The following is a 57,671-nucleotide window of genomic DNA, read 5'->3' as shown; positions in this document are numbered from 1 at the left end:
TTATCTAAAACAAAACCCAAAAAATTATGGCTTGTTATTTTTCCGTTATTGTTTTTAGTTTTATTAAATATAGATTCTTTAGATTCAATTCCAAATTTCAGCATTTTAAACATATCATTATTAGTAATTTATTGTATTGTTATAGGAATTTCTGAAGAGTTAAGTCTTAGAAGTGTTTTGCTTCCTTTAATTTCAAAATATTTTGGAAACAACAGAAAAGCACAAATTAAAGCCGTTTTTATATCAGCATTAATATTTGGTTTTTTACATCTAATTAATTTTGATAAAGGTATTTATGGTGAAATAGCTCAATTATTTTTCGCTACTTTTATTGGTATAATGTTTGGCGCTCTTTTATTAGTAATTAAAAGAGTATATCCATTAATAATTATTCATGCTATTATCGATTTTGTAGCCAAATTAGATTCAATAAATAAACCCGTAAAAGCTATGGTTTATAATCCTATGGATATTAACGATTCGATATTAACGATATTAATAACTTTACCTTGTTTAATTTATGGACTTTATATCATAAAAAAACAAGTGCCTGTAACTAATTAACCTCAATGAAACTTAAATTTAGCAAGTCTGATTACATAATTCTTTCTATTTTTTACGGTGTATCCGTAATTATGGAATTGCATTATGCATATAAACAGAATCATACTTTTTTAGAGTATATAATAGATATTCCTGCCGGCATTTTCATATCGATAATCTTAATTTATTTTTTCATCTTTTGGCTAATACCTGAATATATTATTAATAACAAAAATTACTTTTTATTTGGAATAGTTGGTACCTTATTACTTTTTATTTTTGGCGGTATTAACTACACTATAGGTTTTTGGACGGGTGCAAATGATTGGAACAATTTTCCTACTGGTTTGAATTTTATTTTAAAAGGAATTGATTATGGCTCAGAAACTATAGCTTTTCCTTTAGGAATTTTATTAACTAAAAAATTCTATGAAGGAAGAACGGAACTTTTAAATGTTGAAAAACAACAAAAAGAAAACGAGTTAAAACTATTACGCTCACAAATAGATCCACACTTTTTATTCAACAATTTAAATACTTTAGATAGTTTAATTGATAGCAACCCAAATAAAGCAAAAGAATACATAAATAGGCTATCTTTAATATACAGATATTTAATTCAAACAAAAGATGCCGAAGTTATGGAGCTGTCAAAAGAACTAAATTTTTCCGAAAATTATATTTTTTTAATAAAAACTAGATTTGAAAATGATTATGAGTTTAATATTGAAAAAAACACAGAAATAAATAATAAATTCATTCCAACTGGTGCGCTACAAGCCTTATTAGAAAACGTAGTAAAACATAATAAAGTTCAAAACAATACACCCGTAAAAATTTTAATCACCATAAATGATGGTTGGTTAACTGTTACCAATACCAAATCTAAAACTCATTTAAAAGAAGAATCTTTTGGTACAGGTTTAAAAAACTTAAAAGCACGTTACAAATTACTTTCTGATGAAAAAATTCAGGTGCATAATTTGGAAGAAAAATTTGAAGTTTTTATTCCAATAATTACTTTAAGCGAATAAAATAAATACCATGAACATCTTAATTTTAGAAGACGAAATACCTGCTTATCAAAAACTAATAAAATGTTTACATAATTTTTTTGATATAAAAATTACCCATGATTGGGGAAGAACCATTGTTGATGGAGAACTTTTATTAAAAGAAAATAATTACGACTTTATTTTATCTGACATCCAACTATTAGATGGGCTTTCTTTTAATTTATTTCATAAAATAAAAATTGAAGCTCCTATTATATTTTGTTCTGCCCACGATGAATATTTATTTCAAGCATTTAATACAAATGGAATTGCTTATATTTTAAAACCCTATTCTCAAAACGATTTTGATAAAGCGATTCATAAATACCAAGCTTTATTTAAAAAAGGAGATTACACTACTTTAGACACAAATACAATTGATGCTTTAAAATCTGCCTTACAAGAAGAATCTGCTACTCACAAAAAACGATTTGTTATTAAAAAAACATCTGGCATTCAGCTGTTAAATGCTATTGATATTACATTGATTTCGGCTTCTGGAGATTTTTGTTTAGCAATAGATAAGAATGGAAAACGCCATACAATTTCTAAAAATTTAGGTGTTATTTATCAGCAATTAAACCCAAAGAAATTCTTTAAAATTAATAGAAGTGAAATTATAAATATCGATTTTATAGAAAAAATAGAAAGTCATTTTAAAAATAGATTACTGATTTCAATAAAAAAACATAAAGAAAAAGTGATGACAAGCTCTGCTACAACTGCTGATTTTAGAAAATGGTTGGAAAATTAATTTTGTTTTACATTTAGTAAATTAAACTCAAAACTTACTTTAAAAAAATCTCTATTTACTAACAAACAAGTTTAGCCCAGATTGAAATGGCATCCTTTTTTTGTTTTTCTCAAAAAAAGATATAATGGAAAGCTGGAAATAGCTTCAAATAAAAAACCTTCTTGATTTCTCAAAAAGGCTTGTGTCTTTATTCTTTTATCTTGTTTTTTAACTCTAAAAAACTTTAATCATTCAACTTTAAAACAGCCATAAATGCTTCTTGCGGAATTTCTACATTACCAACCTGGCGCATTCTTTTCTTACCCTTTTTCTGCTTTTCTAACAATTTACGTTTTCTAGAAATATCTCCACCATAACATTTTGCTGTAACATCTTTACGCAAAGCTTTTGTTGTTTCTCTAGCAATAATTTTAGCACCAATTGCTGCTTGTATTGGAATATCAAACTGTTGCCTTGGTATTAATTGCTTTAGTTTTTCTACAATTTTTTTACCAATTGTATATGCATTATCTGCGTGTAATAAAGCAGAAAGTGCATCTACAGGTTGTGCGTTTAATAAAATATCTACTCTTACTAATTTAGATTCTTTCATACCAATTGGATGATAATCAAAAGAAGCATATCCTTTAGAAACTGTTTTTAAACGATCATAAAAATCAAATACAATTTCTGCCAAAGGCATTTCGAAAATTAACTCAACTCTTTGTGTTGTTAAATATGTTTGATTGATTATCTGCCCACGTTTTTCGATACACAAACTCATAACTTGCCCTACAAAATCAGACTTTGTTATAATTGAAGCTTTAATAAAAGGCTCCTCTACTCTATCTAATCTTGATGGATCTGGTAAATCTGTTGGATTATTTAAGATGATAATTTCATCAGGGTTTTTCTTTGTATAAGCATAGTAAGAAACGTTTGGTACTGTAGTAATTACAGTCATATTAAACTCACGTTCTAAACGCTCTTGAATAATTTCCATATGTAACATTCCTAAGAACCCACAACGAAAACCAAAACCTAAAGCAGCTGAGCTTTCTGGTTGAAATACTAAAGAAGCGTCGTTTAATTGCAGTTTTTCCATTGAAGAACGTAATTCTTCATAATCTTCTGTATCAACAGGGTATATACCAGCAAAAACCATTGGTTTTACATCTTCAAAACCATCAATAATTTCTGTGGTTGGTTTAGCAAAATCTGTTATTGTATCTCCTACTTTAACCTCTTTTGCTGTTTTAATACCCGTAATTAAGTACCCTACATCACCCGTTTTTACAGACTTTTTTACAACTTGTGTTAGTTTTAAAGTACCAACTTCATCAGCAAAATAATTTTTACCTGTTGCAACAAATTTAATTTCTTGTCCCTTTTTAATTTCACCATTAAAAACTCTAAAATACGTTTCTATTCCTCTGTAAGAATTGTAAACAGAATCAAAAATTAAAGCTTGCAATGGTGCGTCTGGATCTCCTTTTGGAGCTGGAATTCTATCTATAATTGCTGCTAAAATATTATCAACTCCAAAACCAGTTTTACCACTTGCGTGGATTACTTCTTCTGGATCGCAACCTAATAAATCTACAATATCATCTGTTACTTCTTCAGGATTTGCAGAAGGTAAATCTACTTTATTTAAAATAGGAATAATCTCTAAATCGTTCTCTAGAGCTAAATATAAATTAGAAATTGTTTGTGCTTGTATACTTTGTGCAGCATCAACAATTAACAAAGCTCCTTCACAAGCTGCTATTGAACGGGAAACTTCGTAAGAAAAATCTACGTGACCTGGAGTATCAATTAAATTTAAGATAAATGGCTCTCCATTATGAACAAAATCCATTTGAATGGCGTGAGATTTTATGGTAATTCCACGTTCTCGTTCTAAATCCATGCTATCTAACAACTGTGCTTTTTGTTCACGAGCTGTTACTGAGCCTGTATAATCTAACAATCTATCTGCTAATGTACTTTTACCATGATCAATATGAGCAATAATGCAAAAGTTTCTTATGTTCTTCATACTTCGTTTTCTAACTTCTTTCAACTTACAAATATATGCTATTTACAAACCTTGTCAAATAAAAAAAGATGGGTTTATAAACCTTCTTTCTAACTTTAAAATTACTATTTTAAAACTCTTCCAATTAATAGTATTATCTCTATTTTATCATATGCCTTTAACAACTCAATCACTATTTCTTAAAACCCATTTACTTGCGTAGTTCTCTACATTTTTTAATCTTTTATCAAAAAAAAAACTTAAAACTTTTCTAAAGTATTAAATTGATGGGTTAATAAAATAGTTTCCTTAGTCCTACTTATTTATATTTTAATGTTAAATAATATTTTAAAATAATAAATTTTTGCAACTTTTTTTATAGAAAAAACCTATTTAGAAGTTTTACAAACCCATAAATTTATATTCATTGTATATTTGCTCTCATTAATATTGAATAATTTTATAGAATGATTAAAAAAATATTGCTTTATGTAGGGTTGTTTTTATCCTTAAGTTCATGTTGGAAAGATAATAGTCCAGAAGATTTAATTCGTTTAAAAGAAAAGTTTAAAGCACAAGTTTCTACTTTTGAAAACAAAAAAGAAACTGCTAACACAAAAGTAAACAAAGGATTAAAATCTTTAGGAGCTTTAAAACTTGCTTTAGAAGATACTAAAAACGAAGATAGAGAGTTTGCTAAAGTTTATGGAGACTGGGAAAAAGTAAACAAAAAAGTAAATAACCTAAACAAAGAATTTGAAGACTTAAAAGCTAAGGCTAGCAATTTATTTACTGCAATGGAAACCCAAAGTAGTAGTCTTAGTGATGCTGCAACAAAAGCAACACTTTTAGCAGCAATTAGCAAAGCAAGAACAAAATACAATGGTACTTTAGCAAATACTGCAAAAGCAATAGGTAAATTAAGAATTTTACACGGCGATGCAGTTGAAGTTGTTAAAGCCTTAGAGGTTGCTGCGGCACTAAACTCTTTTGACTCTATAAACGGACAAATGAAAAGTATAGAAGATAGAGTAGATGGTATTATGCAACAATTGAATATAGCTGTTACTGAAAGTAAAAAATTGTACGAGAAAAAAATAACCGAATTAGGCAAAAACTAATTTAAAAAGCACACAAGTTTTGATACAAATAGGCAACATAGAATTACCAGATTTTCCATTATTATTAGCTCCAATGGAAGATGTATCTGACCCTCCGTTTAGAGCTTTATGTAAAGAGAATGGTGCAGATGTTGTGTATACAGAGTTTATTTCATCTGAAGGCTTAATTAGAGACGCTGCAAAAAGTGTTATGAAATTAGATATCTATGAAAAAGAAAGACCTGTTGGAATTCAAATTTTTGGAGCTAATTTAGATTCAATGCTAAAAACAATTGAAATTGTTGAAAAATCAAATCCAGATATTATAGATATCAACTTTGGTTGTCCTGTAAAAAAAGTAGTTTCAAAAGGAGCTGGAGCTGGTATTTTAAAAGATATAGATTTAATGGTTTCTTTAACTGAAGCTATGGTTAAACATACTAAACTTCCAGTAACAGTTAAAACACGTTTAGGTTGGGATCATGATTCAATAAGAATTGTAGAAGTAGCAGAGCGCTTGCAAGATGTTGGTTGTGCGGCAATTTCTATTCATGGTAGAACTAGAGCACAAATGTATAAGGGTGATGCGGATTGGAAACCTATTGCAGATGTAAAAAATAACCAAAGAATGCATATTCCTGTTTTTGGAAATGGAGATGTTACATCACCAGAAAGAGCTATGGAAATGCGAGATAAATATGGTTTAGATGGCGCTATGATTGGTAGAGCTACTATTGGATATCCTTGGTTTTTTAATGAAGTTAAACATTATTTTAATACTGGAGAACATTTAGCAAAACCTACAATAGCTGAAAGAACTCAAGTAGCTAGAAGACACTTACAAATGGCAATAGATTGGAAAGGACCTGTATTAGGTGTTTTTGAAACTAGAAGACATTATACTAATTATTTTAAAGGAATACCACATTTTAAAGAATATAGAATGAAAATGGTAACTTCTGATGATCCAAAAGATGTATTTGCTACTTTTAATGAAGTTGAAGCTAAGTTTGGAAATACTATTATTCCGCAGATTTAAATTTTATCTTTCTATAAACTCTTTATTAATTAAATTTCAAGAAATCTTCCAATTTTTTTAATCAAATATTTTTAATACTATTTTGTTTAGTATAATAAAGGTCAAGACTACTAAAAAGATATATTTAAGGTATTCTTTTTTAAATTCTTTTCTTTTTTTAAATATTAATAGTGATATACCAGAACTAATTATTAATAAAGGAATATAGATTAATAATAAAGATTTATGATTGTAATGAATAAAACATAATTGCTTTACATTGAAATTAAAAATTGAATACGTTATTAATAAATCTATTTCAATTAAAATTGGAAAAAAAATTGATGTTATTACAATTAATTTGATGTAAATATTACTTGATTTAAATTTTAAATATGATAAATATATTATTAAATAAGTGAAAAAATCTACAATTATTAAAGCTATAAATCTATTAGAAAAAATAATATCTAAAGTTAAAATAGAAAAAAGGTTCACTACAAATATATGCCTCAAAAAAGTGAGGCATATATAAGTTATTATAACTAATCCTATTTTAAATATTGCTTTAATAATTAATTGGTCTTATCTCTTTAGAAACATTCTCTTTTAGTTCGTCAACATTATGATAAACTTTTCTTAAAGCACTAATTTCATTAACAGAGGGTTCTTTAGATTTAGAAGAATATTCAGTCCCAAACTTTCTAAGACTAAAATTTGATGTTTCAGTATTTTCTAAAACACTATTTTTATTAGAATTAGTACAATTAGAAAATGATATACATATAAATAATACTATTGTAATTAAAATTATATTTTTTTTCATTATTTTAATTTTTAGGTTAATAAATGAAAAAGAATAATGCGCAATTTTTCTAGATATTCTTTTTTAAGCAATTTAATTTAGATAAGTATACTTATCTAAATTAATCAAACTTTAAAAAAAAACAAGATTACCAAATTTAATTTAAATTTCTATAAACTCTTTTGAAATTCTACTGCTTGCAATTTTAGATGCTACAAAACCTAAAACTGTTATAGTTGCCAACACTATAAATAAATTAGAAAATCTAAATTCTACAGGGTAAGCTAAATTTTCAGTAATCATAAATAGGCTAAATTCTTTCTGTAGAAAAACTAAAATTACACCTATTGTTAATCCTATTATCATTCCAAAAAAGGTTAATAAAAAACCTTGGAGTGCAAAAATCTTTTTAATTTCCTTAACGGTAGCACCTAAACTAAAAAGTGTTTTTAAATTATCTTTTTTATCTATAATCATCATTATAATTGCTCCAATAACATTAAACAATGCTATAATTACAATCAATGTAAAAATAAGATAGGAAACAAAATTCTCTGTATTAATCATTTTATAATACACTTCATTCATTTGTGCTTTGGTTTGCACTTTAAAATCATTACCTAATTCGTTTTGAAGTTGATTAGAAATTTTATCAGAATTATTAGTATTATTTACTTTTAACTCTATGCTTGTTACTTGGTTTTTATCAAACTTTAGTAAATTTTTTGCTTGATTGTACGTTATAAAAACATATTTACTTTGAAACTCCTCAGTACCACTATATAAATCTACAACATGTACATCAGTTTTATAAAATGCGTTGTTATAATTCATAAAGCCAGTACCAGGTTTTGGTACTCTAATTATTAAAGGTTCACTAAAATTATTAACTCCTAAAGATAGTTTATAAGACATATATTCACCAATAACAGCTGTATTTACATAGTCTTTACCCAGCCAGTTTCCAAAAGTTAAAGAAGAATCTATTTTAATAATATTGGTATAATTTTCATCTACACCTTTTATAAAAGCAATCTCATTTTTATTATTATATTCCAAGAAAACACGTTCTTCAATAACTTTAGAGTACTCTTTAATTGAAGATTTTTTTTTAAAAATTTGTTGAATATCATCGGAGATAATAAATGATTTTCCTTTAACAGAAGTAATTTTTAAATCTGGATCTGATGCATCTAATAAGCTATTGCTAAAAGTACTTAAACCAGAAAAACCAGAAAGAACAATAAACAACGCAAGTGAACCAACTATAACTCCAAATGAGGCTATAATTGTTATGATATTTATTGCATTATTACTGGTTTTTGTAAATAAATATCTCTTAGCTATGTAAAAAGGAAAACTCAAATGTTTTGTTTCAGAGCTAATTAATCTCCTAAAAATTATATTTTTTTACGTCTTGGTAAAACTTCAGGATTTTTAATAGGGTTTGCATCTTTTCCTTGCAAAGAATTATCAATATTTTCTAAATAATCTAAAGTGTCATCACCAAAGAATAATAATTCTGGCATCCTTCGTAATTGATTACGAGTTCTTTTAGCCATTTCATGTCTTATTAAAGGTGTGTTAGATTGCACTCCTTTTACCAGCTCATCTCTTTTTTCTGATGGAAAAACACTTAAATATACTTTTGCAACTCCTAAATCTGAAGTTACATGAACTTTAGAAACAGAAATTATAACGCCTTTCATGCCATCTTGTGCTGCTTTTTGCAACACATCTACCAAATCTTTTTGCAATACACCTGCAATTTTTCTTTGTCTGTTGGTTTCTTCCATTTGGCAAATTTACGACAATTTTATGGAGTGTAAATTTTATTTTTTATAGCATACATAACCAAGCCCACTCTATTCTTTACATTTAACTTAGTAAATAAAGTATCTCTATAACCATCTATTGTTTTTGGACTTAAACACATTTGATCTGCAATTTCTTTATAGGTTAATTCAGAACATGCTAATTTTAAAAAAGTAAGCTCTCTTTCTTTAAAAGCAATTTCTGCTTTTCGTTTCCCTGTAAAAGATTCAATTAATAAATTGGTAATGTTTTTTGTGTGATAGAAGCCATTTTCTGCAATTTCTGTTAACGCTTTTTCCAAAACTGTTTTTTCAGTATCTTTTAATAAATAACCAATAGCACCAACTTTTAGCATTTTAAGTATAGTATTATCATCATCTTCTACTGATAACGCCATCACATCTACTGAAGGATAATTAGCTACAATCCACTCTGTAGTTTCTATACCATTCATAATTGGCATATTAATATCCATTAAAACAATATCTGGAATAAATTTTGCTGATTCAGAAAATTTTTCTGTTAATTCTTTTCCATTTTTACAAGTATATAAAACTTTAAATTTTGCAAAACTGTTAACCATACCTTCAATTGCTTGAGATAGCAAAGTATGATCATCAACAATAACCACTGTATATTTTATCATAATTTATATTTTATTTCTATAGATGTTCCTTTATTTTTTTCTGAAGATAAAACTGCCGTTGCACCAATTAATTTTGCCCTAGCTTCTATATTTGTTAACCCAATACCTTTTTTAAGGCTTTCATATTCCGAAAATCCAATACCATTATCTTCAGCCAAAATATGCAACATTTGTTCTGAGTAGGTTAAAGTTACATTTAGATTTAAAGCTTTAGAGTGTTTAATTGTGTTAGAAAAGAATTCTTGTAAAATTCTAAATATAATTATACTTGCTTTAGAATCTATCTTTTTTTCTTTCCCATTAACTTGTAAACTAGATTCTATAAAATTTAAACGATTAAAACGATCTATCTCTAATTGAACAGCATCTTTTATTTCCATCGTGTTCATTGCCTCAGGGTTTATTAATTTTGATAAAGCCCTCACTTCGTTTAACCCCTTAGTAATTGTTTCTTTTACTTCACCAACATTCTCTTCAGTGGTATTTTGCAATTGTATTTTTGCTAAGGTTAAAAGTTGACCAATGTTATCATGTAGCTCCCAACTAATATTTCTCAACGTTTCTTCTCTAATTTCTATTTGAGTTTCTGCAATTTCTCTTTCAAAACGCTTTTTCTCTTCTTCTTGTTCTTTTAACAATTCATTTTTCTTTTTTTGAAAAACAGTAAATAAAACAATTAATGCTATTACTACTAATAAAACTAAAATAGTTGAAACCGTTAAAACTAATTGTTCTCCCTCTTGCATATAATTAAACCATAAATAAAACACAGGTGTAATGTTATAATAATATAATGAAAGATAGGGAAATTACCTAAATTGCTAGCTAACTTAAAATAAACTTGTGCAAAAAAAGGAATAGTTGTTAAGTAATAAATTAAAAAACCGACAGATACCCAAAAAGGCAAAAGCTTTTTGTATTTTAAAAGTTCTTTAGAATTTAAAAGTTCTCTAAAATAAATAATGATAAAAACACTAATAACTATTGCTTCTATGAGTACTGTATGCTTTTTTAACTCTAAAAGAAAAAAACTAGTAAAATAAATTATATTAAAAATAATTGCTAAATACTTAATTAAGTTAAGTGCTTCTTTTCTTTTTATTAATTTAAAATAAAGTACTGCTATTAAGTTAAATTCAAAAAAAGTATAAATATTATATATATCCTTAATAATTGTTTTAGGATTTAAAAAAGTGTTATATTTTATTAGAATACTAGGCAAAAAGTATTTTATAATAACCCCAAATAAAACTACATTTATTAAATAAAAACAAAAAAATTTATAAAACGGATAACCTTTATACTTAGTGTAAAGCATTAAAGCAATTAATAAAGAGGAATACTCAAAATATACGTAAATTTCTTTAACCGTCATTAAATTTTTAGTTTTCAAATTGATATGGTGGCCCTAACTCACCTCTATTTAAAGCAGAGCTTGGTTCTTCTTGCATTAAATCAAAATTAAATATTGATGCTCTATTTACATTTTTTGTAGCCTCATCTGCATATTTGTCTAGAACACTTTGCATAGAAACAGGTTTTTTAATTCCAGATTTTAAAGGCTCATAAGCTACATTTTTGTTAACACCAATATTGGTAGTTGGAGCTAAAATAAACGAGACTCTATTTCTATATTCTTTTTTTTCATAATCTGAAGGATAAGCAGCCGTAAAAATTTTAATACCTGTGAGCTCAATTTCTTTCTCATCTGATAATTTTTCTATATATGCAATATATTGTTTTAGTTCTGATAAAGTAAAAAATTGAGAAACTGTTGCTACAGAATCTCTTCCTTTAGTTTTACTGGTAATATATTTATCTAAAACTTTTTTTTGTCCATTATCATATTCTTTAAACATACTTGCTATATCTTGATATGAAATAGCATGAGTTGGCCTTTCATTATTTGGATAACAAGAAATACCTTTATCATTATTAACACTTTCTTTTGGGTCAGATTCAGACTTACATGAGAAAATTAAAATTGATAAAGAAAGTAAAAAATAGAGTTTGGTTAGTTGTAATTTCATATCGATAAAGAATTTAAAAATTTATAATGATTAAAAATACAATATAAAATTAAATACATTAACAAGTCAGGTTATAGAATAGGGGTTTTTCCTGTTCAATTTTAAAGGTTTCCACTCCTCTTATTATTTAAAGTTTTATTGACATTTGTAGAGTAATATTTACTTATGTAAATTTATCTCGAAACGGGAAAATCGCTAAAAAAACATCTTTAATTTTAAAGATGTTTTTTGTTTTATAAAAAATAAAAAACCTCAAAATAGCTATTACACTAATTTGAGGTTAATAAATTCTTTAATTATAATAACTAATCTGCTAAAATAATCACTTTATTTTCATTCAATTCTAAAGTTCCAGAATTTATAGGTAAAGTTAAAATTTTATCATCATTTGCATGCGCTACCAACTTGTCATTTAAATCATTCAATTCTAAATGATTTTGAGAATGAACATGAATATATATGGTTCCTTCTTTTAAAACAGAAACTACTGGTGCGTGATTATTTAACATTTGAAACTCTCCGTCTATTCCAGGAACTGATAAAGAATCAATTTCTGATGAAAACAATATAGCTTCAGGTGTTACAATTTCTAAAAACATAATTTTTAAATTTTTAGTTATTCGTTGTTAGCAAAAAAGCTCACAACTTTAAACTGTTTATGCTTCTGCTAACATTTTTTCTCCAGCATCAATCGCATCTTGAATTGATCCTCTTAAATTAAAAGCAGCTTCTGGATATTTATCTAACTCTCCATCCATAATCATATTAAAACCTTTAATAGTATCTTTAATATCTACTAAAACTCCTGGTATACCAGTAAATTGTTCAGCAACATGAAAAGGTTGAGATAAGAAACGTTGTACACGTCTAGCCCTATGAACTACTAATTTATCTTCTTCTGATAATTCTTCCATTCCTAAAATGGCAATAATATCTTGTAATTCTTTATAACGTTGTAAAATTTCTTTTACAGCAGTTGCGGTATTATAATGTTCATCACCCAAAATCTCAGCAGATAAAATTCTTGAAGTAGAGTCTAAAGGATCCACTGCAGGATAAATACCTAACTCAGCAATTTTACGGGATAATACTGTTGTAGCATCTAAATGCGCAAATGTTGTTGCTGGTGCTGGATCTGTTAAATCATCAGCAGGTACATAAACTGCTTGTACAGAAGTAATAGAACCTTTTTTAGTAGATGTAATACGCTCTTGCATTGCTCCCATCTCTGTTGCTAATGTTGGTTGATAACCTACCGCTGAAGGCATACGCCCTAATAATGCAGAAACCTCAGAACCTGCTTGTGTAAATCTAAAGATATTATCAACAAAGAAAAGTACGTCTTTACCTTGTGCTTCTCCTGCTCCATCTCTAAAATACTCTGCTATAGTTAAACCAGATAATGCAACTCTAGCACGTGCTCCAGGTGGTTCATTCATTTGTCCGAATACGAAAGTTGCTTTAGAACCTCTCATTCCAGGTTTATCAACTTTAGATAAATCCCATCCTCCTTCTTCCATAGAATGCATAAAATCGTCTCCATATTTTATAATACCAGATTCTAACATTTCACGTAATAAATCATTTCCTTCACGAGTTCTTTCTCCAACTCCTGCAAACACAGATAAACCACCATGCCCTTTTGCAATGTTGTTAATCAACTCTTGAATTAAAACTGTTTTACCAACTCCTGCTCCTCCAAATAATCCAATTTTACCTCCTTTTGCATAAGGTTCAATTAAGTCAATTACTTTAATTCCAGTGAATAAAACTTCAGTTGAAACTGATAAATCTTCAAATTTAGGTGCAGCTCTATGTATTGGCAAACCGTCTTCGCCTTTTTTAGCTAAGTTACCTAAGCCGTCAATAGCATCTCCAGTAACATTAAATAAACGACCATAAATATCATTTCCTATTGGCATTTGAATTGGATTACCAGTAGCAGTAACTTCTGCCCCTCTTTGTAACCCATCAGTAGCGTCCATAGAAATTGTTCTTACTGTATCTTCACCAATATGTTGTTGAACTTCTAAAACTAAAATTGATCCATCTGCTTTTTTAATTTCTAATGAATCATAAATATTAGGTAATTTGTTGTTTTCAGTATTAAATTCAACATCAATTACTGGTCCAATAATTTGAGAAACTTTACCTTTTGTTGTAGACATTTTATATCTAATTAAAATTATTATTTATTAAGTGAGGCTCACTTTTCTTTTCAAGTTGCAAAGATAATTTTTTTGACCGGAATTAAAAAGCTATTTCAATAAAAAAGCCTCATCAAATTGATGAGGCTTTTTATATATAATTTAACTAATAATTAGTTAGTTAATTTAATTTCAACTCTTCTGTTTTCAGCTTGACCTGCTCTAGTTTTATTGTCTGCAATTGGATAATCTTGACCAAAACCTTTAGCCGATAATCTTGATGCAGAAATACCTTTAGAAATAAAGTAGTTCATTACTGAATTAGCTCTTTTCTCAGATAATTTTAAGTTAGAAGAAGCTCTACCTGTATTATCTGTATGACCACCGATAGCAAAAGTTGCTTTATCGTTTTTGTTCATGATTTCAACAATAGCATCTAATTGTCTAGTAACTCCAGATTTGAAAGAAGATCTACCTGAATTAAATAAAATTGATTTAGCTGTAAAGTTAAGAACTTCTAAAGCTTTTTTATCAATTACTGCTACAGGACAACCTTTATTTGAAGCTGGTCCTGCTTCACTCTTACAGTTATCATCTTTGTCTAATACACCATCACCATCAGTATCTGGCCAAGGACATCCGCTATTTGCTGCTGGTCCTGCTGTAGTAGCACATTTGTCGTCTTTATCAACAACTCCATCTCCGTCAGAATCTGGACAACCTTTATTAGCTTTAGTTCCTTTAGAATTAGGACACATATCATCTTTATCAGCAACTCCATCACCATCAGCATCAGGACAACCATTCATTGCAGCTAAACCTGCAACATTAGGACAAGCATCATCAGAATCTTTAACACCGTCATTATCAGCATCTGGACAACCATTAAATTCTTTTAACCCAGCAACTTCTGGACAAGCGTCATCTTTATCATATACTCCATCTCCATCAGTATCTTTTCCTCCAAATTTAATTACTAAACCTAAAGAATTTTGATAATGAGCTCTTACTTTATCAGAAAAACCTTTTTTAGTTCCATGTTGGAAGTTAACACCTAAATTATCATTAAACCAAACATTGAAACCAACACCAGCATGAGCCATACCTTCTCCTTGTTCATCAGAAGAAACATAACTACCACCTAAAAACACAAAAGGATCAAACCAAGCTGTATCTCCAATTAATTTGTTTAAATCATATTTTACGATTGCATCAACAGACCAGTATAAGAAATCTGAATCATCTTTTGCAATAAAAGTTTCAATTTTATTTAAAGATCCAGCTAACTGTAAAGAAAAACCTTTTTCTAAATACTTCTCTGCAGAAATTCTTGAAATTGCAGGAATCATGTTCCAATCAGAATTACCAAGTAAATCTTTTACTTGATCACCAAAATCACTTCCATTATAGAAATCTACACTATTTACCCCAAAACTTATTGCCCAAGGATTGTTTTCGTCTTGTGCGCTTACGTTGCTAACTGCTACTAACGTAAACAAAGCTATCACAGCTAATTTTAATCGTTTCATTATCAAATTTTTAAATTAAAAGTTCTTTATTATAATACGCAAAAGTAATCTCTTAAAACGTATCTACAAAACAAATTAACAAAAACTTACTCAAATTTTAAATTATTTTAAATAACATCTAAAGATTTACCAACCTTAATAAATGCGGCAACAGCTTTGTTTAAATGTTCTTTTGAATGCGCAGCTGAAAGCTGAACCCTTATTCTGGCTTTCTCCTTTGGTACAACAGGAAAAAAGAAACCAATTACATAAATACCTTCTTCTAATAACCTGTTTGCCATTGTTTGAGAAAGCTTTGCATCATATAACATGACAGGAACTATTGCTGCATCAGCACCAACTAAATCAAAACCTGCTTTTTCCATTTCAGTTCTAAAGTAGTTTGTATTCCATTCTAGTTTATCACGAAGTGAAGTATCATCTGATATTAAATCAAAAACTTTTAAAGACGCACCAACAATTGCTGGCGCTAATGAATTAGAAAATAAATAAGGTCTTGAACGTTGACGTAAAATTTCAATTATTTCTTTTTTACCAGTTGTATAACCACCCATAGCACCTCCTAATGCTTTCCCTAAAGTTCCTGTAACAATATCAACTCTATCCATAACATTCTTTAACTCAACAGTTCCTCTACCAGTTTTACCAATAAAACCAGTTGCATGGCATTCATCAACCATAACAAGGGCATCATACTTATCTGCTAAATCACAAATCTCATCTAACTTAGCAACAATTCCATCCATAGAAAAAACACCATCAGTTACAATAATTTTAAAACGATGATTCTGTTTATTAGCTTCAATTAGTTGTTCTTCTAAAGAAACCATGTCGTTATTATTATATCTATATCTTGCCGCCTTACACAAACGAACTCCATCTATAATGGATGCATGATTTAAACTATCAGAAATAATTGCATCTTCTTTTGTTAATAAAGGCTCAAATACCCCTCCATTTGCATCGAAAGCTGCAGCATATAATATAGTGTCTTCTGTAGTATAAAAATCTGCAATCTTTTTTTCTAGCTTTTTATGAATATCTTGCGTGCCACATATAAAACGCACTGAAGACATTCCAAAACCATGAGTATCCATTGTATCTTTTGCAGCTTGAATTACCTCTAGATGATTTGATAATCCTAAATAATTATTTGCGCAAAAATTTATTACTTCTTCACCTGTAGAAATTTTTATTACTGCATCTTGTGAAGAAGTTATAATTCTTTCTGATTTATATAAACCAGCTTCTTTTATCTCTTTAAGTTCTTTGTTTAAAGTATCCTTAATTTTTCCGTACATAATTTATGATTTTATTAAATACAAAGTTACAAAGTTTAATTTTACTGATTATACCTCAATAATATCAATTTGATTGTTTAAATAAATTAGCAGCTTTTTATTGACATTAAAGTTCATGGATTTTAATACTCTTTCGTAATTTAATAATTGTTGATGATGGTCACTTGATGATTTTCCTGTCTTATAATCAATAATTGTTACATCATTATTTTCATTAAAAACCAATCTGTCTGGAATTATAACTTGATTATCTACATCTACAATTTCTCTTTCATTATATATTATAACATTTTCTGTAAAATATTTTTTTAATTCTTTATGATTTACAATCTGACTCACATTATTATATATCAATTTAGAATCATTCACATTTATAATTCCCTGCTCCAAATATTCTTGTACAACTTTATCAACATCATTAAAAGTGATAACTTTTGCCATCATTTCATGAATCAGATTTCCAAAATCAATTGCTTTTCCTTGCGTTGTTTCCCATAATTTTGAAGAACTTGCCAACATAGTAATATTATGCTCTTGCCATTTTGTTGAAATGAATTTTTGTTGAATTTCTGTTAGAGATTCAGCCTCTTCTCGTAAACTAACTCTATTAAAATCACCAAAAGAATATTCTAATTGTTCATCATTCCAAAGATTTTTATTCTTTAAATAATTGATAAAAACTCCCGAATAAAAATTAGTATTTTCTTCTCCTTTAGATGAGATTTTCTTCTCAGTAATTATATGCAACTGCTCTACAGCTCTTGTTAATGCAACGTATAACAAGTTAAAATTATCCAATTCTAACTCTTCTCTTTGCTGATTATAAAGAGTAAAACCCCTATCATTTACATATTTTACATCTTTATTATAAGCAATTAATAATTCTTTAAAATCATTAAAATTTTCTGGCAACTTATCTAACCAAACTTTAGGGTTTATTTGCCTGTAAACATCTAAATCATAAGGGAAAATAACCACCGGAAATTCTAATCCTTTCGATTTATGAATAGTCATCACTTGAACAGCATTGCCGCTTTTTGGTGCCACAATACTTAAAACTTCTTTTTTGTCTTCCCAAAAATCCAAAAATTCTTGAATACTTGTTCCTTTTCTTTGTTGCTCTAAAACAACATCTAAGAAAAACTGAACATACGCATCAGAAACTTCAATTAATTGGAAGCTTCTAATAATTTCTTCTACTTTTTCATAAAATGGTTTTTGATAAAAAGTAGCAACATCAAAAGTAATTCCATCGTTTTTTAATAATTCAAAAATTTCTTCATTTTGATGATAAATCAACCCAGAAATAAACCCATGCTTTTCTGTTTCAATGTTTAAATGACTGTGCAAAAAGTATAAGACGCTTAATAGAGTTTCTTTGTCATTAGGATGCTGAATTATCTGTAAAAAATCAATAATAAAATTAACTTTTGGACTATTTTGAAGTAATAAAGTTTCGGAAGAAATAATGTCAATTCCATTTTCTGACAAGAAATTTGCAACCGCAATTCCGTCTTTCTTTTTACGAACTAAAACACAAATTTCATCTAAGGAAAAAGAAGTTTTTAATTCATTAATTTTTTCTAATATTTTCTTCGGATATTTTAAAATTTCATCTTCTTTTTCAACTTCTTTATCTAAAAATGATAATGAAACACAGCCTCCTTTTTTAGCATTTTCCTTTTGTTGATTCCCATCAACAAATAACTTTTTATAGCTTTCATTTTGAATGAATTTTGATGTGTGCTGAAAAAACTGATTGTTAAAATCAATCACTTCAGAAAAACTTCTAAAATTAGTTTCTAATTCTTTTATTTCTTTATCTATAAAAAACGGATTTGACGAACTTTCTTCATCAGAACCTAAGTTTATAAACTGCTCTGCTTTTCCACCCCTCCATCTATAAATCGCTTGTTTTCCATCGCCAACCAAAAGCAAATTACTATTTTCTTGCGCCAAGGCATTATCAATTAAAGGAATTAAATTTTGCCATTGCAACTCAGAAGTGTCTTGCATTTCATCAATAAAATAATGCATAAAACGCTGCCCTATTCTTTCATAAATAAAAGGCGCAGGTTGGTCTTTTATATTATCCGAAATTAGTTGATTAAATTCTGCATTTAACCGTAAATTATTTTCTTCTTTAATATTCTCTAGCTCAATATTTATATGATTTAAAACCGCTAAAGGAATAATACTTTTCAACGCCAATCTATTCATCAAAAATTGCTGATGCAACTTTTCTGAAGCCATGTACAAATCCAATAAAATTGGCAAAATAGATTCTATTGCACTTTTAATATCATCAGATTTATTCTTAGTGTAAAAAAGATTCTCTTCAATTCTTTCTCTCAACTTATTGCTTTCAAAAAAACCTGTTTTCTCTGGGTTTTTAGAAAGCGATAAAAAATGTTTTGGTAATAATGAATAGTAAAAATCTTTATGCTCTAAACTAGCTTCATCAATAATTTGCAACCCTTGATTACCAATCTCCATCAATTGTTTTTTTATTTCTTTTTGATGTGCTGTAAGTTTTGTTTTTAACGCGGTAAAATCTGCTAACTTTTTATCAGATAATTTTCTAAAATGTTTCATATCATCCTCATTTAAAAGGATTCTAGAAAATTCATTTAATTCTCTAGTAATGTCCCAAGATTTATCATCATCTGCTTTATCTAAAGAAAAACTGATTAACAAATTAGTCAAATCCTTATCTGTTCCTATTTTAGAAATTAACACATCAACAGCTTCGTTTAACAAAGAAACCGCATCCATTTCTACATCAAAATTTAAGGATAAACCTAAATCATAAGCAAAGCTTTTTATAATTTTATGTGTAAAACTATCGATAGTTGTTATTGAAAACGCTGAGTAATTTTGCAGAATTGCATCTAAAATTTTAATACTTCTATCCTTAACTATTCCATTATCTAGTGAGGTTTCTTCTAAAATAATTTTTAACAAATCATTTTCTTTTCCGTCAGAAAAATCTTCTAAGTTAGAAAGCACTCTCTCTTTCATTTCACCAGCAGCTTTATTTGTAAAAGTGATTGCTAGTACTTTTTGAAAGGTAAAAATATCTTCTGAATTCAGTAAAACTTTTAGATATTCTTTTACTAGCGTAAAAGTTTTTCCACTTCCGGCAGAAGCATTATATACTTGAAAAGTTGATGGTTGTTGCACAAGCGTATTTTTTATGCAAAATACAAAAAGCCAAACAGAATTTGTTTGGCTTTCTAAATATATTTTAAATCGATATTAACCTAAACCAACATCCAAAGACATCATTACTATAAAACCACCTATAAAACCAAGTGTAGCAATATCTGTATATTTATCTCTCTGCGTTTCAGGTATCACTTCTTCAACAACTACAAAAATCATTGCTCCTGCTGCAAAAGCTAAAGCATAAGGTAAAATTGGTGTAAAAAAAGAAACCGCTAAAGCTCCTAAAACAGCTGCAAAAGGCTCTACAATTGCAGAAAGCTGACCAAACCAAAAACTTTTAAATCTACTAACCCCTTGTCTTCTTAAAGGCATTGCAACTGCAAATCCTTCAGGAAAATTCTGAATTCCGATTCCTATTGCTAAAGAAATTGCTGCAATAATCATTTCTGTTTGCTCTACCCCAACTAAAGTTGAAGCAGCTCCAAATAAAACACCAACCGCTAAACCTTCTGGAATATTATGTAAGGTAATTGCCAATACTAATAAAGTTGTTTTATGCCATTCGGTTTTTACGCCTTCTGCTTCACTTTCTTTAAAATTAATATGTAAGTGTGGTAAAATTTTATCCATTCCAAAAAGCGACAAAGCTCCTAAACCAAAACCAATTGTTGCTGGTAAAACTTTTATAAAGCCTTCGCCCGGGCTGTTTTCTATTGCTGGCGCTAATAAACTCCAAAAACTTGCAGCAACCATAACTCCACCTGTAAAACCTAACATCCCATCTAAAACAGCCCTGTTCATTTTTTTAAAAAAGAACACTAATGCTGCACCTGCAGCTGTTAATCCCCAAGTAAATAAAGACGCATATAATGCTGCTTGAATTGGATGCTCTTTACCAAAAGCAACTAATTGATCAAATGTACTCATGACTTTTTTATATATAAATTGTTAGCTATTTTATTTGAAATTGACATTTTTTTATTGTCTATAATAATAGATACAGAATTGTCAAAATCTTCTTTTTCTAAAACTGTAATTTGTTTCCCTAAAGTGATGCCTTTTTTATCTAAAAATTGTAAAAATTCTGATGATGAATCATTTACACCAACACAAATTCCGCTTTCATTTTTTAATAAAGTTGATAACAAACTTTTTTCTATAATATTTATTTTACCTTCTTTATCTGGAATTGGATCTCCATGAGGATCGTGCGTTGGAAACCCTAAAAAAGCATCAATTTCATTAATTAATTTTGGCGATTTTATATGTTCTAATTGCTCGGCAACGTCATGCACTTCATCCCAAGAAAAATTTAATTTTTCAACTAAAAAAACTTCCCATAACCTATGTTTTCTAACTACGTTTGCAGCTACTTTTTTCCCAAAATCAGTTAAAGTTACCCCTTGATATTTTTTATATACAACAACTTCTTTTTCTGATAATTTTTTTATCATATCTGTAACAGAAGAAGCTTTTGTTGTTAACTTTTTAGCAATAGCATTTGTACTAATTCCTTTTGTAGAAATTGTTTCTAGATGATAAATTGCTTTTATATAGTTTTCTTCAGATTGACTAAACATTACAATATATTAAAACACAAATATAGTAAATTTTCATTTGTAAAATAAAATTTTTAGTCTTATCTAAATTTATTTTTATATTTGCTAAAATTTAAAATATGAAGCACTTTATTTTAATCTTATTTTTATTAATATCTAGTTTCAGCTTTAGCCAAACTATTACGGGAAAAATTACCTCTAAAAATGGAGATGCACTTCTTTATGTTAATATTTATCTAAAGAAAACAAAAATTGGTACATCTTCTAATGAAGAGGGTTTTTACGAGATTCAAAATATTCCTAAAGGAAATTATAATCTTATAATAAGTAGTATTGGATATAAAACAAAATCAGTAAAAATAGCTATAAAAAATAATGATAAATTAGTTAGAAATTTTTCTTTAGAAGAAGATTATTCTTTAGATGAAATTGTTGTTTCTGGAACTTTGCGGCCGGTAACAAAATCTGACAGCCCAGTTCCTGTAGAAGTTTACAGCAATACTTTTTTTAAGAAAAACCCAACGCCTTCGGTTTTCGAATCCATGCAAAATATAAATGGAGTAAGACCTCAGCTTAATTGTAATGTTTGTAATACTGGAGATATTCATATAAACGGTTTAGAAGGCCCATATACTTTTGTTTTAATTGATGGAATGCCTATTGTTAGTGGCCTTTCTACAGTTTATGGCTTAACAGGAATTCCGCAAGCTTTAATTGAAAGAGTTGAAGTTGTTAAAGGACCTGCGTCTACATTATATGGCTCTGAAGCTGTTGGAGGCATCATTAATATCATCACCAAAAAACCTGTAAACTCACCCAAACTTACTACAGACACTTTTGCAAGTTCTTGGGGAGAAATAAATACAGATGTTGGTTTACGATATAAATTATCAGAAAAAACACAAGGTCTTTTAGGCGTTAATTATTTTTACTATCAAAATAAAATTGACAACAATAATGACAATTTTACAGACCTAACATTGCAAAACCGAATTTCTTTATTCAATAAAATAAATATTGAAAGAAAAGATAACAAGGTTTTTACAATTGCAGGACGCTATGTTTATGAAGACAGATGGGGAGGAGAAATGGATTGGGAACGTAAATACAGAGGAACAGATATAAAATACGGAGAAAGTATTTACACAAACAGATGGGAAACTTTTGGCACCTATCAATTACCAACCACAGAAAATATAAACTTTCAATTTAGTGCAAATGGTCATTATCAAGATTCTTTTTACGGAACAGATGCTTACGATGCTAAACAATTAATAGCTTTTGGGCAATTTGTTTACAATAAACAAATTAAAGAAAAGCATGATTTATTATTAGGTGTTGCATATAGATATACTTTTTATGATGATAATACTTTTGCCACTTTTGAAGACGATGGTATTACAAACAAAGCTTCAATTACTCATTTACCGGGATTTTTTTTACAAGATGAAATTACCTTAAATAAGAGAAAAAAAATATTATTAGGCGCAAGATGGGATTATAATAGTCTACATGGTAGTATTTTTTCTCCAAGAATAAATTACAAATGGAATTCTAAAGATAATTCAGATATTTTTAGAGCAAGTGTAGGAAACGGTTTTAGAGTGGCAAATATTTTTACTGAAGATCATGCAGCTTTAACTGGAGCAAGAGAAGTAGAATTTGAAGGTGAATTAGCCCCAGAAACTTCTTGGAATGCAAATATTAATTATGTAAAAAAAATAAATACAGAAAATTCATTTATTACTTTAGATGCAAGTGTTTTTTACACCTATTTTGATAATAGAATTTTACCAGATTACGAAACAGATTCAAACAAAATTATTTATGCTAATTTAGATGGATATTCTGTTTCTAAAGGAATTTCTGTAAATACAGATTTTTTATTTACAAATGGTTTATCTATAAACGCGGGAGCCACATTAATGGATGTTTCTGTTACTGAAAATGGTATAAAAAAAAGACAATTATTAACAGAAAGTTTTAGCGGAGTTTGGTCTATTTCTTATAAATTAAATTCTAATTTTACAGTAGATTATACAGGTAATTTATATGGCCCTATGCGTTTACCCTTATTAGGAGTAAATGATACAAGAACAGAGTATTCTCCTTGGTACAGCATTCAAAATATACAAGCCACTAAAAAATTTGCAAATAGTTGGGAAATTTATGGAGGCGTAAAAAACCTCTTAAATTTTACACCTGCTGCAAATAGCATTAATAGTGCAAACAATCCTTTTGATATTGGTGTTGATACGGAACAAAACCCTGAATTAGCCTTTGACCCAAGTTATGTATACGCATCTAACCAAGGAATTAGAGCTTTTGTTGGACTTCGTTATACATTATTTTAAAATTGATGAAAAAATTAATATGCCTTATTTTTATCCTTGGATATTTTACAACTCATAGTCAAAAAATAGAAGCTTTAAAAATTTATTCTTTTTCTGAGGTAGAAAAATTACATCAACAAAAACCAAAACCTATTGTAGCTTTTATATATACAGATTGGTGTAAAATTTGTTACGGAATGAAAAACACAACTTTTAAGAACAACGGAGTTGTAAAGTTATTAAATGATAATTTCTATTTTGTAAAATTAAATGGTGAAGAACAAAAAGACATCCTATTTTTAGGAAAAAAATTTGTTTATAAACCTTCTGGAAATAAAACAGGAACCCATCAATTAGCAAAAGAACTAGCTACTTTAAAGGGTAAAATTAGCTACCCAACAACAACAATATTAAATACAAATTTTGAAATTATCTTTCAAAAAGACAGCTACATAAATAGTAAAGAAATGATATATGTTTTAAATCAAATTCTAGAATAAATTAGAATCCATTTTGATTACAAATAGTTTTTGCTCTAAAAAGAGCATCAATATCAAAGCTATACACTAATCCAAGTGTAAATTGAAAATGAGGTCTCATACTTTCGAATCTATCCTCGGAAAACTTGTAAATTGCTTGTGCGTTAATTCCTAACCTATCAGATAGCCAATAAGAATTTCCAATACCAAAATTTAAAGTTGGTGTATTTTTAAACTCAGATTGCACCATAGTTCCTCCAATCAAAGCATAAGTATTTAATTTACTTGAGTCATAAAAGTGATATCTTAAAGCACCTCCATACGAAGTATATTTTACAGAATTAGACATAATTCCAATATCATCTATGGTATTAAAAGCTAATTCTGCATTTAAAGAAAACTTACTATTAAATTTATAAGCCACGTTAAGCATCGGTACTTGAAAAATGTATTTGTCGCCAATAAATGCTGCATTATCGTCACTAAACCTAACAACAGAAGCACTTACACCTACCTCAAGACTATTTTGAGATTGTACACTTTTTGCTATTAAAAAAACCACTAAAAATATCTTTATGTTCTTCATATTTATAATTTATTAATTGCTAAACGTAATTTTTAATCATAATCTTATATATTTAATGTGATTTTATTTAAAATCTTTTTCTTTTTATTAGACCCAACAAAAAAGAAAAAGTTTTAAAACATTTTAATTTCACCTATTTCAATTTAATATATTTGCACAAAATATTGTACGTTGAGTAAGCAAAACATTGTAAATCAATATCAAAAATCTGTGAATATTTCACAGATTTTTACAGCCCTTCAACAAGAAAAAAACCATTTTCATATTAAGAATTTGGTTGGATCTTCGTTGTCATTTGTTATATCAGAAACTTTTAAAAAAATAGACAAACCTTATCTTTTAATCTTTAACGATAAAGAAGAAGCAGCCTATTATTTAAATGATTTAGAGCAACTTTTAGGGCATAAAAATGTACTATTTTACCCTGGTTCTTACAGAAGACCTTATCAGATAGAAGAAACAGATAACGCAAATGTTTTATTACGTTCTGAAGTTTTAAATAGAATTAATTCTCGTAAAAAACCAACAATAATTGTTACTTACCCTACAGCATTACTAGAAAAAGTAGTAACAAAAAAAGAATTAGAAAAAAATACTTTAAAAGTAAATGTTGGTGAGAATTTATCTTTAGAGTTTGTGAATGAGGTATTATTCGAATACAAATTTAAACGTGTAGATTTTGTAACAGAACCAGGAGATTTTTCTGTTAGAGGTGGTATTATTGATGTTTTTTCTTTTTCTAATGATGAACCTTATAGAGTAGAATTTTTTGGTGATGAAATTGATAGCATTAGAACTTTTGATGTAGAAACACAACTTTCTAAAGAAAAAATGAAGAAAGTTTCTATAATGCCCAATGTAGAGAATAAAACACTACAGGAAAATAGAGAGAGTTTTTTAAAATATATTTCATCAAAAACAGTAATTTTTGCAAAAAATATTGACTTAATATCAGGAAACTTAGATAAATTTTACACAAAAGCTGAAGAAGCTTTTACTACTTTATCCAAAGAAATTAAACATGCAAAACCATCAGAATTATTTTGTGATGGTAATTATATCAAAAATCAACTACAAGATTTCTCTTTAATCAACTTTGGATCAACTAAAAACAAAGGCTTACAACAAACTCAGAGTAATCTTGAAATTACTTTTAACACAAAACCTCAACCTTCATTTAACAAACAATTTAATTTATTAATTAACGATTTAAATGAACATCATAAGGCAGGTTTTACAAATTATATTTTTTGCGCAAACGAACAACAAGCAAAACGCTTTCATGAAATTTTTGAGGACGCAGACACCGAAGTACATTATGAAACTGTTGTTTTTCCTTTATATAAAGGCTTTGTAGATGTAGAGCAAAAGTTGGTTTGTTATACTGATCATGAAATTTTTGAGCGTTATCATAAATTCCGATTAAAAAACGGTTATGCTAAAAAACAAGCCATTACTTTACGAGAATTAAACAAACTTGAAATTGGTGATTATGTAACACACATGGATCATGGAATTGGAAAATTTGGCGGCTTGCAAAAAATTGATGTACAAGGTAAAAAACAAGAGGCTATAAAATTAATTTACGGAGAAAGAGACATTTTATATGTTAGCATTCACTCACTTCATAAGATTTCTAAATTTAACGGTAAAGACGGCAAAGCACCAAAAATTTACAAATTAGGCTCTGGTGCTTGGAAAAAAATCAAACAAAAAACCAAAGCAAGAGTTAAACATGTTGCCTTTAATTTGATTCAATTGTATGCAAAAAGAAAATTGCAAAAAGGATTTGCTTTTGGACCAGACACACACATACAGCATGAACTAGAAGGAAGTTTTATGTATGAAGATACGCCAGATCAATTTACATCTACACAAGATGTAAAAAACGATATGGAAAAAGAACAGCCTATGGATCGATTGGTCTGTGGTGATGTAGGTTTTGGTAAAACTGAAGTTGCTGTAAGAGCTGCTTTTAAAGCTGTTGATAATGGCAAACAAGTTGCAGTTTTAGTACCTACAACTATCTTAGCTTTTCAACATTATAAAACATTTTCTGAACGTTTAAAAAACTTTCCTGTTACTATCGATTATTTGAATCGTTTTAGAACAGCAAAACAAAAAACAACTGCAATTAATGGTGTAAATGATGGTTCTGTAGATATTATTATTGGTACGCATCAATTAACAAATCAGCGTATAAAATTTAAAGATTTAGGGCTTTTAATTATTGATGAAGAACAAAAATTTGGTGTTGCTGTTAAAGACAAATTAAAAACTTTAAAAGAAAATGTAGATACGTTAACCTTAACCGCTACGCCAATTCCTAGAACCTTACAATTTAGTTTAATGGCCGCCAGAGATTTATCAGTCATTAAAACACCACCACCAAACAGGCATCCTATAGAAAGTCATGTAATTCGTTTTGGAGAAGAAACCATTAGAGACGCAATTTCTTATGAAATTTCTAGAGGTGGTCAAGTTTTCTTTATTCATAATAGAATTGAAAACATAAAAGAAGTTGCTGGTTTGTTACAAAGATTAGTGCCATCTGCAAAAATAGGCATTGGACATGGGCAAATGGAAGGTAAAAAACTAGAAGCATTAATGCTTGGTTTTATGAATAATGAATTTGATGTTTTAGTATCAACAACTATTATAGAAAGCGGATTGGATGTACCAAATGCAAACACAATTTTTATTAATAATGCGAATAATTTTGGCTTGTCAGATTTACATCAAATGCGTGGTAGAGTTGGTAGATCTAACAAAAAAGCATTCTGTTATTTTATAACGCCACCTTATCATATGATGACGGATGACGCTAGAAAACGTATAGAAGCCTTGGTTTTATTTTCTGATTTAGGAAGCGGAATTAATATTGCCATGAAAGATTTAGAAATTCGTGGTGCTGGAGATTTATTAGGAGGTGAACAAAGCGGATTTATAAACGATATTGGATTTGATACGTATCAAAAAATATTACAAGAAGCAATAGAAGAATTGAAAGAAAATGAATTTAAAGAGCTTTACCCTACAGACAATTCTAAACCAAAAGAATATGTAAAAGAGGTACAAATTGATACCGATTTTGAAATTCTTTTTCCTGATGATTACATCAACTCAATTACAGAAAGATTAGCTTTATACAATAAATTAGGAACGCTTGCAAAAGAAACCGAATTACAAATTTTTGAATCAGAGATTATAGACAGGTTTGGAGAGTTTCCAACACAGGTTGAAGATTTATTGGATTCTGTAAGAATAAAATGGTTGGCAAAAGAGCTAGGTTTAGAAAAAATTATTCTAAAACAAAAAAGGATGATTGGTTATTTTGTTTCTGATCAACAAAGCGATTTTTATCAAACAGATGCTTTTTCTAGAATGTTAAAATACGTGCAACAAAATAGTAAAAGCTGTGTAATGAAAGAGAAAGAAACCAAAAATGGCTTGCGTTTATTGATCACTTTTATTAGAATAGATTCAGTAAAAACAGCTTTAGAAATTTTACAAAAAATATAAATAGTATTACGAGTGAAAAATGAGCGAGATTCTAAAATTAAAATTCTCAATCGTTTTAAAAAGCGCATTTCTAAATGACATTGAACATTAAATAATGAAAAACTCACACGTAAAAAACATATTACTTTTACTACTAGCAACTGTATTTATAAGCACTTCTGGGGTACTAGGAAAATATATTAACATGTCTCCAGAAGTAATTATCTGGTTTCGATCTATTTTTGCTGCTATTTTTTTATTTATCTATTGTAAATTAAAGAAAGTAGATTTACAGATAAAAAAGAGAAAAGACCTGCTTCCTTTTTTAATAAGTGCCTTTTTAATGGCTTCACATTGGATTAGTTATTTTTATGCGCTAAAGATATCTAATGTAGCAATTGGGATGCTTTCTATTTATACATTTCCTGTAATTATTGCTTTTTTAGAGCCTCTTTTTATGAAAACAAAATTCAATCCCATTCATATTTTATTGGGCGCATTGGTTTTATTTGGATTGTATATTTTAACACCAGAACTAACTTTAGGAAATTCTGATTTAAGAGGAATTCTTTTAGGTGTTTTCTCTGCATTTTGTTATGCTGTTAGAATTTTAATATTAAAGCAACATGTTGGTAATTATAATGGAACTATGTTAATGTTTTTTCAAATGTTAATTGTTAGCGTATTATTGTTTCCTGTATTATTTTGGGGCGATTTCTCTAATTTTGGAAGTCAATTTCCATATATTATTTTACTTGCTTTGTTAACCACCGCGATTGGACATACAATGTTAGTACATTCTTTAAAACATTTTTCTGCTTCTACAGCAAGTATTATTAGTAGTATTCAGCCAATTTCTGGAATTGTAATTGCGTATTTTATATTAACGGAAATTCCTAATAAAGCAACCTATATTGGTGGTTCACTAATTTTATTAACTGTTATTGTTGAGAGTTTTAGGAGTAAAAAATAATATTTCTACATCAAAAAAGTTAGCAAACAAGTTTAGCCCTGATTGAAATGGCATCCTTTTTTTATTACTTATAAGAATTAGCGTAATTACGAATATGAGATTGCTTCGTAAACTCGCAATGACATTTGGTAAAGGAAAAAAAGATATAATGGAAAGCAGGAAATAGCTTCAAAAAAATAAAAATTTAGAAATAATTACAGAATAATGCTTTGCATCAGAACAACTCTTTATTAGAAATATCTAAATAATTGCGTTTTACAAATGCTAAAATGGTTTCTAGGATTTCGCCCATATTTTTACATTCTTTAAACTTTACATCGCCAACATATTGTATTAAATGCTTCTTTAAAAGCTCTATGTTTTCTGGAAAAGAAATAGTATCTGATTTCATACAATTTATTAAACGAGTGGTTCTTCTTGGCGCAGTAATCATTCTTTTTGCCATAAAAGAACGCTCTTCAACTTTATATTGTCTAATAGAATCATTTCGTAGTTTTTTGCCTACCATTTCTACCATTTTAAAATTTTCTTTCATAAATTGAAGATTATAAACCTTTAAATTTCCTTCGAAAGATTGCTGATCAAAATCGATAGCTCTAATTTTATAAATAATATGATCAAAATCGTGTGTTGGTGTAATTACATAATTATAAGAACGCATATCGCCCAATAAACGCACTAAACAACGCTCTTTAAATTTTACAAACTCTTTAGCAATTTGAGCTTTTTCTGACTCTGTACAATTTGGTAAAATATCTCTAATAAAATCGTCTCCCGGAATTCCTGCAATGTGTTCTTCTATTAAAGTGTCTTTAAAAACGAGAAAATTCATGTTATGTGGAGACAAAATATGCTCTAATTCTAAACCATAAATACGTGAAGCATCTGCTTTTTTTACATAAAAATAAGTAAAATTATCATTTAAAATATTTCTAATTTTTATTCTAAATGGCTTAGAATTACCAAATGTACAGTAATCTATTGCATCTACATTTAAAAAGGGCATTGCATCTTCATTACCATCAGAATGCAATATTGTATAGATTTTTTTTAAACTTCTATCTATTTCTATTCTATCAGAATCTGAATAATAAGTTCGTATCCAAAGTGTGTCTTCATCATTTTTATCATAAACAGTAATTGAGCCCTGAAAACGTAATAAATCATCATAAAAAATAGAGATTTTTATATTTCTATTATAATTTTTTAAATACGCATTTAGCATTTCATTTACTGGAAATGCTGGTTTCTTTTTAGACATCAATTTCTTTTCTACTGCCATCTTTTCTGTTGATTTACTTCAAAAATAAGAATAATTTAAAGAGTTTTAAGTTTAAACCAACTCAAACATTTTTCCTGGTAGGGGTTTTGTAAGCCCTTTTAATTCCATTTGTAATAAAATAGAAGACAATTTAAAAATAGGAATATTGCATTCTAAAGCGATAATATCTAAAACCTGCTTTCCGTCTTTTAACAACAAATCATAAATTTTTTGTTCATCAACATTTAAATCAATAAATAATTGTTTTTGTATGTTTTTTTTAGATGTTTTCTGAAGATCCCAATTTAACATTTTTACAATGTCATTAACGGAGGTTAGCAAATGAGCTTGATTATTTTTAATTAAATTATTACAACCTTTACTATATAAATCTGTGCTTCTTCCTGGCAAAGCAAACACATCTCTGTTATATGAATTTGCAATATCTGCTGTAACTAAAGAGCCTCCTTTTTCTGCAGATTCTATAATAATTGTTGCTTTAGAAATGCCTGCAACAATTCTATTTCGTTTTAAAAAATTTTCTCTTAAAGGTTGTTCTTCACTCCAAAATTCGGTTAAAAAACCGCCATTTTCATTTACTTGATTGATGTATTTTTTATGAACCTTAGGATAAATTTGCTCAAAACCATGTGCTAAAACCGCAATAGTTTGCAGTTTTTTTTGAAGTGCTGCTTTATGAGCACAAATATCTACACCATAAGCAAAACCACTTACAATTATTGGATTATACTCTGCCAATTCTTCAATTAAATTATTACAGAAATCACGACCATATGAGCTTATATTCCTGGTACCAACAATAGATATAATTTTATCATTATTTAAATTGATATTACCATCTTTAAATAATAAAATAGGAGCATCAACACAATTATGAAGATTTGCAGGATAATTATCCTCTAAAAAATAATTGTATTCTATTTTGTTTTGACTAATATAATTGAATTCTTGTTCTGCTAATTTTATATTTTTGGCATCAAAAAGATGCTTTATTGCATGACTTCCAATTCCGTTAATCTTCTGTAAAACAGCTTTTTTTTCTTTAAAAATCTGCTCAACATCACCAACAGCAATAATTAATTTTTTAGCTAAAATATCTCCAATAGCCTTGCTTTTTTGCAAACGTAAAATAGCCAGTAATTTTTCTTCTTTCAAAAGCTAACAATTTGAATACCAAGATATAAATATTTTGTTGATAAATTATAGAGAAGTTTCTGCTTTTAACTTACAAAATTTTTATATTTGTTAATATGAATTTAGCCAACTACATAAACGATTTATTATACAGATACGACTGTGTGATTGTTCCTAACTTTGGAGGTTTTGTAACTAATAGGATTGGAGCAAAAGTTGATAAAGCTATCAATACCTTTTATCCTCCTACAAAACAAATAACATTTAACAGTCATTTAAAAGGTAATGATGGTTTATTGGCAAATTATATAGCTGCTGCAGAAAACATTTCTTATGAGAAGGCTACCATTGCTATTTCTTCATCAGTAATTAATTGGCAAAATAAAATAAATTCAGGTGCTTTATTACTTGAAAATATTGGTTCTTTAACACTTAATGAAAATCATCAAATTATTTTTGAACCAAATACTTCTGTAAATTATTTATCAGAATCTTTTGGATTGACAAGTATAGAATCTTCTGTGGTTAAAAGGTATAAAGAACAAGTAAAACCTTTAATTCCTGTTATTGAAAAAAAGGAGAAAAAAGGAGTTCCTGCATTTATTAAATATGCTGCAACTGCTGCTATCTTATTAACCTTAGGCTTTGTTGGAAATAATGTTTATCAAGAAAATGAGCAAAAAGAAATTTTAGCAAAAAAAGAAAAAGCATTAGAAAAAAAGATACAATCTGCAACTTTTGTAATTACAAACCCTTTACCAACAATTAAATTAAACGTTGTTAAAGAAAAAGTGATCTCTAAACCTTATCATATTGTTGCTGGCGCTTTTCAATTTGCAGAAAATGCTGATAAAAAAGTAAGTCAGCTTAAAAAAGAAGGTTTTGATGCCAAAGTTATTGGCGTTAACAAATGGGGTTTAACTGTTGTAGCTTTTAATAGCTTTGCAGATAAAAATGATGCTACAAATAACTTATATAAAATTCAAGACAACGTTTCTAAAGATGCTTGGTTATTAGTTAAAAAATAGCATTTATTTAGAAGCTATACTTATCTTTGCTGAAATTTTTTAAAATGGAAGCAAAAAACCCAAAAGACTCTTTAACTGTACTTACAGATTTAGTTTTACCAGGAGACACTAATTATTTAGATAATCTTTTTGGTGGAGAATTATTGGCAAGAATGGACAGAGCCTGTAGTATTGCTGCAAGACGTCATTCTAGTAGAATTGTTGTTACTGCTTCTGTAAATCATGTTGCTTTCAACAAATCTACACCTGTTGGAAGTGTTGTAACTATTGAAGCTAAAGTTTCTAGAGCATTTAAAACTTCTATGGAAATTTATGTTGATGTTTGGATTGAAGACCGCCAATCTGGTCAAAGAACCAAAGTAAACGAAGGTATTTATACATTTGTTGCTGTAGATGAAACAGGTAAACCTGTTGAAATAGCACAAATAATACCTGAAACTACATTAGAAAAAGAACGTTTTGATGGCGCCTTAAGACGTAAACAATTAAGCTTAATTTTAGCTGGTAAAATGAATCCAGCAGATGCCACAGAATTAAAAGCTTTATTTAGTTAAAATATTAGATATTTTTCTGAATAAATAATTTCTTATTGTATATCAAAAATAATACTTGCAAAAGTTATCGTTCTAAAACAAACTTTAAAACTGTAAAAAGATTATAAGTAAACAAAAAACAACTATCTCTTTAACATCCAAGAAGCAGGATTTAAACGCTTTGTGTTTTTAAATAATACAAAAATTAAGGTTGTTTTTGCAGTAACTTTATCCGTAAATATTTTACCTATTTGTTGCCCAGTAACTATTTTATCACCTTTTTTCACAAAAGTACTTTCTAAATTATTGTAAGACGTAATGTAATTTCCATGTCTGATTAACACGTTTTTTGTACCTCCAGAACCTAACAAAATATTTAAAACTTCACCATTAAAAATAGCTTCTGCATTACTACCTTTGCTTGTTACCAAGTGCAAACCAGTACCATTAACTGTAATTCCAGGAAAAGTAGGGTGAGGCTGTTCTCCAAATCTCCTTACAACAGTACATTCTTTAACTGGCCAAGGTAATTTACCTTTATTAAGCTCAAATTTAGCTGCCAATGCTTTTGCTTCTGGACTTAAAATAAATTCATTTTTCTTGGTAGATTTAGGCTTATTTGTCAATTTAGATTTTGCTAATCTATTTGCTTTTAAAATTTCTGCCTTTATAATTTTATCAATTTTTGCAGCAATTTTTTTATCAGCCCTTATCTTCTTTTGTAAATCTTTTTTGTATTTATTTTCCTTACTTTTTATAGTTGAAACCAATTTCTCTTGCTTCTTTTTATCAGTTTCAATTTCTGCTTTTTGTTCTTTCTCTGATAAGATTAAAGTGTCCTTTACTTGCTTTTGATACAACAAAGAATCTTTTACTTTTTTAACAAAATCGGTTTGAATAATAATTTCTTCACCTTGTTTTTTTCTGAAAGCAGTATATTGTTTCATATACTTTAAACGCTTGTATGCTTGATAAAAATTTTGCGAAGACAACAAAAACATCGTTTTACTTTGTTGTGATTTACTTTTGTAAGATTTGTAAATCATTGCACCATAATCAGCTTTTAAATCAGCAAGACTTTTATTAAGAATTTTTAGTTTATTCTCACTATTTTTAATCTCTTTTGATAAAATATCAGATTCTAATTTTATCGTTGAAATTAGCTTATTTCTAACATCAATTTTTTGCTTAATATCTCTTAAATCTTCTAAGGCATTTTTTCCTTTTCTCTTTTCATTAAAGAGCAATCTATTTAGTTTATTTATTTCTGATTTATATTTTCTACGCTGATTTTCTAACTCTTTTTTTGTTTGACTAAAACTTGACAAACTCAAAAAGAAAACAGATAAAAAAACAATAAAAAACTTATAAGTGTTCATTAAAATTCTAAGAGTTTATATCCATCAGGAATACGAAAAGACATATTTACATCCGTATCAAAAACTACCGTTTTGTAAGTAAAATCGATTGTAGTACGAGATTTTTTATTTTTTGCTATAATATTAATTTCTGCCGGAAAAACAATATCATTAATTAAATTATAAGAAGGATATTTTACATCTAAACGTAAATCTTTATCAGCGTTTACAATAGTTTGTTCATTCAGTTTAAAATTAGATGGATTAATTGCAAAGAAAATATCAAACAATTTTGCTTGTTTTTCTGGTGATAAGAGATACTTATTATTTACAATTTCTACATCTTGCTTTTCTTCAGTAACATCCAATAAAGATTGTCCTAAAAACAAGTTTTGTAGTTGTTCAAAATTTATTTCCACACCTAGCAATTCTTTAATCATAGAAAAATCACCTTCAAAATAATGTTTTGCTACTGGTGAATAATAGCTTAAAGAAGTTGGCGTAATTTTAACTTTAAAAACTGTAAGAAATTTAGTTCCTTTTAACCAAATAACTTCATCTTTTTTAATTTTCATACTAACAGATAAACTCTGTTTTGTTTTTCCGTTATTAAAATTAGCTTTCAGTTTAGCATCTATGGTTTTTTTATCAAAATTTGCTGCTATATGTTTTTTTGCTACTTTTTTAGCCGAAATATCTTTTGCAATTGCGTTAGCATCAATCATATTTTTTTTTGTTTTACAGGAAGCTAAAACAATCGTTATAATTAAAATATATTTTAAAAACTTCATTTATTAATTCTTAAGTTTTTTAGCTTTCTGTTTGTATTTTTTTTCTTCTGATGGGTTACCTAGACCTTTATATGCTTTTGCTATTTCTAAATAAAAATCAACTTCCATTTTATCATCAATAACAAAATCAATACCATTTTGTAACGCTATTAAAGCTTTTTTATGATTTTTTTGTTCATTTAATGCTTTTCCATTTACTAAATACACAAGAGGTTGTGCAGGAAAAAGAGCAATTCCTTCTTCACTAAAGCTTAATAAATCTTTTGTATTGTTTTTAGATTTTTTTAAAATCTGATCTAATAAGTTATAAGATTTATCAGTTTTAAACTTACTAATTAGAGCAGTTAAATCTGTAGCAGTTTCTTCTTTAGGTTTTGTTTTATTCCTTTTTTCTAAATTTTCTTTTAACCTCTTTAAATTTGCAGATAAATTACTATCTCTTTCAATCTCATCTATACATGAAATTGCTTTTTGATATTGCTTATCATAAGTATAAAGCCTTGCTAAATATTCCTTTTCTTTAGGATTGATTGCAATTATTTTTTGTTGAAATTTTATAGCCTCTTTATAATTTCTATCTTTTACATAAATAGCTACAAAGTGCTTTAGCAGCCAAAAATTATTATTATCTTTTTCTAAGGCTCTTTTTATATATTCTTTTGCTTCGAGTGTTTTATTTAACTCTAAATAATTTTTTGAAAACTCAAAATAAACAGATACATCATTTGGTAATACTTGATTGCAACTTTCTAAGTTTTCAATTGCTTTTTGAAAATTTCCTATTGATTTTTCTGACAAAGCTTTAAAGAAAAATTGCTGAAATTTCATTTCAGCAGCTTCTGTTAAATCCTCTTTTGCAGGAATACTATCTTGTGCAAAAACGGTAGTGGAAAAAAGAATTAAAAATAAAGAGTAAAGAGCCAACTTTGTATAATTAAGTTGCCTCTCTTTTCTCATTTCTTTTTTCTTTATTCTAAAATTCATTTATGTTAATTCTGAATAATCACCAATACTTACTGAAGTATATTTACCATTATAAGTTGCATGGTTACCAATCATAGCATTATCTAAATCTGCATTTAAAATAGTAACATTTGTTTGAATTAAAGAGTTTACAATTGTAGAATTTTCTACAATACTATTTTCTCCAATAGAAACATAAGGGCCAATTTTTGTGTTTTTCAATACCACATTTTCACCCACATAACAAGGTTGTATAATTTCAGAATTTTCTAAAACTACATCATCAGAAACTAAATTATTACCTGCTTCTTGTTCAAAACCTAATGTTTGTTTATTTGTATCTACCGTTGGGTCTTTTTTACCACAATCCATCCAGGCACTTACTTTACCAGGTATAAACTTAGCCCCTTGTTGCTTTAAAGATTCTAAAACATTGGTTAATTGATATTCATTGTTTTCTTTTAAATCATTATCAATTAAATATTGAATTTCTTCCAATAATTTTTCTCCACTTTTAAAATAATAAATTCCAATAATGGCTAAATCAGAAACAAAATCTTTTGGTTTTTCAATAAAATCTGTAATAAAACCACCTTCTAATTTTACAACACCAAATGCACTTGGGTTTTTAACTTTACTTACCCAAATTGCTCCATCAGCATTTGCATCTAATTTAAAATCTGCTTTAAAAAGTGTATCTGCATACGCAACAACACAAGGACCACTCAAAGATTCTTTAGCACAGTAAATTGCATGAGCAGTTCCTAATGCTTCTTCTTGAACATACACAGAACCTTTTGCCCCTAAATCATCAGCTATTTGTAATAATTGCTCTTTTGTATCAGCAGGAAAACCTTTAGCAACTGAACCAATTACAAAAGCTATTTCATCAATTTCTTCATCAATAACAGAAGCAATATCTTCTACCAAACGTTGTACAATTGGTTTACCAGCAATAACTGTTAAAGGTTTTGGAACTGTAAGAGTATGAGGTCTTAAACGAGACCCAATCCCAGCCATGGGAACTATAATTTTCATATATTATTTAATCTAAATTTATGATGCAATATACCATTTATTAAGAGATTCAAAAAGTACTTTACTACTTATATTAGTTATAAAACTCTTAAAAATATATTGTTTTAAATGATTTTTAAAACGTAAGAACTAACTCTTTTGTTTTTTGTTTCTTTGCACAAAATACTCATTTGTGAATTATCTTTCTGTAGAAAACATATCAAAATCTTATGGAGAACGTATCTTATTTGAAGATATTTCTTTCGGAATCAATAAAGACCAAAAAATAGCTTTTGTTGCAAAAAACGGAAGTGGTAAAACATCCATTTTAAATATCATTGCTGGTTTCGATTCTCCAGATTCTGGTCAAGTTGTGAGTAGAAAAGATATCTCTATTGCTTATTTGGCTCAAAAAGAAGATTTAAATCCTAATTTAACCATTGAAGAAACCATTTTTGCTACAGACAACATTGTACTCTCTGTTGTAAATCAATATGAAAAGGCTTTGTTAAATCCTGATGATTCTGAAGCCTATCAAAAAGCTTTTGAGTTAATGGAGCAATACAATGCTTGGGATTTTGAAACGCAATACACACAAATTTTATCAAAATTAAAATTAGATAATTTATCTCAGAAAGTTTCTTCACTTTCTGGTGGACAAAAAAAGCGGCTATCTTTAGCAATTGTTTTAATTAATAAACCCGATTTATTAATTCTTGATGAGCCTACAAATCATTTAGATTTAGAAATGATAGAATGGTTAGAAGATTTCTTTTCTAAAGAGAAAATAACCTTGTTTATGGTTACGCACGACCGTTATTTTTTAGAACGTGTTTGTGATGAAATCTTAGAGCTAGATGAAGGTAAAATCTATAAATACAAAGGTAATTATTCTTATTATTTACAAAACAAAGAAGAGCGTTTAGCTCTAGAGGCTACAAATTTAGGAAAAGCCAAAAGCTTATTTAAAAAAGAGCTAGAATGGATGAGAAAGCAGCCAAAAGCTAGAACTACAAAATCGAAATCTAGAACTGACGATTTTTATCAAATTAAAGAAAAAGCACATCAGCGTAGAAAAGACCATACAATTCAGTTGGAAATTAATATGGAGCGCCTAGGAAGTAAAATTTTGGAGCTTCATAAAGTGCATAAATCTTTTGGTGATAAAAAAATTCTTAATGGTTTTGATTACGTTTTTAAACGTGGAGAACGAATAGGGATTATTGGTAAAAACGGAACTGGAAAATCTTCTTTTTTAAACATTATAACTCAAACAGCAGAACCAGACGCAGGTAAAGTTATTTTGGGTGAAACTGTTAAATATGGTTATTATACCCAAGCAGGAATTGAAATTAAAGAAGGGCAAAAAGTAATTGAGGTTGTTAAAGAATTTGGTGAATTTATTCCACTTACAAAAGGAAGAAAAATCTCTGCATCACAATTATTAGAGCGCTTTTTGTTTGATAAAAAGAAACAATATGATTTTGTTGAAAAGCTTTCCGGTGGAGAACAAAAACGTTTGTATTTATGTGCTGTTTTAATACAGAATCCTAATTTTTTAATTTTGGATGAGCCAACTAACGATTTAGATGTGGTTACACTAAATGTTTTAGAAAGTTTCTTATTAGATTTTCCTGGAAACCTAATGGTTGTTTCTCACGACAGGTATTTTATGGATAAAATTGTAGATGCTCTTTTTGTTTTTAGAGGTGAAGGTATTGTAGAGAATTTCCCTGGAAACTATTCAGATTTTAGAGCTTATGAAGGTTCTTCTACAATACAAATAGAAGAAAAATCAAGTGAAAAAACTGTTGAGAAAAAGACTGAAAAGAAACCATCTAAAAACACTTTAAGTTTTAATGAAAAAAGAGAATTTGGTGCTTTAGAAGCAGATATTGAACGTTTACAAAAAAGAAAAGCTATTATAGAAAATCAGTTTTTAAATGTTGAAATTGCTGAAGATGATATTCAAAAAAAATCTGAAGAATTACAAAATACCATTTCTACTTTAGAAGAAAAGGAAGAACGTTGGTTAGAACTTTCTATGAAGTTAGAAGGTTAGTTTTATAAATCAATTCTTATAATATTTTCTTTTTTTAACAATTGATCATTATTAAATCGTAATAAAATTTGCGCAACAGCAACCGTGTCTTTTTCACAATAATTTACAATTCTTTGTATGTTTTTTTCTTTGTAAAACACAGCTGCAACTTCACTGCCATCAATATCATCTTTAGGTGATGGAATACCTAAAATAAAGGTTAATAGTTTTAGTGATGTATAGTGTTTATAATCGCCAAACTTCCATAATTCTAAAGTATCTAAATGCGGAATTTCCCATGGTTTTTTTCCAAATAAATTAAGTTTTTTTGGCAACTCTATTTTATGTATAATCATTCTTCTAGCTATAAAAGGAAAATCAAATTCCTTACCATTATGAGCACATAAAACATTTGATTTTTTAGCAAAATGCTTATCTAATAAAATTTTAAAATCATGTAAAAGTTGATACTCATCATCTCCATAAAAAGAAGTAACTCTAAATTGCCTTTTACTTTCAATCTCTACAAAATAACCAATTGAAATACAGATGATTTTACCAAATTCTGCCCAAATACCTGCCTTTTTATAAAATTCTTCAGTAGTAAATTCTTCTTTTCTTTGGTAAAGAGTTTTCTGTTCAAAAAGTTGCTGAGTTTTTTTAGAAAGTAAGTTCCAATTTTCTTTTTCAGGAACTGTTTCTATATCTAAAAATAAAATATCTTTTAGTTTGGTTGATAAGTTCATAGCACTATGTTTTCTTTTTCTTAAGGTAAGATAATAAAATTATTATCAGCATAAGAGTTAATAGTATTAGAATTTGCAAATGATTATGAACCTTTTACAAAAGATATAGTACTATAAGCGGTATTAATAATAAAGTAAAAATGTATTTTTTTTCATATTAATAAGTTTTATGTAAATTGATTTCTTAAATATCAAAAACCACTTAACCAATAATAATTACACGTCTGAATAACAGTTGATTAAATTAAAAAAAATATAGTAAAGTTATTTTAATGTTAACTAAAACATTTAAGTTTAAATGATTGTTAAGTACTTGTAATTGTATTAGAATTATCTGTATTTTTGGTACTTATCTCTTATAAAAAATTATGAATAAAAACGATATTAAAATTTTATTAGTTGATGATGAACCAGATATTTTAGAAATTGTTGGTTATAATTTAAGAAACGAAGGTTATCAAATTTTTACCGCCATAAATGGTAAAGAAGCAATTAAATCTGCTAAAAAAAATATTCCTCATTTAATTTTATTAGACATTATGATGCCAGAAATGGACGGCATTGAAGCTTGTGAAAAAATTAGAAAGATTGCATCTTTAGAAAACGTAATTATTTCTTTTTTAACAGCAAGAGGTGAAGATTACTCACAAGTTGCCGGTTTTGAAGCTGGTGCAGACGATTATATCACTAAACCCATTAAACCAAAAGTTTTAATAAGCAAAGTAAAATCTTTATTAAGAAGGTTAAAAACCGAAAAAGAAAATGAACAATCTCTTACTATTGGTGATATTATTATAGATAGAGATGAATATGTTGTTTATAAGTCAGGTAAAAAAATTGCTTTGCCTAGAAAAGAGTTTGAGTTATTTTCTTTGCTAACTTCTAGACCTGGCAAGGTTTTTAAAAGAGAAATTATATTAGATACTGTTTGGGGAAATGAAGTTGTTGTTGGTGGCAGAACTATAGATGTACATATTAGAAAATTACGCGAAAAAATTGGTGATGATCATTTTAAAACCGTTAAAGGCGTAGGATATAAATTTGTTTTAGAAGAGCAAGATAAATAGACTTGCTTACTTATATGAAACTAAAAAAAACATACTCATATGCACTGTGGTCTGCAGTATATTTAACATTGCTTTCTGTTATTATTGCAGCTATATCTTATTTTTTTATTAGTAAACATTTAGGGGCTAATACAATAATTATTTCTGTTATTTCACTTTTTATCATATCCTTTTTAATTACTCAATATAGAGCTGAACACTTCATTTACAGAAGATTATTGAAAATTTACGAAGAAGTTTCTATTTTAGATGTTGATGAATTAAAAAGAGAATCTGCAACAACAGATGTTGAAAAACTTTCTAAAAAAATGGAAACCTTTGTTGAAGGAAAACGTTTAGAAATTAAAAACTTAACTGAAAGAGATTCTTTTAGACGTGATTTTTTAGGCAATGTTGCTCACGAATTAAAAACACCACTTTTTACGGTTCAAGGTTATATTTTAACCCTATTAGAAGGAGCAGTAAATGACAAAGAAATTAGAGCAAAATATCTTGACAGAGCAAACAAAGGTGTAGAAAGACTTGTGGCTGTAATTAAAGATTTAGATATGATTGCCAAACTAGAAACTGATGGCATGAAATTAAATGTTGAAGTTTTTAATATTCTAGAACTCATCCAAAATGTATTTGATTTATTTGAGATGAAGGCCAAAAAGAGAAACATCTCTTTAAAATTTGATAAAATTTATGAATTTCCTGTTTTTGTAAAAGGCGATATTGAAAAAATAGAACAAGTATTAATCAACTTAGTTGTAAATTCTATAAAATATGGAAAAACCAATGGATCAACAATACTTGGAGTTGAAACTCATAACGATAAAAAGTTTATTATTAAAGTAATTGACAATGGAGAAGGCATTAAAAAAGAGCACCTTTCTCGCTTATTTGAACGCTTCTACAGAGTAGATCAAAGTAGATCTAGAGAACAAGGGGGTTCAGGTTTAGGGCTATCAATTGTAAAACATATAATTGAAGCCCATGACGAAAACATCTTGTTAAAAAGTATTTATGGTGAAGGTTCTGAATTTTCTTTTACGCTTGAAAAAGCCAAGTAATTATTAAGAATTATACCAAATCGAAACCAATATCTTTTCTATAATTCATTTCGTTAAAATGAATTTTATCAATGCTTTTATAACTTTTTTCTAAAGCTTCTTCAATTGTATCTCCAAATGAAGTTATTGCCATAACTCTACCTCCACTTGTAACAACTTTATTTTCTTTAATAGTTGTTCCAGCGTGAAAAACAAAAGATTCATCAACAGTTTCAAAACCATTAATTTCTTTATTTTTTTGATAAGCTTCAGGATAACCACCAGACACCAACATTACAGTTGTTGCTACTTTATCTGTAACAGAAAATGATTTTTCATTTAAATTTTGATTGGCAACACCTTCAAATAAATCAAACAAATCAGACTCAATTCTTGGTAAAACAACTTCCGTTTCCGGATCTCCCATTCTTACATTATACTCAACAACAGAAGGGTTTCCATTATCATTCATCAAACCAATAAAAATAAATCCTCTATAATCAATTCCATCTTTTTGTAAACCAGCTATTGTAGGTTTTACAACCAACTCTTCAACTTTATTTAAAAATGCATCGTCTGCAAATGGTACAGGAGAAATTGCTCCCATTCCACCAGTATTTAAACCCGTGTCTCCTTCTCCAATTCTTTTATAATCTTTTGCTGATGGTAAAATTTTATAGTTTTTTCCGTCAGTTAATACAAAAACAGATAACTCTATTCCTTTTAAAAACTCTTCAATAACCACTGTTGATGAAGCTTCGCCAAATTTTTGATTAGAAACCATTTCTTCTAATTCAGTTTTTGCTTCTTCTAAATTGTTTAAAATTAAAACACCTTTCCCTGCGGCTAATCCATCAGCTTTTAAAACATAAGGAGGCGCTAAAGTTTCTAAAAAAGCAAAACCATCTTCTAAATTTTCTTTTGTAAAAGATTGATAACGAGCAGTTGGAACTCCATGTTTTTGCATGAATTGTTTTGAAAAATCTTTACTTCCTTCTAATAAAGCGCCATCTTTCTTAGGACCAATTACAGGAATATTCTTTAGAACATCATCTGCTAAAAAGAAATCGTGAACACCTTCTACTAAAGGCGCTTCAGGGCCAACAACCACCATTTTTATATCCCTTTCTAAAACAGTCTTTTTTACTGCTTTAAAATCTGTTGGATTGATGTTTATGTTTGTTGCTATTTTATCTGTTCCTGCATTACCAGGTGCTACAAATAATTGAGTTATTTTGTTACTTTTAGATAATTTTAAAGCAAAAGCGTGTTCTCTACCTCCAGAGCCTAAAATAAGAATGTTCATTATTGTTGTATTGTTGTGTTTTGAAAGTGCAAATATATTTTAAATAAGTTTTGAAAACTAAAATCCCCACTTTAAAAAATATGTAATTGCTGATTTTAAATGAATAAAAAATAGTTTTATACTTTTTGATGAACCTTTCTGGTGTTGATGTATAACTTGAACTTCTGGAAAATATAATTTATTTTTTCCTGAATCATCAATTCTTCTACAAATATCTGCATCTTCCATATATAAGAAAAAACGCTCATCAAAACCTTTTAATTGTTTAAAATCTTCTGTTTTAAAAAGCATAAAACATCCGTGAATAAATTCAGGATAAAACGGTGTAGATAAATCTTTATTTCGGTACTCATTTTTAATAATCTGGTTCCGAGATATCTTTAATTTTCTATTTATCAAATCAAAAAAAGTAGGATGTTTTCTACAAACAAATTGTTTTTTATTATTTGGATAAATAATATTGGGTGTAATAAAAGAGACTTCAGAATTACTTTTAAATTCTTTTATTAAATTCGGAATTACATCAGTAGAAAACTCTACATCAGGATTTAATATCAAGTGAAAATTTGAATTAATTTGATTTAAAATAAGGTTATGTGCTTTACCAAAACCAATATTTTCTCCAACAAAAATATATTCTATTTCCTCATTAATAAAATGTTTTTCTAAATTATTTTTGGGTGAATTATCAATTAAAAATAGTTTCTTTTTTAATGGTGTTTTAAGAAAAGAATCTACTGTTTTTTTTAATACGTTTAAGTTTTGTTTGAAAAGAACAATCGTTGCAGTTATTTGAAGTTCTTTATCCATTTAATAGGCTTTTTCTTCTCCTTTAAACACATTTAATACTGTTTGGATAATTATTTTTATATCTAAGAAAAAAGACCAATTTTCTATGTAAAATATATCTAAACGCACTCTATTTTTAATATCTGACCTTTTCTTAATTTCTCCCCTGTAACCACTTATTTGCGCTAACCCAGTAATACCTGGTTTTACAATATGCCTTTTCAAATAATCATCTACATCTTTTTGATATTCTAAAGATAAACTTTCTAAGTGTGGTCTGGGTCCAACAACACTCATATCACCAAACAAAACATTAAAAAATTGAGGTAGTTCATCCATACTAGTTTTTCTTAAAAAAGCTCCAATTTTCGTTACTCTTGTGTCATTTTTTGTAGCATGGATTTTGTCTGATAAGTTATTCATTTTCATAGATCTAAACTTATAGCAAACAAATTCTTCACCATTTAATCCTTCTCTACCTTGTTTAAAAATTAAGGGTCCCTTAGATTCTAGTTTTACCAAAACCCATAAAACAGGAATCAACCAAGAAAGGATAAAAACACACACAAATAAAGAAAAGAAAATATCAAAAACTCTTTTTACATAAAAATTTTCTGAAAACTCAAAAGGTAGTTTTTTTACATTTAAAACTAATAAAGAATCATTATAATATTCTGCCTTTTGACTTTTGCTATATAACTCGTTTGAATTTGGAATTAATTTTAAAACAATGTTTTTTTCTATAGCAAACTTATTTATTTTTTTTATTTGATTTCGATCAAGTATGGATAATGCACAGTAAATTTCATCAACATTATTATCTTCTACAAATTGATAAATATCATTAAATTCACCCAAATATTCTTTTATTTTGTATTCTTTATCTGAAAAAAAACCTAAAAACTTATAGCCTAAATTTGATTTACTATTAAAAAGTTTAATGATATTTTTTGAAGAATCATCAAAACCTAACACAACTGTTGTTCTATAATTTTTACCTAAAGCTCTATATTTATTTAAAAGAAAAAACCATAAATACTTAACAAATGTAATTCCAAGAAAAATAGAAGCTAAAATTAAAAATTGATTATGTACAACTTCTCCTTCTCTAAAAATTCCAAAATAAGTAAAATACCCTAAAGTAAAAATTAAAAACTGTTTTACTAAAAGTGTTAATACTCTTAAATTATTGGTGAACCTGTATACTTTGTAAAACCCAAATAAGTAAGAAGTAACTAACCAAAAAAGAGTAATATATGTTAGAAAAGAAAAATTTAAATAATCTTTATCTGAAATTAAATAAACAATTAAATTTATTAATATAATATCTATTAATTTTTGTAAAGGTTTTATTAAGTAGGAATATCTTTTTTTCAAGCTTGATTATTTTAAAAGACTAATGTATTAACAAAAAAACACTTTTCTAAAAAGAAATATCTTCTAATTTTTTAATTTTTTTAAAAAAAATAATTTTAAATGATAAATGAACTGTCAAGAATAAAATCATCATTATAAAACTTACCACGTAACTTTTATGTAAAAAAAACCTATAGAAATTAAAATTTTCTTTTATTAGTTGAAACTTATCCTTACTTAAAGATACGTTTGATGTTCTATAATATGCTAATGGTTCAAATAAACAATAAGCCTTATTTGTTTTATTTAAAATATTGAACCATAAACCCCAATCTTGCCTTTTTCTATAATCAGGCATATAAATTTTACCTATTCTTTTTGTATCATAAATAGCTGTTACAGTTTTAATATAATTATTAAAAAGTAACGAAAAAGAACTAACTTCTTTTGGTGGTAAAATGATTTTAAAAGGATTATCATTTTTATCCAATTCAACAAAATTAGTAAACGAGAATTCAATATCATTATTAATCATAAACTCAAGTTGTTTTTTCAGCTTATCTCTATGCCAATAATCATCACTATCTAGAAATGCAATGAATCTTTTTTCACTTATTTGAATACCTTTATTTCTTGAGACTCCAGCTCCAACATTTTTATCAAATGAATAAGTCTTTATTCTTTTATCAAATTGAACATATTTATTTATTATTTCTTTTGAAGAATCTGTAGAATAATCATCTATTAAAATTAATTCCCACTCATTTAATGTTTGATCTAGAACTGACTGGATACATTCATCTAAAAATTCTTCACAATTATATACAGGTACTATTATCGAAACCATTTTAATTCTGATTTGAAAAATTGAAAATAAATAGCATAACAAAAACAAATAAGTATTAACCCCCATTGTCTAAATAAAAGCGATTCAAACAAAAAATTAAAAAGTATAATAACTATAAAAAGCTCGAAATCAGGTTTTTTGTTTTTTTTATTTTTTACAAGTAAAAAAGGTGAAATGCAAAACAAAATTAAAGAAGCTAAACCCATAACTCCTGAATGAAATAAAGATTGTAAATATTGATTATGAGTATTAAAATTATAATTATATATAAATTTATTTATTTTTTCTCCATTTTTATATCCATATCCAACAATAAAATTATCCTCAATTAAGTTAATGTAGTTCTTATAAATAAAAATTCTATTATTAGTGCTCAATTCTGCTAAATCACCCAATTCATTGTTTTTATTAACATCTACAAATGTTTTAAACATATCACTAAACCTTTCTTTTACATGTCCATTAAAGCTAAGAAAACAACCAAAAGCAATTATGACAATTAAATACCTGTAATTAAAATAATTAAATAAACAATAAACTGGTAATAATAAAACTAAGCTGATAAAAATAGCTTTAGATGCTAAGGTAATAATAAAAAAAACATTTAAAATAATAACAATAAATCGGACCCATTTGTTTAAAAAAGAATTAAAAATAAAGACTATTAAAGCAAAAATGAATATTAACCCAAAATAAGTACTGTGTGCATAATTTTCTAAATTACTAAAATCTGTAATCTTAAAATTTAACAAATTCTTACTTATTAATAAATCCTCACCAGATTCTATATATAAATTAGGCTCCTTTAATTGTAAGAATACGTTTTCATTTATTCCATTACTCCAACTATAACTACCGTTTTCTGAAACAAAGGAAATATAAAACCATTCTCTTTTAGAACCTAATTGAAGTTTGTTTGCAAGTGTAAATTTGTAAAAACCATTTTGTAATTTTTCTGATTTTACTTTTCCACCTCCTTCAATCTTGCCAATTTCACCATTAGCAACATTAAACCAAGCTTTACAATTTCCTTCATTAACATTTCTTAATAATACCCAAAAGCTTTTACCTTTCTCTTCTCCTTTAATAATAAATTCTCTTACTAAATATTTTTCATTTTGCTGATTATTTAGCATTATTATCTTTCGCAAACTCGGTTTAATTGAAGATGATTTAATTAGCACATCGTAATTCGATTCTTTTGTTAAATAATCTTTTGAAGTAATTATTTCACTTTTAAACCAATTTTTTTTCTGAAATTCTTGTTGATTATTGTATTTATAATATCCAAAAACCCACAGAAAAAAGAATATAACCCCAACAAAAGTTATTATTACTGAAGTAGTTTTTAGAATCTTTAAAATTTGATTTTGAGAAAAATTTGAACTAAAAATAAATAAAGGAATAATTAAAACTGATAAATTTCTGACTATAAATTCTGTCTCAAATTGATTATTAAATAAATCAATAATAAAAGATATTATTATAGAAAAAAAATAAACTAAGAAAGGTAAGAATAACCATTTTGAGAAAATTTCTTTATTACCTTTAAATAAAAGATTGCAAATTGAAGCTAAACTTACAATTATAAGCATTAAACTAGAATACCATACAGGTAAAAGTAAGGAAGGTAAAAGTAAGCTTCCTATAATTAAATTTACTTTGTGTGAATTTAAGTTTGAAAAAAATTTCAGCTTTTACAATTTTTAGTTTAATATTATTTTATTTAAATTCCATAAATTCTGTGAAGAAAAAATTTGAATATTTTTTTTATAAAAAACTTCATTTTCCATTACTTCAATTACAGCTTCTGAAAAAGCTTTAATATTATTTTTTTCTACAATATTAGCTATTCCTTTATCCCCAAATGCATCTTTAAAATTACCAACATCATAACCTACAAAGGGTTTTTCTAAACCGACTGAGGTATAAGAAACGCCGCTCTGATTTATTTTTTTATATGGTAACCATAACATAGTTGATTGATTAATTTTATTAATCAGAAAACTTGTTGAAACTTCTTTTGACAAAATATTTACTTGATCCTTGATCATAAAATCGTTAATCATTTCTGTTAAAAATTTTAAATACTCAGGTTCAGCTAACCCAACTATATCTAAAAATATATTTATTTTTTTTTCTTTTAAAACTTTAACAACTTTTAATGCGTCTTCAATTCCCTTATATTTAGAAATATACCCAACCATTAAACATTTTTTTACTTTAACATTAGTCGATCTCTCTCTAAACTCCTTAAAAAAAAGCCCATGTTCAACTCTTAAAATAATAGCATTAGGATTTAATTCCGAAATTATATTTTTTACTTTATTAGTATGAACTGCAATATTTTTAATGGTTTTATATAATTGATTATATCTTTTTAAGGTTTTTTTATTTTTTCTATTATGAGGATATATATTGTGTAATATATATATGACTTTTACTCTGGCTTGAAGGTAATTAATTAGTAAAACCTCAAGACTTGTATATTTCAATAATTGTAGCCACTGAATCACCACTGTATCAAATTTTTTGTAATTAAATAAAAGCCAAAACCAGTTTAAAATATAATTTAATAATTTGAATCTAGTGGTAAAACCTAAATAATCGTTTAAGTTTTCAAAAACATCTAAAAACTCTGATTTTTTCTTACCTAAAATTTTCACTTCATATTTCTCATCTTTTAACCCATTTGAAAGATAGTGCGTGTAAACAGAGGAAGTTCCATTAAAATCTACAACTAAGATTTTTTTCATACTAAACACAAATTTAAGAAAAGATTAATCAAAAGGCGGCTTCCATTTACAAGAATAATTTAATTCTTTGTTCCTAGTAGAAATAAATTTAGCAGGTACACCTGCAACAACACTATAATCAGAAAAAGATTTAGTAACAACAGCTCCTGAAGCTACAACACAACCCTTACCCAAATGAACTCCTGGTAAAACAATTGCTCTAGTACCTATAAAAACAAAATCTTCTAAAACAACAGGAGCGGTAATAAAACCAAATGAGGAGTCATTTATATCATGTTGAGCAGTTATTAAGTGTACTTCTGGAGAAATAGAAACATTATCTCCAATGCTTAACCCTCCTCTACTATCTAAATAACATTTTCTATTTATAGCTGTATTCTTACCTATTTTAATATTAAATCTATTTATAAAACAATTTAAATGAATACTACTTCCTTTCCCCAATTTTAATCGATATATATACCTATATATGAAATGCCTAATAAAATAAAAAGGTATTTTATTGACAATATGATTTGGTATATAATTTCTATAGAAATAAAAAAAGAATTTTATAATTTCAAAAAAAAAGGATTTCATTCTATATAACTTAAAAAAATATGTAAATAGCTAATTTATGTAAATTTAAAAAAGAAGTAGGTAAAATTTACTAAAAACTTAGGATATCCATTCTTAATCAACGCTTGCTTGTACTCTTTATGAGCTATGAGTCTATGCTTAGTACTTATCCCTCCAATTCTCATAAATACTTCTTGAGAACCTTTAACAAACTTAACCTTGTTTTTTAGACATCTAAGTAAAAAATCAGAATCTATAGCAATTTTATAATTAGTGTTAAAATTTCCAATATTATCGTATACTTTTTTAGTACAAAAACAGGTTGTGAACGAAAAACCAAAATTCCATAATTCTCTATATTTCTTAAACTCTTTTTGAAAACTACCTAAATAATTTTTATTTTGATCAACTCTATTACAGACTCCGTAAACTAACTCTAAACTATTTATGTCCAATAAACTAACCGCTTTTTCTACAGTGTTTTCAGAAATCCAATCATCCGTATTTAGAAAAAAAATAATTTCTCCTGTAGCTAATTTTAAACCTTTGTTCCATGCATCTGCAATACCATCATCACTTTCAATTAATAATTTATAAGATACTAACTTAGATTTAAATTCATCTTCTCTTTTTTTTATAAGATCTAAAGTACCATCTGTTGAACATCCATCAATAATAATTAATTCGATATTATTATGGCTTTGAGATAAAATTGAAGTTAAAGTATCTTCAATAGTCTTTAAATTATTAAAACTTGCTGTTATTATAGAAACTTTTTTAGTGCTAATCATTAGGTTTAAAATCTTTATTTGATTTATAAAAAAAAGTTTGATATGGTAAATTTGAATCTTTTATTTTATGCTTTGAGCCTATGTATAAGTTTATGAAAAAGAAAAGAAAACAAACAATAGCCATTGTACTTCTTATGATTTTATATTCTTTAACCTTATTCTTAAGGTGGGGTATTAATAGTATGGTAAAACACATATAATATAACCCCCCTCTAAAACCTGCATGACCAAATTTTGACAAACTAGACCAAATAAATAACCCGACATAAAAAGTTAGCAAATAAAAATCAAAGTCTTTATCATTTTTATCTCTAAAATTATAAACAAAGGGCAATAACGAAAGACCTAAAAACTGAAAGAAAATCAACATTAAGTTTCCTCCTTCACCTGTAATTTGACCAAGATAATCAGTATATTTTTCAGATAAAATCCTAATAAAAAAAGCTAATACTTCTGAACTAAAAAAACCTAAAACATATACTAATACTATTACTTTTCTATTTAAAAAACTCCCATACAAAAAGTAAATAGGCAATGCGAAAAAAGATGACTTATGTATTAATCCACATAATGAAACAATAATTAAGTAACTCCAAAATTTTCTTTTTTTTATAAATCTAAAACTAAAGAAAAGAATAGCTACAACTATATATTGCCTAACCACAGAAAGAGAAACAAAGAAAAATATAGGAAAACATACAAATATTAAAGTTGAAAGCCATTTATCAAAACTATTCTCCTTTATGGTTTTATAAAAAAAGTATGTAATTACAAAAGAACTTACAATAAAGAAAAATTGATAAAAGCCTATAAAATTGGAAAAAAGAATTAACTGTCTAGATAAAAATTCAATCCGATTAATTTGATTATCAAAAAACTTAAAACCTCCTTCAATTAATCCATAATACATAGAGTAATCATACCCAACATCAAACCGTAACGCACAAAAAATAAATATTACAATAAATGTAGCTGTATATCCATAAATTTTAACCCCTTCAATAAGTTTAATTCTACCAAGTAACGGTAATGTAAAAACTAATAAAATGAAAATTATATAAACTAGCATTTAAAATTTATTTATTCCTATCCTATAAAGAAACCTCCTAATTATATATTTTAATAGATAAATAAATGGATTATTTTTTCTATTACAAAGAAGCGTTCCTCTAAAAACATTATTTTTTGAATTATTAATTACTTCATGGTCATAGAGACAATTAGTATTTTTAAATTTTAACGTTTTTTTTATATTGTTTAAATATCTATAAGGAAAATATCCATAATCACTAATATCTCTTTCAATTAAAACACTATTTTGGTTATTTTTACATAATAAGCTTAATACAGATTGATCATGCCTATGCTCCATAAAATCAGGATAATTTTCTTTTCCTAAAACATTAAAATCATCTGTTAAAATTCTACTATCCGAAACATAATCTTGCCAACTTTTTATAAAAAAAACAGATTCTTTACTTTTCTTTATCATGAAAAAAGTTGCCATAATCTGAGGTGTATCTGTAAATATAGGGCTATCACTTTCCATAAGTATAAAAGCGTCTCTTTTTGTCCATTGCTTTTCTATAAATGGCAGTTTAAAACAGAGAATATCTTTTTTTTGTGTTTTCATATGCTCTACTAATGGTAAAACACTTTTCATAAATATAGACCCGCTATCTGCGTATATCAAATAATCTCCGTAATTAATTCTATTTAATGCTTTTTCTACTATAAAAGGTTTCCAAAAGTAATTTCCAGCTCCTTTCTCTTTATTCTTTAGAGTTTCTTTACTTTGTTTTAATACTTCTTCTTTAATATCATTTTCATTATACTCAAAAACCTCATCTAACTTACCAAACAATTTTGCGGAAAATGTATTCCATTTTTGCTTCTTCCTAAAGCTTTCATTTGCAAAATTTACTAGTACTATCATTATCGTATTTTCTTTAAAATTAAGGAATTTAATATTATTGATAATACCATTACACCTATTTTTAAAGTAATAATTGAATTATAACCATGCAATTTCACATCTATCAAATAGCAACCTAAAACATATAAAAACAATACTAAAAAAGAAGTATAAATTTGTAACTTTAATTTTCCTAATCCATTTTGTAAATTTAAAAAAATCGCATTAATACAGTGAAAAAACGTATATATAGAAAATAAATAAAAAGTCAGTGATTCCAAACCTAAATTATTACTACCCAACCATAAGTTTATTATTTTTTGTTGAAAAAAAGAAATAATTAAACCAATTATAAAGATAAAAATAGAAATAAAACTTAATATTTTTATTATTTTAAATATCCAGACAAACTCTCTCTTTTCATATGCATCTGTTACGCTATTCCAAAAGTGAATTAATAAAATTGAAAATAAAGTAATCAAAGTGAAAAATATTTTACTAACAATAGAAAATTTAGTTGTCTCTTCTGGCCCTAAAACAGAGGATATTATAAAATAATCAGTTGCTAAAAAAATAATTGCTAATAATTGTGCTAAAAAAAAATTAAGTGACAGTTTATTTAAATTAGTCAAAGAAAAATTATAATCTAAATTAATCTTAATATTCATTTTGTATTTTTGAAAAATACTAAAAAAAACATACCGTAAAGTTTGAGTACTACCAAATATAAAGGAAATATGAATCAAATTTAAATGTACTTGCTTACCTAAAAAATATATTACTAAATAGCAGACAATAAGATAAATAACATGAAATAGACTAGTTAAATAACTTTTCTGATAACCAAAGGCTATTGAATCAGATAAATTTAAAATATTATTTAATAGCAAGAAAGAAGTAAAAATTAACAAACTATATATTATTTCAAAAGAAGAAATAGAAGTTTCAAAAAATAAAAAATTTGGGTCAACAAAAAAATAAATTATAGGAATTATTAAAACAAATACTAATAATGTAATTTTGCTTAGTTTTATATAAACTGAACCAATAGCTTTTTCTATATCATTTTTAGAAGAACTTAATAACATTTTTGTAATGAAGTTTCGTAAACCATTTGGATATCCAAAAGTAAAAACTGTAACAAATGAAGTAATTGATAAAATAGTTTGCCAAATTCCAAATCTTTCCTCTTCAATATAACTCAACAGCAGACGAAACATTAACAAGTTAATCCCTAATTTCAACCCAATAAGAAAAAAATTAAGAATAGTATTTAAAAAAAAACTTTTCGACCTATCAGAAGCACTCCTACTAATGACTAATTTATTTTTAACAAACAAATTAAAACTTTTTATTATATCCATCCAATTTTTAAACCTTATTTTAAAGATATGCTTTGTTTTAAATATACAATCAGAAAGATATTTTAGTATATAATAATGGTTTATTTTATTAAAACCACCCTTAATCATTTCATTTAGACCTAAAAAAAATCTGTTTTTTATATTTTGGTAAATCTCCGTCTTTTTTTGAAATAATAATATTTTCTACTGATAATTTCCAATCAATATTTAAATCTTTATCATTATAAATCACACCATCTTCTGCTTCTGGATTGTAATAATTATCGCATTTATATGAAAAAATTGTATTGTCTTCTAAAACAGAATACCCATGCGCAAATCCTCTTGGAACGAAAAGTTGTTTTTTATTTTCTTCTGATAAAATAACCGAGAAGTGTTTTCCAAAAGTTTTTGATTTAGGTCTTAAATCTACAGCAACATCTAAAACTTTTCCTTTTACAACTCTTACTAATTTTGCTTGTGCATACTCTCCTTTCTGAAAATGTAATCCTCTTAAAATTCCTTTATTTGAAAATGCTTCATTATCTTGAACAAACTCTATTTCTAATGTTGTTAACTTTTTAAATTTTTCTTTATTAAAGCTTTCAAAGAAATAACCTCTCTCATCACCAAAAACTTGTGGCTCTATAATAAAACATCCTTCTAAATTCGTTTCAATAATTTTCATTATAATTTCATTAAGTTTTCTCCATAACCGCTTTTTAATAATGGTTTTGCTAATTCATACATTTCTTCTTTACTAATAAAACCAGATCTAAAAGCTGCTTCTTCAATAGCTCCTATTTTTAAACCTTGTCTTTCCTCAATTACTTGTACAAACTGACTTGCTTGCATTAAAGAATTAAATGTTCCAGTATCTAACCAAGCTGTACCTCTATCTAAAACCCTAACGGATAAATTTCCTTTTTCTAAATATATTTTATTTATATCAGTAATTTCTAATTCTCCTCGTTTACTTGGCTTCATATTTTTTGCAATTTCAATTACAGAATTATCATAAAAATAAATTCCTGGAACTGCATAATTAGATTTTGGTTTTAGTGGCTTTTCTTCTATAGAAATTGCATTATGATTTTCATCAAATTCTACAACACCATAACGTTCTGGATCATTTACATGATAAGCGTATACAATACCTCCGTCAGGATTATTATTTGCTTTTAATAATTTTGGCAAACCCGATCCATAAAAAATATTATCGCCTAAAATTAAAGCTACTTTATCTTTTCCAATAAAACTTTCTCCAATAATAAATGCTTCTGCTAACCCGTTTGGTACTTCTTGCACAGCATACTGAAAATTACATCCTAATTTTTTTCCATCGCCTAACAAACGTTTAAACAATGGCAAGTCTTGAGGTGTAGAAATAATTAATATTTCATTGATTCCTGCTAATATTAAAACCGAAATCGGGTAATAAATCATAGGTTTATCATACACAGGCATTAATTGTTTACTAACCGCCAAAGTAAGCGGATGTAATCTTGTACCTGAACCTCCAGCTAATACTATTCCTTTCATATTATTGATATTTTTTTAAATACCATGCAATTGTTTTTTTGATACCAGTCTCAAAATTTTCTTGAGCCTCCCAACCTAAATTATTTTCAATTTTTGATGCGTCGATTGCATATCTAAAATCGTGACCCGGTCTATCTTTTACAAAACTAATTTGTTCTTTATATGATTTTTCTTTAGGGATAATTTCATCTAGTATACTACAAATTGTATCAACAATATATAAGTTATCTCGTTCATTTTTACCTCCAATATTATATGTCTCTCCTGTTTTACCTGTCTTAAAAACCAACTCAATACCTTTGCAATGATCTAAAACATATAACCAATCTCTAATATTTTTTCCATCACCATAAATAGGGATATTTTCTCCAGAAATTGCTTTTCTTATAATTGTCGGAATCAACTTTTCATCATGTTGTTTTGGACCATAATTATTAGAACAATTGGTAGTAATTACATTCATCCCATAGGTATGAAAATAACTTCTTACCATAAAATCTGACGAAGCTTTTGATGCGCTGTAAGGACTATTAGGTGCATATGAAGTTTCTTCTGTAAACAAACCCGTTTTGCCTAAAGTACCATAAACTTCATCTGTAGAAATATGATGAAATCTACAATTCTCATAACCTTCTTTATATACATTTGGAGCATTCATCCAGAAGTTTTTTGCAACATCAATCAAATTAAATGTTCCAAAAACATTTGTTCTTACAAAAGCATCTGGATTTTTTATAGAATTATCTACATGAGATTCTGCTGCAAAATGAATTACTCCTTTAAATTTATATTGCTCAAAAAGAGATTCAACTAAATTTCTATCACAAATATCTCCTTTAATAAATTTATAGTTTGAGTTATTTTCAACTTCTTTTAAATTAGAAACATTACCTGCATATGTAAGTAAATCTAAATTTACAACTTGAGTATTTTTATTTTTCTCTAAAAAATAAGGGATAAAGTTAGATCCTATAAAACCTGCTCCACCAGTTATTAAAACTGTCTCCATCTTTTATTTTTTATAATTATCTAAGTATTTGTTTAGTTTTCTTAATAATAAAAAAAATATCATCAGACCAGCTCCTAAAAGCGATAATAAAAAGGCATAATTTTTAGTCACTCCTTTTATTTCAGAACCAATTGGTTGGAAATTAGAAATAACATTTATAACCTCATATTTGTTAAATTTTTCCTGGCTGAGTTCTTTTAAATCAAAGCTAATTTTTCTATTAGTATTAAACAATTCTAATTCTTTTGTAGATGTTTTTTGCCCTCCTAAATCTATACTAGTTGCAGCAGTTTGTTTTTGTGCTTCATCTAGCAATACTTGCATATAGACTTTTCTTAACGAATCTATTTGAGTTAAGTTCTGACGATATAAAGAATCTGTTCTATTTAAATTTTCGTTAGTTATTTCTTTTAGTCTACTAAAATATTTATTATTAACAACAGAGGATATAATAACATTCTCTAAACTTTTAAAAACATCATTTTTTTCTGCAATTACATTAATTTTATGAAACTTATAATCATAATCTGTAAATGAAGATTTAAAATCTAAATACTCATAACTTTTAATTGTTAAAGTATCAACATCTAAAATAAGGTCATCATAAGCAGCAATAATGTCATTATCAATTTTTAACGGTTCTATCTCAAACTTTTTTAAAGACCCCGCTGAAGATTTGTCTAAACTAAAAATTTGCTGAAGACTAGCAGTATCTTTTTGCTTAACTAAATCATTATAAAAATTGATAGTGTTATATAATTGCCTTGTACTTTTAAAGTTGGGTTCTAATAACAATTCAGAAGCATAAACTGTAGGTTTTTTAATTTCTAAGAAAAGACCAGCTACAAAACCAACAGCTAGTGCAATGCCTATTTTTATTATATTACTTTTTATAAATAATAATATGAGAATTATAAAATGAAATATCCCTTTAAATATGTTCCCAATAAAACTAAAAAAATTTCTAAATCCTTTTCCTATGATTACAAATAAGGATCCTAAATCTACTTCTTCTTCGTTATTTTTTTGATTTGTTGACATTGTTTTAGTTTGGTTGTAAAATGTGCCTTCTAGTTTTAAAAAATTTGCTCTAATATTCTTTGAGTAATCGCATAAGTTGGTGT

52 protein-coding genes (2 of these 52 running past the window's edge) are annotated in these 57,671 nt (G+C 27.3%); 14 read left to right on the top strand and 38 right to left on the bottom strand.

Translation table 11 applies throughout. The features are described 5' to 3' along the window. The 3 genes in view from Q0733_RS08585 to Q0733_RS08575 are tightly spaced (at most 10 nt apart) and all read left to right on the top strand, a layout consistent with a single transcriptional unit that may run on beyond the window. Positions 1-564, top strand: partial view of a CPBP family intramembrane glutamic endopeptidase gene (locus Q0733_RS08585; RefSeq protein WP_298781347.1) — the 3' portion only. It extends 213 nt beyond the left edge of the window; only the last 564 of its 777 coding nucleotides appear in the window; its start codon lies off the left edge, out of view; its stop codon occupies positions 562-564. 5 nt (positions 565-569) lie between these two features. Further along, on the top strand, positions 570-1,577 hold the full coding sequence (locus Q0733_RS08580; RefSeq protein WP_298781344.1) for a sensor histidine kinase: 1,008 nt from the start codon (positions 570-572) through the stop codon (positions 1,575-1,577). Positions 1,578-1,587: 10 nt separating this feature from the next. Beyond that, positions 1,588-2,352, top strand: a complete 765-nt coding sequence (locus Q0733_RS08575; RefSeq protein WP_298781341.1) for a LytTR family DNA-binding domain-containing protein — start codon at positions 1,588-1,590, stop codon at positions 2,350-2,352. Positions 2,353-2,575: 223 nt separating this feature from the next. Here Q0733_RS08575 and lepA read toward each other — a convergent pair whose 3' ends face one another. Next, positions 2,576-4,372, bottom strand: a complete 1,797-nt coding sequence (gene lepA, locus Q0733_RS08570; RefSeq protein WP_298781338.1) for a translation elongation factor 4 — start codon at positions 4,370-4,372, stop codon at positions 2,576-2,578. Positions 4,373-4,818: 446 nt separating this feature from the next. On the opposite strand from lepA, the gene Q0733_RS08565 reads away from it, so the two are divergent. After that, positions 4,819-5,472: a hypothetical protein gene (locus Q0733_RS08565; RefSeq protein WP_298781336.1), complete on the top strand. Its 654-nt coding sequence runs from the start codon at positions 4,819-4,821 to the stop codon at positions 5,470-5,472. A gap of 19 nt (positions 5,473-5,491) precedes the next feature. After that, positions 5,492-6,490, top strand: coding sequence for a tRNA dihydrouridine synthase DusB (gene dusB / locus Q0733_RS08560; protein WP_298781333.1), 999 nt, complete (start codon positions 5,492-5,494; stop codon positions 6,488-6,490). A 547-nt stretch (positions 6,491-7,037) separates the two neighbouring features. On the opposite strand, the gene Q0733_RS08555 is transcribed toward dusB, so the two are convergent. The 13 genes from Q0733_RS08555 to Q0733_RS08495 all read right to left on the bottom strand — a co-directional run bounded on the left by Q0733_RS08555 (position 7,038) and on the right by Q0733_RS08495 (position 21,490). Further along, positions 7,038-7,295: a hypothetical protein gene (locus Q0733_RS08555; RefSeq protein WP_298781331.1), complete on the bottom strand. Its 258-nt coding sequence runs from the start codon at positions 7,293-7,295 to the stop codon at positions 7,038-7,040. Positions 7,296-7,436: 141 nt separating this feature from the next. Continuing rightward, complete coding sequence (locus Q0733_RS08550; RefSeq protein WP_298781329.1) at positions 7,437-8,639, bottom strand: FtsX-like permease family protein; 1,203 nt, start codon at positions 8,637-8,639, stop codon at positions 7,437-7,439. A 35-nt stretch (positions 8,640-8,674) separates the two neighbouring features. Further along, complete coding sequence (gene rbfA, locus Q0733_RS08545) at positions 8,675-9,070, bottom strand: 30S ribosome-binding factor RbfA (protein ID WP_298781327.1); 396 nt, start codon at positions 9,068-9,070, stop codon at positions 8,675-8,677. 20 nt (positions 9,071-9,090) lie between these two features. Beyond that, on the bottom strand, positions 9,091-9,735 hold the full coding sequence (locus tag Q0733_RS08540) for a response regulator transcription factor (RefSeq protein ID WP_298781324.1): 645 nt from the start codon (positions 9,733-9,735) through the stop codon (positions 9,091-9,093). Beyond that, positions 9,732-10,481, bottom strand: a complete 750-nt coding sequence (locus tag Q0733_RS08535) for an ATP-binding protein (RefSeq protein WP_298781320.1) — start codon at positions 10,479-10,481, stop codon at positions 9,732-9,734. The genes Q0733_RS08540 and Q0733_RS08535 overlap by 4 nt, the downstream gene beginning before the upstream one ends. Positions 10,482-11,117: 636 nt before the next feature. Next, on the bottom strand, positions 11,118-11,765 hold the full coding sequence (locus tag Q0733_RS08530; RefSeq protein WP_298781318.1) for a hypothetical protein: 648 nt from the start codon (positions 11,763-11,765) through the stop codon (positions 11,118-11,120). A gap of 305 nt (positions 11,766-12,070) precedes the next feature. Next, positions 12,071-12,364, bottom strand: coding sequence for a F0F1 ATP synthase subunit epsilon (locus Q0733_RS08525; RefSeq protein ID WP_298781315.1), 294 nt, complete (start codon positions 12,362-12,364; stop codon positions 12,071-12,073). A gap of 57 nt (positions 12,365-12,421) precedes the next feature. Continuing rightward, positions 12,422-13,933, bottom strand: a complete 1,512-nt coding sequence (gene atpD, locus Q0733_RS08520) for a F0F1 ATP synthase subunit beta (protein WP_298781312.1) — start codon at positions 13,931-13,933, stop codon at positions 12,422-12,424. A gap of 152 nt (positions 13,934-14,085) precedes the next feature. Beyond that, a complete protein-coding gene (locus Q0733_RS08515; protein WP_298781309.1) occupies positions 14,086-15,441 on the bottom strand; it encodes an OmpA family protein in 1,356 nt (451 codons plus the stop codon). A 107-nt stretch (positions 15,442-15,548) separates the two neighbouring features. Next, positions 15,549-16,742, bottom strand: coding sequence for a glycine C-acetyltransferase (gene kbl / locus Q0733_RS08510; protein WP_298781306.1), 1,194 nt, complete (start codon positions 16,740-16,742; stop codon positions 15,549-15,551). A 48-nt stretch (positions 16,743-16,790) separates the two neighbouring features. Further along, positions 16,791-19,925: an exodeoxyribonuclease V subunit beta gene (locus Q0733_RS08505; RefSeq protein ID WP_298781304.1), complete on the bottom strand. Its 3,135-nt coding sequence runs from the start codon at positions 19,923-19,925 to the stop codon at positions 16,791-16,793. Between the two features lie 75 nt (positions 19,926-20,000). Continuing rightward, on the bottom strand, positions 20,001-20,837 hold the full coding sequence (locus Q0733_RS08500) for a ZIP family metal transporter (protein ID WP_298781301.1): 837 nt from the start codon (positions 20,835-20,837) through the stop codon (positions 20,001-20,003). Continuing rightward, positions 20,834-21,490 carry a metal-dependent transcriptional regulator gene (locus tag Q0733_RS08495; RefSeq protein WP_298781299.1) on the bottom strand — a complete coding sequence of 219 codons (657 nt, stop codon included), beginning with the start codon at positions 21,488-21,490 and terminating at the stop codon, positions 20,834-20,836. Before Q0733_RS08495 ends, Q0733_RS08500 begins: the two co-directional genes overlap by 4 nt. Positions 21,491-21,588: 98 nt before the next feature. Between Q0733_RS08495 and Q0733_RS08490 the strand changes: the two genes are divergently transcribed. Continuing rightward, positions 21,589-23,823, top strand: a complete 2,235-nt coding sequence (locus Q0733_RS08490; RefSeq protein ID WP_298781297.1) for a TonB-dependent receptor — start codon at positions 21,589-21,591, stop codon at positions 23,821-23,823. A gap of 5 nt (positions 23,824-23,828) precedes the next feature. Then, the gene (locus Q0733_RS08485) at positions 23,829-24,302 is read left to right on the top strand and encodes a DUF255 domain-containing protein (protein WP_298781294.1); all 474 of its coding nucleotides are present in this window, start codon (positions 23,829-23,831) and stop codon (positions 24,300-24,302) included. A gap of 1 nt (position 24,303) precedes the next feature. On the opposite strand, the gene Q0733_RS08480 is transcribed toward Q0733_RS08485, so the two are convergent. Further along, a complete protein-coding gene (locus Q0733_RS08480; protein WP_298781292.1) occupies positions 24,304-24,867 on the bottom strand; it encodes an outer membrane beta-barrel protein in 564 nt (187 codons plus the stop codon). Positions 24,868-25,038: 171 nt separating this feature from the next. Between Q0733_RS08480 and mfd the strand changes: the two genes are divergently transcribed. Together mfd and Q0733_RS08470 are read left to right on the top strand one after the other, a co-directional pair. Next, on the top strand, positions 25,039-28,389 hold the full coding sequence (gene mfd, locus Q0733_RS08475) for a transcription-repair coupling factor (protein ID WP_298781289.1): 3,351 nt from the start codon (positions 25,039-25,041) through the stop codon (positions 28,387-28,389). Positions 28,390-28,483: 94 nt separating this feature from the next. After that, entirely contained in the window at positions 28,484-29,341 is an 858-nt protein-coding gene (locus Q0733_RS08470) for a DMT family transporter (RefSeq protein ID WP_298781286.1), read from the top strand. Positions 29,342-29,555: 214 nt separating this feature from the next. On the opposite strand, the gene Q0733_RS08465 is transcribed toward Q0733_RS08470, so the two are convergent. Together Q0733_RS08465 and dprA are read right to left on the bottom strand one after the other, a co-directional pair. Continuing rightward, positions 29,556-30,623: a hypothetical protein gene (locus tag Q0733_RS08465; RefSeq protein WP_298781285.1), complete on the bottom strand. Its 1,068-nt coding sequence runs from the start codon at positions 30,621-30,623 to the stop codon at positions 29,556-29,558. Positions 30,624-30,674: 51 nt separating this feature from the next. Continuing rightward, positions 30,675-31,778, bottom strand: a complete 1,104-nt coding sequence (gene dprA / locus Q0733_RS08460; RefSeq protein ID WP_298781283.1) for a DNA-processing protein DprA — start codon at positions 31,776-31,778, stop codon at positions 30,675-30,677. A 95-nt stretch (positions 31,779-31,873) separates the two neighbouring features. Here dprA and Q0733_RS08455 point away from each other — a divergent pair, with 95 nt between their 5' ends. Beyond that, positions 31,874-32,785 carry an SPOR domain-containing protein gene (locus tag Q0733_RS08455; protein WP_298781281.1) on the top strand — a complete coding sequence of 304 codons (912 nt, stop codon included), beginning with the start codon at positions 31,874-31,876 and terminating at the stop codon, positions 32,783-32,785. 44 nt (positions 32,786-32,829) lie between these two features. Continuing rightward, positions 32,830-33,339, top strand: coding sequence for an acyl-CoA thioesterase (locus Q0733_RS08450; protein ID WP_298781278.1), 510 nt, complete (start codon positions 32,830-32,832; stop codon positions 33,337-33,339). A 122-nt stretch (positions 33,340-33,461) separates the two neighbouring features. Here Q0733_RS08450 and Q0733_RS08445 read toward each other — a convergent pair whose 3' ends face one another. Genes Q0733_RS08445 through Q0733_RS08430 form a run of 4 tightly spaced genes read right to left on the bottom strand, consistent with a single transcriptional unit; the run spans position 33,462 to position 37,468 of the window. Next, positions 33,462-34,697 (bottom strand): peptidoglycan DD-metalloendopeptidase family protein, encoded by a 1,236-nt coding sequence (locus Q0733_RS08445; RefSeq protein WP_298781276.1) that lies wholly within the window; start codon positions 34,695-34,697, stop codon positions 33,462-33,464. Further along, entirely contained in the window at positions 34,697-35,467 is a 771-nt protein-coding gene (locus tag Q0733_RS08440) for a DUF4292 domain-containing protein (protein WP_298781273.1), read from the bottom strand. Before Q0733_RS08440 ends, Q0733_RS08445 begins: the two co-directional genes overlap by 1 nt. Positions 35,468-35,470: 3 nt before the next feature. Beyond that, positions 35,471-36,451 carry a hypothetical protein gene (locus Q0733_RS08435; RefSeq protein ID WP_298781270.1) on the bottom strand — a complete coding sequence of 327 codons (981 nt, stop codon included), beginning with the start codon at positions 36,449-36,451 and terminating at the stop codon, positions 35,471-35,473. Then, positions 36,452-37,468, bottom strand: coding sequence for a sugar phosphate nucleotidyltransferase (locus Q0733_RS08430; RefSeq protein WP_298781268.1), 1,017 nt, complete (start codon positions 37,466-37,468; stop codon positions 36,452-36,454). Between the two features lie 172 nt (positions 37,469-37,640). Between Q0733_RS08430 and Q0733_RS08425 the strand changes: the two genes are divergently transcribed. Continuing rightward, positions 37,641-39,509: an ABC-F family ATP-binding cassette domain-containing protein gene (locus Q0733_RS08425; protein ID WP_298781266.1), complete on the top strand. Its 1,869-nt coding sequence runs from the start codon at positions 37,641-37,643 to the stop codon at positions 39,507-39,509. Positions 39,510-39,511: 2 nt separating this feature from the next. Here the strand turns inward: Q0733_RS08425 and Q0733_RS08420 are convergent, their stop codons facing one another. Beyond that, positions 39,512-40,234, bottom strand: a complete 723-nt coding sequence (locus tag Q0733_RS08420) for a 3'-5' exonuclease (protein ID WP_298781264.1) — start codon at positions 40,232-40,234, stop codon at positions 39,512-39,514. Positions 40,235-40,602: 368 nt separating this feature from the next. Between Q0733_RS08420 and Q0733_RS08415 the strand changes: the two genes are divergently transcribed. Both Q0733_RS08415 and Q0733_RS08410 read left to right on the top strand, forming a co-directional pair. Next, positions 40,603-41,301, top strand: a complete 699-nt coding sequence (locus Q0733_RS08415; protein ID WP_298781263.1) for a response regulator transcription factor — start codon at positions 40,603-40,605, stop codon at positions 41,299-41,301. Between the two features lie 14 nt (positions 41,302-41,315). Further along, positions 41,316-42,356, top strand: coding sequence for an ATP-binding protein (locus Q0733_RS08410; RefSeq protein WP_298781262.1), 1,041 nt, complete (start codon positions 41,316-41,318; stop codon positions 42,354-42,356). A gap of 10 nt (positions 42,357-42,366) precedes the next feature. Here the strand turns inward: Q0733_RS08410 and purD are convergent, their stop codons facing one another. From purD to Q0733_RS08330, 16 genes are all read right to left on the bottom strand, one after another. Continuing rightward, the gene (gene purD / locus Q0733_RS08405; protein WP_298781260.1) at positions 42,367-43,641 is read right to left on the bottom strand and encodes a phosphoribosylamine--glycine ligase; all 1,275 of its coding nucleotides are present in this window, start codon (positions 43,639-43,641) and stop codon (positions 42,367-42,369) included. A gap of 57 nt (positions 43,642-43,698) precedes the next feature. Beyond that, entirely contained in the window at positions 43,699-44,451 is a 753-nt protein-coding gene (locus Q0733_RS08400; protein ID WP_298781258.1) for a glycosyltransferase, read from the bottom strand. Then, positions 44,452-45,807 carry an exopolysaccharide biosynthesis polyprenyl glycosylphosphotransferase gene (locus Q0733_RS08395; protein ID WP_298781255.1) on the bottom strand — a complete coding sequence of 452 codons (1,356 nt, stop codon included), beginning with the start codon at positions 45,805-45,807 and terminating at the stop codon, positions 44,452-44,454. Between the two features lie 46 nt (positions 45,808-45,853). Beyond that, the gene (locus tag Q0733_RS08390) at positions 45,854-46,633 is read right to left on the bottom strand and encodes a glycosyltransferase family 2 protein (protein WP_298781252.1); all 780 of its coding nucleotides are present in this window, start codon (positions 46,631-46,633) and stop codon (positions 45,854-45,856) included. Then, a complete protein-coding gene (locus tag Q0733_RS08385; protein ID WP_298781249.1) occupies positions 46,621-47,784 on the bottom strand; it encodes an O-antigen ligase in 1,164 nt (387 codons plus the stop codon). Before Q0733_RS08385 ends, Q0733_RS08390 begins: the two co-directional genes overlap by 13 nt. 555 nt (positions 47,785-48,339) lie before the next feature. Further along, positions 48,340-49,389, bottom strand: a complete 1,050-nt coding sequence (locus Q0733_RS08380; RefSeq protein ID WP_298781246.1) for a glycosyltransferase — start codon at positions 49,387-49,389, stop codon at positions 48,340-48,342. A 24-nt stretch (positions 49,390-49,413) separates the two neighbouring features. Further along, positions 49,414-49,833 (bottom strand): DapH/DapD/GlmU-related protein, encoded by a 420-nt coding sequence (locus Q0733_RS08375; protein ID WP_298781245.1) that lies wholly within the window; start codon positions 49,831-49,833, stop codon positions 49,414-49,416. 170 nt (positions 49,834-50,003) lie between these two features. Continuing rightward, complete coding sequence (locus Q0733_RS08370) at positions 50,004-50,738, bottom strand: glycosyltransferase family 2 protein (protein WP_298781242.1); 735 nt, start codon at positions 50,736-50,738, stop codon at positions 50,004-50,006. Continuing rightward, positions 50,731-51,807, bottom strand: coding sequence for an EpsG family protein (locus Q0733_RS08365; protein ID WP_298781239.1), 1,077 nt, complete (start codon positions 51,805-51,807; stop codon positions 50,731-50,733). Before Q0733_RS08365 ends, Q0733_RS08370 begins: the two co-directional genes overlap by 8 nt. Beyond that, positions 51,808-52,674: a hypothetical protein gene (locus tag Q0733_RS08360; RefSeq protein WP_298781237.1), complete on the bottom strand. Its 867-nt coding sequence runs from the start codon at positions 52,672-52,674 to the stop codon at positions 51,808-51,810. Continuing rightward, on the bottom strand, positions 52,674-54,017 hold the full coding sequence (locus Q0733_RS08355) for a hypothetical protein (RefSeq protein ID WP_298781235.1): 1,344 nt from the start codon (positions 54,015-54,017) through the stop codon (positions 52,674-52,676). The genes Q0733_RS08360 and Q0733_RS08355 overlap by 1 nt, the downstream gene beginning before the upstream one ends. A gap of 109 nt (positions 54,018-54,126) precedes the next feature. Further along, entirely contained in the window at positions 54,127-54,684 is a 558-nt protein-coding gene (gene rfbC / locus Q0733_RS08350; RefSeq protein WP_298781232.1) for a dTDP-4-dehydrorhamnose 3,5-epimerase, read from the bottom strand. Beyond that, positions 54,684-55,538: a glucose-1-phosphate thymidylyltransferase RfbA gene (rfbA, locus tag Q0733_RS08345; protein WP_298781230.1), complete on the bottom strand. Its 855-nt coding sequence runs from the start codon at positions 55,536-55,538 to the stop codon at positions 54,684-54,686. Before rfbA ends, rfbC begins: the two co-directional genes overlap by 1 nt. A 1-nt stretch (position 55,539) precedes the next feature. Continuing rightward, on the bottom strand, positions 55,540-56,547 hold the full coding sequence (gene rfbB, locus Q0733_RS08340; RefSeq protein ID WP_298781228.1) for a dTDP-glucose 4,6-dehydratase: 1,008 nt from the start codon (positions 56,545-56,547) through the stop codon (positions 55,540-55,542). 3 nt (positions 56,548-56,550) lie between these two features. Then, a complete protein-coding gene (locus Q0733_RS08335; RefSeq protein WP_298781226.1) occupies positions 56,551-57,588 on the bottom strand; it encodes a hypothetical protein in 1,038 nt (345 codons plus the stop codon). A 35-nt stretch (positions 57,589-57,623) separates the two neighbouring features. Further along, positions 57,624-57,671, bottom strand: partial view of a hypothetical protein gene (locus tag Q0733_RS08330; RefSeq protein WP_298781223.1) — the 3' end only. 1,632 nt of this gene lie beyond the right edge of the window; only the last 48 of its 1,680 coding nucleotides appear in the window; its start codon lies off the right edge, out of view; the stop codon is at positions 57,624-57,626.

Source organism: uncultured Polaribacter sp. (assembly GCF_947500975.1).
In the GTDB taxonomy this organism is placed as follows: domain Bacteria; phylum Bacteroidota; class Bacteroidia; order Flavobacteriales; family Flavobacteriaceae; genus Polaribacter.
The sequence above is the reverse complement of the archived record's forward strand: the minus strand, read 5'-3'. Positions and strand labels throughout refer to the sequence as shown.

What these genes read in the sequence shown, in the direction of transcription:
- Q0733_RS08580 (WP_298781344.1), top strand. Translation starts at nt 570, where the DNA reads ATGAAACTTAAATTTAGCAAGTCTGATTACATAATTCTTTCTATTTTT.
- Q0733_RS08575 (WP_298781341.1), top strand. Translation starts at nt 1,588, where the DNA reads ATGAACATCTTAATTTTAGAAGACGAAATACCTGCTTATCAAAAACTA.
- lepA (WP_298781338.1), bottom strand. Translation starts at nt 4,372, where the DNA reads ATGAAGAACATAAGAAACTTTTGCATTATTGCTCATATTGATCATGGT.
- Q0733_RS08565 (WP_298781336.1), top strand. Translation starts at nt 4,819, where the DNA reads ATGATTAAAAAAATATTGCTTTATGTAGGGTTGTTTTTATCCTTAAGT.
- Q0733_RS08555 (WP_298781331.1), bottom strand. Translation starts at nt 7,295, where the DNA reads ATGAAAAAAAATATAATTTTAATTACAATAGTATTATTTATATGTATA.
- rbfA (WP_298781327.1), bottom strand. Translation starts at nt 9,070, where the DNA reads ATGGAAGAAACCAACAGACAAAGAAAAATTGCAGGTGTATTGCAAAAA.
- Q0733_RS08540 (WP_298781324.1), bottom strand. Translation starts at nt 9,735, where the DNA reads ATGATAAAATATACAGTGGTTATTGTTGATGATCATACTTTGCTATCT.
- Q0733_RS08535 (WP_298781320.1), bottom strand. Translation starts at nt 10,481, where the DNA reads ATGCAAGAGGGAGAACAATTAGTTTTAACGGTTTCAACTATTTTAGTT.
- Q0733_RS08530 (WP_298781318.1), bottom strand. Translation starts at nt 11,765, where the DNA reads ATGAAATTACAACTAACCAAACTCTATTTTTTACTTTCTTTATCAATT.
- Q0733_RS08525 (WP_298781315.1), bottom strand. Translation starts at nt 12,364, where the DNA reads ATGTTTTTAGAAATTGTAACACCTGAAGCTATATTGTTTTCATCAGAA.
- atpD (WP_298781312.1), bottom strand. Translation starts at nt 13,933, where the DNA reads ATGTCTACAACAAAAGGTAAAGTTTCTCAAATTATTGGACCAGTAATT.
- Q0733_RS08515 (WP_298781309.1), bottom strand. Translation starts at nt 15,441, where the DNA reads ATGAAACGATTAAAATTAGCTGTGATAGCTTTGTTTACGTTAGTAGCA.
- kbl (WP_298781306.1), bottom strand. Translation starts at nt 16,742, where the DNA reads ATGTACGGAAAAATTAAGGATACTTTAAACAAAGAACTTAAAGAGATA.
- Q0733_RS08500 (WP_298781301.1), bottom strand. Translation starts at nt 20,837, where the DNA reads ATGAGTACATTTGATCAATTAGTTGCTTTTGGTAAAGAGCATCCAATT.
- Q0733_RS08495 (WP_298781299.1), bottom strand. Translation starts at nt 21,490, where the DNA reads ATGTTTAGTCAATCTGAAGAAAACTATATAAAAGCAATTTATCATCTA.
- Q0733_RS08490 (WP_298781297.1), top strand. Translation starts at nt 21,589, where the DNA reads ATGAAGCACTTTATTTTAATCTTATTTTTATTAATATCTAGTTTCAGC.
- Q0733_RS08485 (WP_298781294.1), top strand. Translation starts at nt 23,829, where the DNA reads ATGAAAAAATTAATATGCCTTATTTTTATCCTTGGATATTTTACAACT.
- Q0733_RS08480 (WP_298781292.1), bottom strand. Translation starts at nt 24,867, where the DNA reads ATGAAGAACATAAAGATATTTTTAGTGGTTTTTTTAATAGCAAAAAGT.
- Q0733_RS08470 (WP_298781286.1), top strand. Translation starts at nt 28,484, where the DNA reads ATGAAAAACTCACACGTAAAAAACATATTACTTTTACTACTAGCAACT.
- Q0733_RS08465 (WP_298781285.1), bottom strand. Translation starts at nt 30,623, where the DNA reads ATGGCAGTAGAAAAGAAATTGATGTCTAAAAAGAAACCAGCATTTCCA.
- Q0733_RS08455 (WP_298781281.1), top strand. Translation starts at nt 31,874, where the DNA reads ATGAATTTAGCCAACTACATAAACGATTTATTATACAGATACGACTGT.
- Q0733_RS08450 (WP_298781278.1), top strand. Translation starts at nt 32,830, where the DNA reads ATGGAAGCAAAAAACCCAAAAGACTCTTTAACTGTACTTACAGATTTA.
- Q0733_RS08445 (WP_298781276.1), bottom strand. Translation starts at nt 34,697, where the DNA reads ATGAACACTTATAAGTTTTTTATTGTTTTTTTATCTGTTTTCTTTTTG.
- Q0733_RS08440 (WP_298781273.1), bottom strand. Translation starts at nt 35,467, where the DNA reads ATGAAGTTTTTAAAATATATTTTAATTATAACGATTGTTTTAGCTTCC.
- Q0733_RS08435 (WP_298781270.1), bottom strand. Translation starts at nt 36,451, where the DNA reads ATGAATTTTAGAATAAAGAAAAAAGAAATGAGAAAAGAGAGGCAACTT.
- Q0733_RS08430 (WP_298781268.1), bottom strand. Translation starts at nt 37,468, where the DNA reads ATGAAAATTATAGTTCCCATGGCTGGGATTGGGTCTCGTTTAAGACCT.
- Q0733_RS08420 (WP_298781264.1), bottom strand. Translation starts at nt 40,234, where the DNA reads ATGAACTTATCAACCAAACTAAAAGATATTTTATTTTTAGATATAGAA.
- Q0733_RS08415 (WP_298781263.1), top strand. Translation starts at nt 40,603, where the DNA reads ATGAATAAAAACGATATTAAAATTTTATTAGTTGATGATGAACCAGAT.
- Q0733_RS08410 (WP_298781262.1), top strand. Translation starts at nt 41,316, where the DNA reads ATGAAACTAAAAAAAACATACTCATATGCACTGTGGTCTGCAGTATAT.
- purD (WP_298781260.1), bottom strand. Translation starts at nt 43,641, where the DNA reads ATGAACATTCTTATTTTAGGCTCTGGAGGTAGAGAACACGCTTTTGCT.
- Q0733_RS08400 (WP_298781258.1), bottom strand. Translation starts at nt 44,451, where the DNA reads ATGGATAAAGAACTTCAAATAACTGCAACGATTGTTCTTTTCAAACAA.
- Q0733_RS08390 (WP_298781252.1), bottom strand. Translation starts at nt 46,633, where the DNA reads ATGGTTTCGATAATAGTACCTGTATATAATTGTGAAGAATTTTTAGAT.
- Q0733_RS08380 (WP_298781246.1), bottom strand. Translation starts at nt 49,389, where the DNA reads ATGAAAAAAATCTTAGTTGTAGATTTTAATGGAACTTCCTCTGTTTAC.
- Q0733_RS08370 (WP_298781242.1), bottom strand. Translation starts at nt 50,738, where the DNA reads ATGATTAGCACTAAAAAAGTTTCTATAATAACAGCAAGTTTTAATAAT.
- Q0733_RS08365 (WP_298781239.1), bottom strand. Translation starts at nt 51,807, where the DNA reads ATGCTAGTTTATATAATTTTCATTTTATTAGTTTTTACATTACCGTTA.
- Q0733_RS08360 (WP_298781237.1), bottom strand. Translation starts at nt 52,674, where the DNA reads ATGATAGTACTAGTAAATTTTGCAAATGAAAGCTTTAGGAAGAAGCAA.
- Q0733_RS08355 (WP_298781235.1), bottom strand. Translation starts at nt 54,017, where the DNA reads ATGGATATAATAAAAAGTTTTAATTTGTTTGTTAAAAATAAATTAGTC.
- rfbC (WP_298781232.1), bottom strand. Translation starts at nt 54,684, where the DNA reads ATGAAAATTATTGAAACGAATTTAGAAGGATGTTTTATTATAGAGCCA.
- rfbA (WP_298781230.1), bottom strand. Translation starts at nt 55,538, where the DNA reads ATGAAAGGAATAGTATTAGCTGGAGGTTCAGGTACAAGATTACATCCG.
- rfbB (WP_298781228.1), bottom strand. Translation starts at nt 56,547, where the DNA reads ATGGAGACAGTTTTAATAACTGGTGGAGCAGGTTTTATAGGATCTAAC.
- Q0733_RS08335 (WP_298781226.1), bottom strand. Translation starts at nt 57,588, where the DNA reads ATGTCAACAAATCAAAAAAATAACGAAGAAGAAGTAGATTTAGGATCC.